Origin of the sequence: Pseudomonas sp. R3-56 (assembly GCF_051132075.1) — a bacterium.
GTDB lineage: Bacteria > Pseudomonadota > Gammaproteobacteria > Pseudomonadales > Pseudomonadaceae > Aquipseudomonas.
Genome location: NZ_CP071657.1, coordinates 451499 through 509169, shown reverse-complemented (window position 1 = coordinate 509169; position 57671 = coordinate 451499). Strand labels below are relative to the sequence as shown.

Below are 57671 nucleotides of genomic sequence, written 5' to 3'. Positions count from 1 at the left end.
AGCACGACAGGATGTAACCCTCGGCCTCGTCGTCCTCGGTGATGCCGCCGTTGTGTTCCATTTCAACTTCGCCGCCGAGCTTCATAACCTTGCAAGTGCCGCAGATGCCCATGCCGCACGCCTTGGGAATCATCAGGCCGAGCTTGGCTGCTGCCGCGTGGACGGTTTCGCCCGGTGCTACGCCGATGCTCTTGCCCGACGCGACGAATTCCACCTGATGCAGGTCCGCCTGGTCGACTTCAGGCGCATCCGCCGCCTGTTCGGCCTGCTCCACCGCATCGGCGCGAGCTTCCGGTGGCGTGGCGCCGAAGGATTCCTCGTGGTAGCGCTTCATGTCGTAGCCGGCCGCTTCCAGCAGACGCTTGACCGCGCTCATGTACGGCGTCGGGCCGCAGCAGAACACTTCGCGCTCAAGGAAATCCGGCACCATCAGTTCCAGCATCTTGTGGTTCAGGTAGCCACGATACCCGGCCCACGGCTCGCCCAAACCATGCTTTTCGCAGATCAGGTGCAAGCTGAAGTTATCGATCCGCGACGCCATGTGCTCCAGCTCGCGGTGGTAGATGATGTCCTTGGGCGAGCGGGCGCTGTGGACGAAGGTCATGTCGACGTTGGCGTTGGTGTCGTAGAACCAGCGGGCCATGGACATGCATGGCGTGATTCCGACACCACCGCTGAGGTACAGGACCTTCGGGCTCGGGAAATCCATGGCATTGAACAACCCCACCGGCCCGTGCACCGCCAGTTCCTGGCCTTCGTGCAGCGTGTCGTGCAGCCAGTTGGAAACCTTGCCCCCCGGCACGCGCTTGATGGTCACCGAGAAGCTGTAGGGCACCGACGGCGAACTGGAGATCGTGTAGGAGCGCATGATCGGCTGGCCTTCGATTTCCAGCTCCAGGGTGACGAACTGCCCGGGCTTGAAAAAGAACATGATCGGCTGGTCGGCCATGAAGCAAAAGGTGCGCACATCCCAGGTTTCCTGGATGACTTTGACGCAACGAACGATATGTCGGCCATTGGCCCAGGTCTGGGTGGTGACCGGGTTCAGGAAATTGTTGGACATGCTGATCTCCACGGCCGACTGTCGGCCTTCATGATGGCGATTGTGCGCAGGCGCCTGCACCGCCATTTACCTATCTGCGACATTCACATACTTATCGCGACCAGCCCCCAACTACCGGGGCTCGCGCGTCGGGAACAGATTGGGCCATGTCGCCCATGGATAAGGTTGCGCCCCTGCGCGGCCCCACACTCGCCCCAACGGATAAACAATATTTCTGCCTTGCGTAGCACCCTTGATTAGCCACTTTCGCCGGCCACAGAGATGGCCATGAGGATAAAACGATGGACGTCACCACTACCCTGAGCCTGGGCGATCCGCTGGAACCCGCACGCAAGGCCACCGCGCAAATGCTGCAAGAGCGCGAGCGGACCTTTTCGCTGCCGCAGCCGTTCTACTCCGATGAGCGCCTGTTTGATATCGACATGCAGGAAATCTTTCAGAAAGAATGGTTGATCGCCGGCATGACCTGCGAAATCCCGGCCAAGGGCAACTACCTGACGCTGCAGGTCGGCAAGAACCCGATCATCGTGATTCGCGGCGCCGAAGGCGTGGTGCATGCGTTCCATAACGTCTGCCGCCACCGTGGCTCGCGGTTGTGCACCAGCGACAAGGGCAAGGTCGCCAAGCTGGTCTGCCATTACCACCAATGGACCTACGAACTGGACGGTCGCCTGCTGTTCGCCGGCACCGAGATGGGCGCCGACTTCGACATGAAGCAGTACGGCCTCAAGCCGGTGAACGTGAAGACCGCCGGCGGCTACATCTTCATCAGCCTGGCCGAGAACCCGCCGGCCATCGATGATTTCCTGTCGACCCTGAACCACTACATGGAACCCTACGACATGGAAAACACCAAGGTGGCGGTGCAAACCACCTTGATGGAAAAGGCCAACTGGAAACTGGTGCTGGAAAACAACCGCGAGTGCTACCACTGCAACGCCTCGCACCCCGAACTGCTCAAGACCCTGCTGGAATGGGACGACGTCACCGATCCGCGAGCCGACCAGGCGTTCAAGGACCACGTGGCCGCTTCCGCTGCCGCCTGGGATGCCGAGAAGATCCCTTACGCCCACGCCAGCTTCGGCCTGCGCAACCGCATCGTGCGCATGCCGCTGCTCAAGGGCACCGTGTCGATGACGATGGACGGCAAGCAGGGCTGCGCCAAACTGATGGGCCGCATCAAGAACCCGGACCTGGGCTCGATGCGCATCCTTCATCTGCCGCACTCATGGAACCACTGCATGGGCGACCACATCATCGTCTTCACGGTGTGGCCGATCAGCGCCCAGGAAACCATGGTCACCACCAAATGGCTGGTGCATAAGGACGCGGTCGAAGGCGTGGACTATGACGTAGAGCGCATGCGCCAGGTCTGGGACGCCACCAACGACCAGGACCGTCGCCTGGCCGAAGAAAACCAGCGCGGCATCAACTCCACCGCCTACCAGCCGGGCCCGTACTCGAAGACTTACGAATTCGGCGTGGTGAATTTCGTCGACTGGTACAGCGAGCGCATGCTCAACAACCTCGGGGCCGAACCGGCGCCGTACCTCAAGGGTGTTCCGGTCCAGGGCTAAAATCCAAATCTTCGCGAGCAGGCTCGCTCCCACAAGGGTTCTTTGGCGCACCGAAGATCAAATGTGGGAGCGAGCCTGCTCGCGAAGGCGGCTCTATATTTACCCGATTATCTTGAAGACCAACGCACCGACCCATCCTCCCCATAAAACGTCTCGACAATCTCCTCCCCCGCCAGCCGCACCTTCACATACCCGTTCAACACCCGCTCCGGATACGCCTCGTCCCCCGCCAATTGTGTTTCCGACCACAACACCCGAGGATGCCCGTTCAACTCGCTGGTGGTGCCGTAGGGAATCGCTCCATGCCCGACGCAACGCGCCTGCAGCCCGCCTTGCGGCGCGTAGCAGATGCCGTTGTGCAAATGGCCCCAATACCAGTAATCCGGCTCACGCCCCAAGGCGTCGCACACCGGTTGGTAGAGCGCGGTCTTGTGGTGTCCGGAAATATCAAAACCCTGGTGATGACTGAGCACCATCAGTTTCTTGCGCTTGGGCAGGCTTTTCATCCACTCGATCTGCTGGGTGTTGAGGGTGCCGTCCATGTACAGGTTCATCGCGTCCGAGGCGTAGGCGCTGTCCAGGCCAACCACCAGCCAGTCATCGTTGTACAGGGCGAAATAGCTGGTGCCCTGCTGCACCGGAAAGCGCTTGGCCAACTCCCGGAAATAACCGTGGGCGCCGCTGTACATCTCGTGATTGGAATTGAGCGTGAACGAGCCGTGCCTGCCCTGGGGCCAGCCGGCCATGTCGACGTCTTCCTGGGAATGGGTGCCGGCGTAGTACACATCGCCCAGGTGGATGGTGAAATCGGCCTGGGCCAGTTGCATCTGGTTGGCGACGGCCACGGCGGGTGCGTGACTGTCGAACGGGCCGGTGCCCCAGTCGCCGGCAATGGCCAGCACGACGTCATTGTCCATTTTCACCAGCGCCGGGGTGGTAGCGAACGGTGCGTGGTGACGCAGGTTCTCGATCCACTTGAGCAGCGCCTCGCTCCACAACAGGTCCAGCAGCTCCCATTTGCGGCAACCGAGCAAGGTGCCGTCCTTGAGCACTCGGGTTGGCAGTTCCTCTTCCTTTTGCGGCAAAGGCGTGGCGTTGCCGATTTTCAGAATCGACAGGCCGTGGGCCAGTTCCCATGGCACGGCCGGCTCATCGTCGGGCAAATCACCATGATCAATGACATGCCGGGCTTGAGCGTGGCCACGCTCGAGCAGCTTGACGATGGCCTGGAACTCCTCGGGCTCCAGGTCGTTGACGAGTTTTTTCCAGGACATTTCCAGCCGCGTGACCAAGCCGTGCAAGCGGACCTTGACCTTGTCGAACTCATGTTCCCAATGGTGCAGTAATGACATGTCAACGCTCCTTCGTTTTGCCCCGGACTACAGGGTCTTCATGAATTCGATCAAAGCCCGTTTGTCGACGTCCGACAGCTGCGTGCCGTACAGGTGGCCGCCGTTGTGGTTGCCTTCGAGCCGCGTGTCGTATTTGAAATCCGCCGACGCCTTCATCTGCGCGCCGCTGGTGATGAAACCAACCTTCTGCGGGTCGTAGATGTCGGAGCCGGTGTAGAACACTTGCGGGCGCTGCTCGGGTGTTTGCAGCAGATCCCACAGGGTCGGCACCGAACCGTTATGCAGGTACGGCGCGCGCAGCCAGATGCCGTCGGTGGGCGTGTTGCTGTAGCTCTGGGTCTTGCGGTAGGCGCCAAAGTCGAACGGCGGTTTCTTGAAACCATGGAACGCCGCCACCAGCCCGGTGGTGAAGGAATTCAGCCGATGGGGATCGGTGCCCAACTGGTCGATGTTGGTGGTGACCTGGCCGGTGTCGCTGCGGCCGAAGTCGTGGCAACCGGCACAGTTCTGCTCCCAGATCGGTTTGCCCTGGGCGACTTTCGCCTGATCCAGGGTGAACGGCCAGGCCGGTGGCTTGTGGCCCAGCAACCAGTTGGTCACCCGGTTGAAGCTCGGCGGCAGCACCGATTCCGGCGTCGCGCCCACGGCCATGGCTGCGGCGTAGTTGCGTTCGTGGATCTTGTTGTTATTGCCGTCCCAGTGCAGGTACATGGACTCGCGGGGTTTCTGGTTCCACACCTGCGGCAAGTCCACGGTGCCGATGGTGGAGTCATCCGGGAAGCCGAAGACCACCATCTTGGTCGGGTTGAACGTGTCGGTCCGCCCCGGTCCCTGGGCCGGACGCAGCTTCTGCCAGGCGTACGCCTGTTTCTGCTTGAGCAGCGCACTCTTGGCCATCGGAATGATCAGGTAGCGGTTATAGAGCTTTTCGAAGAACCCCAGCTGGAACTTGCCGTTGATCGCCGCCATCACCGCGTCCGGGGTGAATTTCGGATCGCTGGCACACTCGTAGGCGAACCACTGGAAGGCTTGCAATTGCAGGGTATTGGCCGGCGCGGCGGCGACCGGCACCGCTACGTCAGTGGCATTGGCCCGGTAGGAACCGGTGTGGCACAGCGCGCAGTTGGGCTCCACCGTGGGGTAACCGAGCTGCCGCTTGGCCATGCCGATGGGCAGGTCGTTGCCGTTCTCATAGAGGAAGCCGAACACCTCATAACCGCCTGGCTTGGGCAGTTTTTCCGGGCACATCTGTGGCAGCACGGCGAACAGGTAGTAGGGAATCCGCGCTTCGATGCCCAGGCCGATGGCGGCGTATTTGTAATGATCTTCGTCGGAGGCGAAGTCCGGCTGCGGCACCTCGCGGATCATCTGATACCAGGTCTGGTAGCCGATAAAGCCAAGCACCAGCAGCACAATCAGCGCGCCTACCTTGAAGCCATGGCTTTGCCAGCGATGTGCCCAGCCTTCACGCCATTCGCGCCAACCGGCCCGGAGCAAGGCCAGCGGACGATTGGCCGCCGGGCTGCCCAGATACAACAGCACGCCCAGAATCAGGAACATGCTCAGGTCGCCCATCAACATTGGCACGAACAGTTGGCCCTGGTTGTTGGTGTTGATCAGGTAGATCCAGAACACCACCGCCACCAGACGCGACAGCACGCATAACCACGAATGCACCACGAAACGCGGCGCGTTGAACCCCGAAGGCATGTAGAACAGGCTGATCCCCACCAGCAACATGCCGGCGTTTTCCAGCCAGGGATCGGACAGCACCGGCGGCAGGCCAAGCATGGAGGTCAGTAACGCCGGCGCGAACAACGCCGGGATCGCGAAGACCATGTTCATGACGATTCCGATCCAGATGATGCGTTGGAACCAGCGGATACAAGTATTCATGGCATCCTTTTCCTTATTCCTGACTCACCACAAAACCCATGTGGCGAGGGAGCTTGCTCCCGCTGGGCCGCGTAGCGGCCCCCAAGACTTCAAAAGCGACGACTGCTTCGCAGCCGAGCGGGAGCAAGCTCCCTCGCCACGGGATAGTCATACTTCAACCGAGCGCCGTCTTCTCCAGGTGCCCGAGGATGATCGGATACACATCCACCACCGCGTCCTTGCCGAACATGCAGTCGATGTGGCCGTAGCCGGGGACCTCATGACGGCTGAACAACTGCGGACCGTGCATCTCGCACAACCGTTCGTAGGTCTTGAGGGTGCTCTGCGGCAAGTAGCACTGGTTGTCGGCGCCGCTAATGAAGCAGATCGGCAACTTCAACCGATCGAAATGCGGCATGTAGACGTCGTTGCCGTTGAAGTCCACCAGGTGCCCCTTGCGCACGATCAGCGCCAGGTGCTCGAAGGTCTGGATGTTCGACTCGCCGAACAATTCATGCAGATTGTCGTGCAGGGTTTCATTGAGGGTGTCGTGGCGGTACAGCGACGCATACATGAACGTGATGCGGTGGCAGACCGGATTGGTGCAGTAGCCCTGGGCCTCGATCCGGGCGTAGCCGTTGAGGGCCTTGTCGTAGAGTTTGTTGAACCAGCTTTCCTTAGTGTCGGCATAGGCCGTCATGGACTTGATGCCGATGGCGTCGAGCATCCCCGGCAAATGCAAACCGGCCTTCAACCCGGTGGCGGTGGCGACCACCGTGTCGGCGGCGATCTGCGAGCAGACCACCGAGCGCACGCCCTGCAAGCCCGCCAGCATCGACATGAAGAACGTCGTCGCGCCGTAGCAATGCACTACGCATTGCACGTCACGAGCCGAGGTCGCCTGCTGGATCTGCCCGATAGCGGCCTTGAAGTCGTATTGGGCCACCTGATCGCCGTTCCATTCGTTTTTGCTGGCCGGCAGCAGGATACTCACCCGCAAATCCAGCAGCCAGACGTCATATTCGTGCTTGCACAGGTACTCCAGCAGATTGGTGTGGATGGTGTCGGTAGAAAAGATATTCGAGCCCACGCCCAGGCCATGGACCAGCATCACCGGGCCCTTGCTGCCTGCCTGGTAGCGCGTCAGGCGCAGCTCGACATGGTCTTCGGTCTGGAAGAAATGCACCACCGGGGCCGGTGCATCCAGCGGCCGTTTCAAGCGCGACGGCGCGTCCGGATTGAAATAGACGTCGCCGGCGAACACCCCGCCGTAGCTCTCCCACAGGATGCCCGCGAAAAACTTGCCGAATCGCGCAAGCGCCTCCACCCGCTCACGCTCGTTGCGGGCGTTGAGCACTTTCATGGTGGTCATCTGCTTGGCAAAATCCGCCGGCAGGATGTGCATCACCCCCGCGCCGAGCACCGCGCCGCTCTTGTCCGGCCCGCGATAGAGCGTGACGTAGAGGGTACTGGTGTCGTGCCAGATGTTCAGCACGCCGTTGTCCTCCGGCACGGTCTTGAACGCACTGAAGAAATAGTCGCTGCCGTCTTCAGCGGTCAGTTTCATGTCGTAGTTCATGTGCCGCACGCCGACCTGATCCTGATACTGCTCGAACAGGTTGAACACGCCGTTGCTGGCGACCAACGGCTTCGCCGACAGCAGGGGGGCATCGAGGGTACCCACCAGGGTCGCAGCGTGCTCCGGCTCCTTGATCAAACGATCAAGGTCGGCAGCAGTGATGGTCAGCGTAAATTCGATGGGCGAGTTGTCCGCCTTGCCGCGCTTGGCAGCTTCCTCGTAAAGCGGCAGGTCGGTGCCCTCGGGTTGGGTGAAGGCGCTGGAAAAATAACCCTTCATGGTTTCGGTGAACTGCACACCGAGGGTCGGCGCCGCCACTGGTTTGCGCGGGGCCGACGGCAGCGTGTAGTCGATCAGCCAACCGCGATCGGCCGCCAGCAGGCCCATGTTGCGTTCACTCACCGCTGAAATGGTCAGCAGCGGATTGACCGCCAGGGACGTCGGGATCACCGAACCGTCCGTCACGTACAAGCCTGGGTAGACGTCGGTACCGCTGGCGCCACTGAACACCTGACCCTTGTGATTGACCACGCCCTGGGCGGCGTCCTCGCCCATCACGCAACCGCCCAGTGGATGGACCGAGACAATGCTGTGCTTGAGCAGCTTGGTCCAGATCGGGTTTTCGACCCAGATCCCGCCCAGGGCCTTGGTGCTCTGGTGCAGACGCTCGTTGCCGAGGGTAACGTTTTCCTGCTCGCCGACACCGGACCAGTCGATACGCAGCTGGTCCTTGTTATCGAGGACCATGCGGCCCTTGCCGTTGTCATGGCTCATGATCAGGTAGGTCTGCATGTTATGCAGCGCGCCGTAGTACGGCCCGCGCAGGAAGCTTTCGGCTTCGCGCCCCTTGTACCTTAGGGCGGCACCGAAGCCGGTGTCGGTGGGCACGCCGATCATCTCGGCGAACGCCGCCATGCTCGGCACCATGGCCCGGCCGAGGGCGCCGGGGATCGAACCTTCTTCAATGACCATGCGGCTGCGCCAGTCGCCTTCGGTGCGCATGTCGATCACCGAGGTGATGCACGGCCCCACCGGCTCCAGCTCCTTGGCCGAATGAGCGCCAAAACCGATGCCGTTAATGACCTGGTCGCAGTTGTGGCCGAAGCCGAGGATGTCACCGTTGCCGCTCATGTTCTCGCCCAACTGGGCAGACATCGACAGGCCCTTGTCCCGCGAGCGCAACATGATCTCGGTGGAGCCCAGGGTGCCGGCGGACACCACCACGATATCGGCGCGCACGAACAGCGTTGGCGCCGAGAACATTTCGCGACCACTGTCCAGGTACTGGAAATGCACGATCCAGCCGTCGCCATCGCGCTCCAGGTGCCGCACCTCAGCCTGGCAGAAAATCTCCGTGCCATGGTTCCAGGCGTCCGGCAGATAATTCATCAGCGTGGTGTTCTTGGCCTTGTTGTTACAGCCCGAGACGCAGTCGCCACAGCCATTGCACGGCAACTGCTCGACGCCGACGTGGTTGAGGTTGTTCGGCAACTTGTCGAAAGTCACGTTGATCGGCGGCTTGTAGAAATGCGCGCCCTGCTTGAGGTAATCAGCGGATTTCTTATGGGCGTCGAGCTTGGGCAGGTTCGGCGAGGACGCCGGATACGGGTTGGGCTTGAGCATTTCCCGAGCCCGCGCGTAGCCGTCCTGGAGCAGCGTGTCGCTGTGCTCGCGCATCGCCAGCGGCCAGCGCGGATCCTCGAACACGCCGGGCTCGGCTTCCAGGGCGACGTTGGCGTTGATCAGTGACGTGCCGCCCAGGCCACACCCGACCACCACGTTCTGCTGGGCGTTGACGTGCAGGTCGAACAGCCCGGTGCGCGAACCGATGTGGCCGTCGGGGTCGTGCACCTGCAACTCCTCGGTGGCAGCGAGCAATGTATTGGGGTATTCGCCCGGCTGGATTTCCCGGCCACGTTCCAGCAGGCAGACCTTGCGCCCGGCCCGGGACAGGCGCGACGCAGCAATGCCGCCGCCGTAGCCGGAACCGATGACGATCACGTCGTAGTGTTCCTTGATTTCACTGATGGGGGTCGATATCCGTGTCATGTTCAAGTCCTCTCAGGCAGAAGGGGCAACTCTGCGGTTGCCTGTAGTTTCAAGGCGCACGAACGCCTGGCCGCTATCCCGTATGGGTTGGAGCGGCAGTCAACGGTGTTGATGGGAGGGAACCTCAGGCGCTATAGGCGTGCACGCTGATTGGCGGCACGCCGACCGTTGCGCCGGGGTAACGAGGTCATAGGGGTGGGCATGCACGTCGGGGTTGAAGCGGGATACGAATTGGGGGGCTTGCTATCCATCATGCGTTCTCCCTGAACCGGCATGGATAAAGTCGCGCTGTCCTTGTGCCATGAGTGAAGACAGGCGACACCGATACGTCAAGGCGGTTCCTTAGAACTGTATGAAATTTGATCTAGCGCGTTCCGCGCTAAGCCCGCCGTGACCTGTAGCGTTCGACGAACAAGTTATCCACATGGCAACCCACAGCTAATGGGGACAAGTGATGAGGTGATCTGGATTTTGTCAGGGCAAATGTGAACAAAATCCGTGACTTATTTGCAAACAGGAGTTTCATACCTGATTGACCAGTTTTTGATCAATACGCCGTAAGCCCCACACAGCGTGGCCTGTAGGACAGAGCGAACATGTTATCCACAGAAGCGCCAACAGCGTTTGGGGGTAATTTGACGATTTTATGGAAAACAGGCTGAGCAGCCACCAACCCAGTGTTATGGCGGTGGTTTTTCTACTTGAAGTCGATGATTGATCATTAATCGATCAACTCAATGGAAGCCCCGTACTGCATGGGTTGCAGCGTTGAGCGAACATCTTATCCACAGAAGCGCCAACAGAGATTGGGGGCAAGTCTGGCTTGGAATGCTGCATTGCTCGCAGACAAAAGCTAATAAAAACCGCCAGTTAGACTGGTTGTTTTTTGAGCGAAGGTCTACAGAGAGCGATTTACATGGGTTGCAGCGAGGGGCAAACAGGTTATCCACAGCCGGACACACAGGCATTGTGGGTAACCGTGAAATTTCGGCAGGCACAATACTCAGGTGCATCGCCGGCCCTTGTGGGAGCGAGCTTGCTCGCGATGGCGGACCATCAGCACCATCATCGCTAACTGACAGACCGCTATCGCGAGCAAGCTCGCTCCCACAGGGAGCCTGGGCGTTCCTGGGATTAGCGAACCACCCCCTCCTCCACCAACAGCTTCAAAATCGCCTCGGCCCCCGCTTCCGGGGTGACACCCTTGAGCACCTGACCACCTCCGCCGCTGGCCTTGGCCGTGGCGGCTTTCATGCGGTCGGCGCCGCTCTTGGCCTTGATGACCTTCAGGCGCTTGGGCCGTGGCTTGGCCGGTTGCAGGGTTGCCACCGCCAGCAGGCTGTCGTCGACCACTTCGACTTCTTCCGCCTGCAACGCTCCACGCCGCGCCGGGCCATAGGCGCTCTGCCGTGGTTTCGGCGCGGCGTTATCCACAGTGGCCAGAAACGGCAGGCGCACCTTGAGCCGACGGCGCTGACCGCGGGGCAAGGCTTGCAGCACCAGGGCCACGCCGTTGTCGATGGATTCGACCTGGGCCAACCCCACCACCAACGGCCAACCGAGGTTTTCCGCCAACAGAAACGGCAGCATGCCCGAGCCTTCACCGGTTTCCGCCTGGCTGCCGGTGAGCACCACTTGGGCCCCAGCGTCTCTCAGATATTCGGTCAGCGCCGGCAGCGCATCGGCGCCCTCTGGATTATCCAACACGTGAAGCTCATCCAGGCCCATGCCCAGGTAGGCGCGCAAGGCCGGTTCGGCCACGTCGCCGGCATGCAGCACTTGCAGTTCATTGCCGGCCAGTTGCAGGCCCAGCTCCACGGCGCGGGCGTCCTGTTCGGCGCGCCGGGGCCGACCAGAGGTCGGGTGGGCGCCGATGGAGACGAGGCTGATCACTTGGGTACTCATGAACGTTTCCTTAGCTTAAGCCGCATCGCGCCTGGCTTCGTTGCGGTAAGCCTCTACCGCCGCGATCAGGGCCTGGAGAATCGCCGCGCTGTCGCCGATCACCGACAAGTCCGCGCGCTTGATCATGTCGCAGCCAGGATCAAGGTTGATCGCCACCACCTTGTCGCAGGCACCGATGCCCTGCAGGTGCTGGATCGCCCCGGAAATCCCCACGGCCACGTAGACCCGTGCGGTGACCCAGGTGCCGCTGGCGCCCACCTGGCGATCGCGAGCCATGTAACCGTCGTCCACCGCCACCCGCGACGCACCTTCGGTGGCGCCCAAGGCCGCCGCTGTCCTGTGGAAAAGCTCCCAATCCTTGACGCCGTTGCCGCCGGAGAAAATGAATTCGGCCTCGGCCATCGGGATCGCGCCCGGATCCACCGCCACCGCACCAAGATCCTCGATCCGCGACAAGCTGCGCGCCACGCTTGTGGATAACTCCACCGGCAAGGCCTCGTGGCGGGTCTCGCTAACCGGCTCGGCGCATTCGGCCGCTGCCAGGATCAGTCGCGCCAACGGCCGAGCCAGGTCTTGCAGGCCAGCACCGGCACGGCCAATGCACTCTTCGCCCTTGACCTGCCAGACACGAGTGGCCGGGCGTTCGCCCAAAGCCGCGGCGAAGCGCCGACCCAGTTCACCGCCTCCGCTGCGGCTGTCAGGCAACAGCCAATGGCGTGGGCTGAACTGGTTATCCACAGCCCGCAGGCCTTGGACCCGTTGTTCCGGTGCATAACCGCTGAATTCCTCGCCCTCAAGCACCAGCAAGCGGTCCACGCCCGCCGTGGCGAAGGCATTCTCTTTATGCTCGCCGAACACCACCGCCAGGACCGCGCCGTCCGCGCCCGCCAATTGATGGGCGAGGCCCAACAGGTCGCGGTCGTGACTGCTGAGACGGCCACCGACCATGTCCGGGACCACACTGATGTAGAACGCCGGTTGGGGCACCTGATGCAGCGGCAGTTGCACTTCAGTCGTCGCAGTGCGCTTGGTCGCGCCGCCCTGCTGGGCGCCGCTGCGGTCGATGCGCTTGATGCCGTTGGGGCCGATGAAGCCGACCCCATGGACGTTCTTGCGAATGACGCCGTTAGGGCCCATCCAGCTGTGCTGCACCGGTTGCATGGCCGCGTGCAGCGGGTGCAGCCGGTTACGGGCGATCCACTCGGCGCGAGGGTCGCGGCGGATGATGTCGCTCATCAATGCACCTCCGCAGGTTCACGTTTGGCCGGAGCCACCGGCTTGCTCGGGGTCGTATCCTCGAGCAACGCATCGGCCACCAGTTCGGCAATGTCCTTGATCATCGGTCGTGGTTCGACCACGCCCTCCAGCATCGCGGTGCACTGTGGACAACCCACGGCCACCAGTTCGGCGCCGGTTTCGCGGATGTCTTCCATGCGCATGTCAGGAATACGCTGCTTGCCCGGAATGTCGGTGATCGGCGCACCGCCACCGCCGCCGCAGCAACGGGAACGGAAACCGGAGCGCTGCATCTCCTTGACCTCGATGCCCAGCGCACGCAGCACCTGGCGCGGAGCCTCGTATTCGCCGTTGTAGCGGCCCAGGTAGCAAGGGTCGTGATAAGTCACGCTGTCGCCCTTGTGCTGGCCGAGGCTCAGCGCGCCGGCGTCGATGATTTCCGCCAGGTAGGTGCTGTGGTGCTGCACCAGGTAGTTTCCATCGAAGGCGCCGTATTCGTTTTTCAACACGTGGAAGCTGTGGGGGTCGCAGGTGACGATGCGGTTGAAGCGGTATTTGGCCAGGGTCTGGATGTTGCGCTTGGCCAACAGCTGGAACGTCGCTTCATCACCGAGGCGCCGGGCCACGTCGCCGCTGTCGCGTTCTTCGAGGCCGAGCACGGCGAAGTCGATCTTCGCCGCCTTGAGGACTTTGACGAAGGCGCGCAAGGTGCGCTGGTTGCGCATGTCGAAGGCACCGTCGCCGACCCAGAACAGCACGTCGGTGGATTTTTTCTCGCTGAGCAGATTCAGGTTCAGGTCCGCCGCCCAGTTCATCCGCCCGCCCGGGGCGAAGCCGCCAGGGTTGTCGGTGGCGATGAGGTTTTCCAGCACCTCGGCGCCCTTGTTCGGCGTGGCGCCTTTTTCCAGGGTCAGGTGCCGGCGCATGTCAACGATGGCGTCGACGTGCTCGATCATCATCGGGCACTCCTCGACACACGCCCGGCAAGTGGTGCAGGACCACAGGGTCTCGGCGTCCACCAGACCGTTGACGATCGGCTGGTGTGGATTACCGCCGTGCTCGCCAACGGGTTTGCCTGGGTAAGGACTGCCGGCGAACTTCGCATCGGTGCCGCCGGCCAGGCCGACGACCATATCCTGGATGAGCTTTTTCGGGTTCAGCGGCTGGCCGGCGGCGAACGCCGGGCAGGCCGCTTCGCACTTGCCGCACTGTACGCAGGCGTCGAAGCCGAGCAACTGGTTCCAGGTGAAATCCTTGGGTTTCTCCACACCCAGCGGTGCGGCTGGGTCGTTCAGGTCCAGCGGCTTGAGGCCGGTGGAACGGCCGCCACCAAAACGTTCTGCACGGCGGTGCCAGGCCAGGTGCAGGGCACCGGCGAAGGCGTGCTTCATTGGCCCGCCCCAGGTCATGCCGAAGAACATCTCCGAGACGCCCCAGAGCACGCCCAGCCCCAACAGCGCCACCAGCAACCAGCCACCGAAGTCCGCCGGCAGAATCCCGGCCACCGGCAAGGTCACCAGGAAGAAGCTGATGGAAAACGCGAACAGGCTTTTCGGCAGGCGCATCCAAGGGCCCTTGGATAGCCGCGAGGGCGGGTTGCGACGGCGCAGGGCGATGAAGATCGCGCCGCTGAACATCAGCAACGTGGCGAACAGCAAGGCATAGCCGAGGATACGGTTCTGCAGGCCGAAACCGTGTACCAGGATCGCCAGCACCGCCGCCAGGACAAACCCGCCCGCCGTGGCGACGTGGGTATTGGCGATGTATTTGTCCCGCGCCACCACGTGGTGCAAATCCACCATGTAGCGCTTGGGCATGGCGAAGAGGCCACCGATCAGGTCGACTTTCGACGGTCGACCCCGGCGCCACATGTTCACCCGCCGCAAGGCACCCAGGGCCGCGAGGCCGAGGGCTGCGAACAGCAGGATTGGAAGAAGGGTGTTCAACATAGGTGTTGCTCCCAAAGACCTCAGGGTCATGTGCGCGCCAGTGAGAGCGACGCACCTACTTGTGGCGAGGGAGCTTGCTCCCGCTGGAGCGCGAAGCGCTCCCAAAAAAGCCCCAGGTGTAAACCTGATGCTCCTCGACTGATGATTTGGGGCCGCTTCGCAGCCCAGCGGGAGCAAGCTCCCTCGCCACAGGTGATGGTGTTAAGCCGTTAGAAATCCTTGCACAGCCGCAGGGCGTCGTAGATGGCCGCGTGGGTATTACGCTGGGCCACGCAGTCGCCGATGCGGAACAGCAGGTAGCCATCGCCACTCTGCTCAAGGCACGGCTGCGGCTTGATCGCGAACAGTGCTTCGACGTCGATCTGGCCCTTGTTGCGCGAACCCTCCTTCAGCGCGTAGTAGATTTCTTCGTCCGGCCGCACGCCGTTCTCTACCACCACCTGGTCCACCACGCGTTCTTCCTTGGCGCCGGTGTATTCGTTCTCCAGCACCGCCACCAGCTTGTCGCCTTCGCGGTAGACCTTCTCCAGCATCATGTCCCCGGTCATGATCACTTCCTTGGGGTACATGCTGCGGTAGTAGGTCGGGAACGACGTCCCGCCAATGGCCACGCCTGGCTTGATATCGTCGGTGACGATCTCGACCTGGCTGCCCTTGTCGGCGAGGAAGTCCGCCACCGACATGCCGGTGAACTCGCAGATGGTGTCGTAGACCAGCACGTTTTTGCCCGGTGCAACCTTGCCGTCGAGCACGTCCCAACTGCTGACCACCAGCCCTTCGGCGGCGCCCCAGTGTTCGTTCTGCTCGATGTTCGGGTGGCCGCCGACGGCCAGCACCACCACATCCGGACGCAAGTCCATGATGGTTGGCGCATCCGCCGCCACGCCCAGGCGCAGGTCGACTTTCAGCCGCGCCAGCTCCAGCTGGAACCAGCGAGTGATACCGGCGATCTGGTCCCGTTGCGGGGCTTTCGAGGCAGTGGTGATTTGTCCGCCGATGAATTCCTTCTTCTCGAACAGCGTCACGTCGTGCCCACGCTCGGCGGCCACGCGCGCCGCTTCCATCCCGGCCGGGCCGGCACCGACCACCACGACTTTGCGTTTCGGCCCGGTGGATTTCTCGATGATGTGCGGCACGCCCATGTATTCACGGGAGGTCGCGGCGTTCTGGATACACAGCACGTCCAGGCCCTGGTACTGGCGGTCGATGCAGTAGTTGGCGCCGACGCACTGCTTGATCTGGTCGATCTGGCCCATCTTGATCTTGGCGATCAGGTGCGGATCGGCGATGTGGGCGCGGGTCATGCCGACCATGTCGACGTAGCCGCCCTCGAGGATCCGCGTGGCCTGGTTCGGGTCCTTGATGTTCTGCGCATGCAGCACCGGAACCTTGACCACTTCCTTGATACCGGCGGCCAGGTGCAGGAACGGCTCCGGTGGATAACTCATGTTCGGAATGACGTTGGCCAGGGTGTTATGGGTGTCGCAACCCGAGCCCACCACGCCGATGAAATCGAGCATGCCGGTGTCGTCGTAGTACTTGGCGATCTGCTTCATGTCCTCGTGGGACAAGCCGTCCGGGTGGAATTCGTCGCCGCACAGGCGCATGCCCACGCAGAAATCGTCACCCACTTCGGCGCGCACGGCCTTCAACACTTCCAGGCCGAACTTCATGCGGCCTTCGAAACTGCCGCCCCACTCGTCGGTGCGCTTGTTGACCCGCGGGCTCCAGAACTGGTCGATCATGTGCTGGTGCACGGCGGACAGCTCGACGCCGTCCAGGCCACCGGCCTTGGCCCGGCGCGCGGCCTGGGCGTAGTTGCCGATCACCCGCCAGATTTCTTCCGGCTCAATGGTCTTGCAGGTCGCACGGTGCACCGGCTCACGCACGCCGGACGGCGACATCAGGGTCGGCCAGTTGAAACCGTCCCAGCGCGAGCGACGACCCATGTGGGTAATCTGGATCATGATCTTGGCGCCATGCTTGTGCATGGCGTCGGCCAGGTTCTGGAAGTGCGGAATGATGCGGTCGGTGGACAGGTTCACCGAACTCCACCATTCCTGCGGGCTGTCGATGGCAACCACGGACGAGCCGCCGCAAATTGCCAGGCCGATGCCGCCCTTGGCCTTCTCTTCGTAATATTTCACATAGCGGTCGGTGGTCATGCCGCCGTCGGTGGCGTAGACCTCGGCGTGCGCGGTGCTGAGCACGCGGTTGCGGATGGTCAGCTTGCCGATCTGGATCGGCTGGAACATTGCTTCAAAAGCCATGGCGCGATCCTCGACTTACAACGGCTTGACGATGAACAGGCCGTCGTCGTGGCCTTCTTCGGAACCGCCGTAGACCTGCTCGGCCACGGTGCGGATCTGGCTGCCGCGAGCGGCGAGAATCTGATCCATGGCGCCGGCGAACCAGCCGGTGAACATGTAGTCGACCTTGCGCCCGACCTTGCCGTACACGTAGACGAACGCCGAATGCTCGAGCTTGACGCTGGCGGTGCCTTTGTCCAGGTCGATGTCCTGGATCTTGAACAGGCCCCAGCCACGCTGGGACAAGCGCTTCATGTAATGCTCGAACACCGCGACGCCTTCCAGGCCGTGACATTCAGCTTCTTTTTCGCACCAGTGCCAGGCGGATTTGTAGCCGGCCTTGTAGAGGATTTCGGCGTAGGCATCGGCGCCCAGCACTTCCTCGATGCCCATGTGGTTGTTGACGAAGAAGTGCCGCGGCACGTACAGCATCGGCAGGGCGTCGGAGGTCCAGACACCGGTTTCGCTGTCGACTTCGATTGGCAGTTGCGGGGCGATCTTGGCCATGAAAACTTGACTCCGGAAATTCGTGATGTGCCTGCGGCGCGAGTGGCCACAGGTAAAGGATTCAGTGATGCAGCGGGGTTTATTCGCCCCAGACGTCCTTGAGAACGTTGACCCAGTTCTCGCCCATGATCTTGCGCACCACCCGCTCCGGGTGACCGCGCTTGAGCAGCGTCTCGGTGAGGTTGGGGAACTCGCCCACGGTGCGGATGCCCAGGGGGTTGATGATCTTGCCGAAGCTGGTCAGACGACGGGCATAGCCCTTGTCGTGTGTCAGCATCTCGAAGAAATCCTGGCCATGGCCCTGGGTGAAGTCAGTGCCGATGCCGATGGCGTCTTCACCGACGATGTTCATGGTGTATTCGATGGCTTCGGCGTAGTCGTCGATGGTCGAATCGATGCCCTTGGCCAGGAACGGCGCGAACATGGTCACGCCGACGAAACCGCCGTGGTCGGCGATGAACTTCAGTTCTTCATCGGACTTGTTGCGTGGGTGCTCTTTCAGACCGGACGGCAGGCAGTGGGAGTAGCAGACCGGCTTCTTCGATTCGAGAATGACTTCTTCTGAAGTCTTGGAACCAACGTGGGACAAGTCGCACATGATGCCGACGCGGTTCATCTCGGCGACGATTTCACGACCGAAGCCCGACAGGCCGCCGTCGCGCTCGTAGCAGCCGGTGCCCACCAGGTTCTGGGTGTTGTAGCACATCTGCACCACGCCGACGCCCAGCTGCTTGAAGATCTCGACATAGCCGAGCTGGTCCTCGAAGGCATGGGCGTTCTGGAAGCCGAAGATGATGCCGGTCTTGCCCTGCTCCTTGGCGCGACGGATGTCGGCGGTGGTCTTCACCGGGATCACCAGGTCGCTGTTTTCGCGGATCAGTTTCTGGCTGGCGACGATGTTGTTGATGGTGGCCTGGAAACCTTCCCACACCGACACGGTGCAGTTGGCTGCGGTCAGGCCGCCCTTGCGCATGTCTTCGAACAGGTCACGGTTCCACTTGGCAATGATCAGCCCGTCGATAACGATGCTGTCGGCGTGCAATTCGGCTGGGCTCATCAGGCAGTCCCCTTGTTGGCGATTCATGCGCCGAATCGTGTGCCGGCGCTTTGGGGCCAGCATATGCCTGAGGGCCGTCGCGACCGGGTGCAAAAACGACAGGGGAATTGCCGAAAGCGTCAATCCGCGACAATGGGCTGCGACAGGCCCACCCTGCCCATCTGTTCTTTACCCGGCGCTTGCGCCAGAATCCGCTGCACCACTGGATTCAACCGGACTCGAGCGACAACCGATGAAATCGATTTTCTTCGCCCTGGCACTGATCAGCACCGTCGCCCACGCGACCGAAGACACCGAACCCAACCCCTGCGACGAAGTTGAAAACGACGTCCAGACCCTGGCCTGTTCGGCCTACGGCAAAGCCGCCGCCGAACAACTGCTCAACGAAAACCTGCAAAGCCTCAACGAACGCCTGCAAACCCGCTACGCCAGCGACAAGGCCCAGCTCAACGACATCACCGCCAAGATCAAGGCCGCCCAGCAACTGTGGCAAAAGCAGCGCGAAGCCGACTGCGCGATCGCCGCCTTCCCGGCCAAACCCGGCAGCGACGCCTACAAAATCGCCGAAAACGACTGCATGGCCCAGGTGAGCGATGACCGGTCGGAGTTTTTGGAGTCGATTGGACAGGAATAAATTGGGCGCAACATCCCGACACCATCCGGCCGTTGGTCCTGGAAGAGATATAAGTCAGGATTCGCAAATCTTATAAAAGACTTATATCCTTTCATGAGCACAATCCACTGGACCAGAAAGGCCGTTAAACAACTTCTGAAATTGCACTCGGTCCATCAGGTGCAGGTTCGGGACGCCGTGTCGGCACTCGCCCAGATGCCTGATGTGGTAAACGTCAAGGCGCTTGCCGGCCATGACTATGCGTACCGTCTACGGGTTGGCAGTTATCGAGTCATGTTCGATTGGGACGGGGCGATCAAGGTCGTCAGCATTCAAGAGGTCAAGAAACGCGATGAACGTACCTACTGACATTCAGATCATCAACGACGCAGACGGAAATCCGGCCTTCGTGGTCATTCCGTATGCGCAATACGTTGCGCAGAAATTGGAACCCGATCTGATTCCTCATGAAGTCGTTAGCCGTATCGTCGACGGCGCCACGCCCATACGCGCCTGGCGCGAGCATTTGAACCTGACCCAAGACGAAGTTGCCAAGCGTCTCGGTATTTCCCAACCGGCGTTTGCCCAGCAAGAATCTGTGGCCAAACCTCGCCGAGCTACACGAGAAAAAATTGCCTCTGCCTTTGGCATCCATGCTGATCAACTGGAGCTATAGATTCGCAAGGCGTTGAGCCTCAAGGTGGGTAAACTGGCGCTCCAGACCACCCGAACCCAAGGCCCGAGCATGATCATCTGCGGCATCGAAATCAAAGGCAGCGAAGCGATCATCGCCGTTGCCTCGCTGGACCAGCAGGCGTTGAGCCACGTCGCGCTCAGTACCAAGAAAATCGCCCTTGACGACGATGACGAAGCCGCCAACGTCAAGGCCTTTGCCGCGCAGGTTCGGGCGTTCGTGACGGACAACGGCATCGAACGCATCGCCATCAAGAAGCGCAGCAAGAAAGGTGAATTCGCCGGCGGGCCGACCACCTTCAAGATCGAGGGTATCTTTCAGCTGCTGGAAGGTTGCGAGGTGACGCTGCTGTCGCCGCAGACCATCAACGCGCAGAGCAAGAAACACGACTTCGTCCTGCCGGCGACGCTGAACAAGTATCAGCATGAGGCGTACAAGGCAGCCTGCTCGGCACTGATGAAGAAATAGACCTTCCCAGCCGAACACAGCCCCCCGTGGCGAGGGAGCTTGCTCCCGCTGGGCTGCGCAGCGGCCCCGAAACCCGGCACCCTGGTGTGTCAGTTTGATTGAGTCGATGACATTGGGACTGCTTCAGCCCAGCGGGAGCAAGCTCCCTCGCCACGGTGTATTTCCAGACTATGAAAACCTGTCAAACCACCTCCCGCTCATCCCCCTGCCGTCGCCGATCCTCCCGTGGACACCGGGCAAACCGTGCCCGATAGCTGCGGGTGAAGTACGACGGCGACTCGAACCCGCAGGCGATGCTCACCTCCAGCACGCTCATGTCGGTCTGACGCAGCAGTTGCCGGGCCTTTTCCAGGCGCAGGCGCAGGTAGAAGTTGCTCGGGGTGTCGTTCAAGTGCAGGCGGAACAAGCGCTCCAGCTGACGCCGCGTCACGTTGATCGACTCGGCCAGGGCCAGGGTGCTCAAGGGCGGTTCGCTATGGGTCTCCATCTCGCCAATGACCTGCACCAGCTTCTTGTTGCGGATGCCATAGCGCGTGGCGATTTCCATGCGCTGGTGATCCTTGCGCGGACGAATGCGACCGAGCACGAATTGCTCGCTCACCTGGATCGCCAGCTCCGGGCCGTGGGCCTGGCCGATCAGGTCGAGCATCAGGTCGATGGAGGCGGTGCCGCCGGCGCAAGTGATGCGACGGCGGTCAATCTCGAACAGTTCCTGGGTCACGCCGAGCTGTGGATAAGATTCCTTGAACGCCTCGATCGCCTCCCAGTGCAGCGTCACCCGGTGTCCATCCAGTAACCCAGCCTCGGCCAGGACCACGCTGCCGGTGTCGATACCGCCAAGGATCACACCTTCATTGTCGAGTCGATGCAACCAGCGCTCCAACGCCGGGCTGGCAAATTTCAACGGTTCGAAACCCGCCACGACCCACAGCGTCGCACCCTTCTTCAGCGGCTCCAGCGCGGCGTCGGCGTTGACCGACATGCCGTTGCTCGCCAGCACCGCACCGCCATCGGCGCTCAGTACATGCCAGCGGTACAGCTCGCCGCGAAAACGGTTGGCGACCCGCAAGGGCTCGATGGCCGAAATGAAACCGATGGCCGAGAAACCCGGCATCAACAAGAAATAAAAATCCTGGGACATGGAGCGCACTCGGTTGACGGGCAGCGTGCGGACCTTGATACGCCACTTGCAAGCGTCCTTCAAGCGCACAGGTCGCTGCAGTGCAAGAGCAGGTCGCCGCTGTGCGTTTTGCGCGGGGCCCGGCTGCGTAATTTGGCATCACCGGCGCGCAGATGCCGGAACCCATAACAACAAGCTGCCGAGGAACCTGACAATGAAACACCTGATCAGCTACTGCGTTCTTGCAATCAGCGCCACGTCTCTCCTGAACCAGACAGCCCTCGCAGCCGAACCCGCTGCCTGCCAAAACGTGCGCCTGGGCGTGGTCAACTGGACCGACGTCATTGCCACCAGCGCCTTGACCCAAGTGATGCTCGATGGCCTCGGCTACAAGACCAAGCAGACCAGCGCCTCCCAGCAGATCATTTTCGCCGGCATCCGCGACCAGCGCCTGGACCTGTTCCTGGGCTACTGGAACCCGCTGATGACCCAGACCATCACCCCGTTCGTCGAGGCGAAGCAGGTCAAGGTGCTGGAGCAGCCGAGCCTGAAGGACGCCCGCGCCACCCTGGCCGTACCCACTTACCTGGCCGACAAGGGCCTGAAGACCTTCGCTGATATCGCCAAGTTCGAAAAAGAGCTGGGCGGCAAGATCTACGGCATCGAGCCCGGTTCCGGTGCCAACACCCAGATCAAAGCGATGATCGCCAAGAACCAGTTTGGCCTGGGCAAGTTCCAGCTGGTGGAGTCCAGCGAGGCCGGCATGCTCGCGGCGGTGGACCGCGCCGTGCGGCGCAAGGAAGCCGTGGTGTTCTTCGGCTGGGCGCCGCACCCGATGAACGTCAATGTGCAGATGACCTATCTCACCGGCAGCGAAGACGCCCTCGGCCCGAACGAAGGCATGGCCAGCGTCTGGACCGTCACCGCGCCGAACTACGCCGAGCAATGCCCGAACGTCAGCCGCCTGCTGAGCAACCTGACCTTCAGCGCCGAAGACGAGAGCCGGATGATGCAGCCGCTGCTCGACCACAAGGACCCACTGGAATCCGCCCGGCAATGGCTGAAGGACCACCCGCAAGACAAGCAGCGCTGGCTCGAAGGGGTGACCACTTTCGACGGCAAGCCGGCCATAGACAACCTGAAACTGACCAGCAATTGATCAACCGTTATCCCTCTGCGCAGCTCCAAAGGGCTGCGCGGTGACTCACCACGCCTGAAGGAATCCGCACCATGAACCACGACGTCATCATCACCTGCGCACTCACCGGTGCTGGCGACACGACCGCCAAGAGCCCGCACGTGCCGGTCACCCCGAAACAGATCGCCGCGGCGGCCGTCGAGGCGGCCAAGGCCGGCGCCACCGTGGTCCACTGCCATGTGCGCGACCCACAGACCGGCAAGTTCAGCCGCGACGTGGCGCTGTACCGCGAAGTGATGGAGCGCATCCGCGAGGCCGATGTCGACATCATCGTCAATCTCACCGCCGGCATGGGCGGCGACCTGGAAATCGGTGCGGGGGAAAACCCGATGGAGTTCGGCCCCAACACCGACCTGGTGGGCCCACTGACCCGCCTGGCCCACGTCGAGGAGCTGCTGCCGGAAATCTGCACACTGGATTGCGGCACCCTGAACTTCGGCGACGGCGACACCATTTACGTCTCCACCCCGGCGCAACTGCGGGCCGGCGCCAAGCGCATCACCGAATTGGGGGTCAAGGCCGAGCTGGAGATCTTCGACACCGGGCACCTGTGGTTCGCCAAGCAGATGATCAAGGAAGGCCTGTTGGACAACCCCTTGTTCCAGCTCTGCCTGGGTATCCCGTGGGGCGCGCCGGCGGATACCACCACCATGAAGGCCATGGTCGACAACCTGCCCGCCGATGCGGTGTGGGCCGGCTTCGGTATCGGCCGCATGCAGATGCCGATGGCGGCACAGGCCGTTTTGCTGGGCGGCAACGTGCGGGTCGGGCTGGAAGACAACCTCTGGCTGGACAAAGGCGTACTCGCCACCAATGGACAGCTGGTGGAGCGTGCCGGCGAAATCCTCAGCCGCCTCGGGGCGCGTGTGCTTACGCCGGCTGAGGGCCGCAAGAAAATGGGCCTGACCCAACGCGGCTAACCAAATCTCCACCGTCTTCCCTGTGGGAGCGAGCTTGCTCGCGATAGCGATAGTCCGACCGTCAAAGATGCGTCAGATGCACCGCCGCCATCGCGAGCAAGCTCGCTCCCACAGGAGATCCCCACCCTTTTCAGGAAACCACCATGAGCTTCATCACCAACATCAAAACCTTCGCCGCCCTGGGCAGCGGCGTCATCGGCAGCGGTTGGATCAGCCGCGCCCTGGCCCACGGCCTCGACGTGGTCGCCTGGGACCCGGCGCCGGGCGCCGAAGCAGCCCTGCGCAAACGCGTCGCCAACGCCTGGGGCGCCTTGGAAAAACACGGCCTGGCCCCAGGCGCATCGCAGGATCGCTTGCGCTTTGTTACGACCGTCGAGGAATGCGTGTGCGATGCCGATTTCATTCAGGAAAGCGCACCCGAGCGGCTGGAGCTCAAGCTTGAGCTGCACGCCCAGATCAGCGCCGCCGCCAAGCCGAATGCACTGATCGGGTCAAGCACCTCGGGGCTTTTGCCGAGCGAGTTTTATGCAAACTCCACTCATCCGGAGCGCTGCGTGGTCGGCCATCCGTTCAACCCGGTCTACCTGCTGCCCCTGGTGGAGGTGGTCGGTGGCAAGCACACCGCGCCTGAAGCCGTGCAAGCGGCAATGCAGGTCTACGAATCCCTTGGCATGCGCCCGCTGCACGTGCGCAAGGAAGTCCCCGGTTTCATCGCCGATCGCCTGCTCGAAGCGCTGTGGCGCGAGGCCCTGCACCTGGTCAACGACGGCGTGGCGACCACCGGCGAAATCGACGATGCCATTCGTTTTGGCGCCGGCCTGCGCTGGTCGTTCATGGGCACTTTCCTGACCTACACCCTGGCCGGCGGCGATGCCGGGATGCGCCATTTCATGGCCCAGTTCGGCCCGGCGCTGCAATTGCCGTGGACCTACCTGCCGGCGCCGGAGCTGACCGAAAAGCTGATCGACGATGTGGTGGAAGGGACGAGCGAGCAACTGGGGCGCCACAGCATTTCGGCGCTGGAGCGCTATCGTGATGATTGCCTGATGGCGGTGCTGGAGGCGGTGAAGGCCACCAAGGAAAAGCATGGAATGGCCTTCGCCGAGTAAATCTTGGTTTTTTGGGCCAGCAGGTCTGGCCCCATCGCGAGCAAGCTCGCTCCCACATTGGCTCTGTGTCGTTCTACAAAACCTGTGTGGGAGCGAGCCTGCTCGCGAAAGCGCCAGCCCAATCACCCTACCCGTCGGAACCAGAATCATGCCCACCCTCACCACCTACCAGACCCGCATCCTCCCTGAATGGGTCGACTACAACGGCCACCTGCGCGATGCCTTTTATCTGCTGATCTTCAGCTACGCGACCGACGCGCTGATGGACCAGCTCGGCCTGGACAGCCAGAACCGCGAAGCCAGCGGCCATTCGCTGTTCACCCTCGAACTGCACCTGAACTACCTCCACGAAGTGAAGCTCGGGGCCGAGGTAGAGGTGCACACACAAATCATCGGCCACGACGCCAAACGCCTGCACCTCTACCACAGCCTGCACCTGGTGGGCGGGGATAAAGAGCTGGCCGGCAATGAACAGATGCTGCTGCACGTCGACCTGGCGGGCCCGCGCTCAGCGCCTTTCACCGAGCAGACCCTGGGCCGACTCAAAGCCCTGATCGACAACCAATCCGACCTGCCGGCCCCGAACTACATAGGCCGCGTCATCGCCCTGCCGCCCGCCCGATAAGTCTCGAACAGGAGACCGCCATGAACATCGCCGCCGCTATTGCCGACTTCCGACGCTACCCTCTTGTCCAGGCATTGAGCGCTGTAACACCCTTGGCCGACCGGGTTCACGTCACGTGGGCCGACGGTCGGATCAGCCCGTTTCACCATGATTGGCTGCGGGACAACTGCCCCTGCGCGCAGTGTGTCTACAGCGTCACCCGCGAGCAGGTCCTGGAGATCGTCGACGTCCCGGAAGACCTGACGCCCGGCGAAATCGACATCGACGGCGCGGGCTGCCTACACGTGGTTTGGCAGGACGGCCATCAGAGCCTTTTCGACCCGGGTTGGTTGCGCGCCCATGCCTATGACGATCAATCCAGGGCCGAGCGACTGGCGGGCAAACCACAACGCCAACTATGGCAGCACGATCTGTCACTGCCAGTGTTCGAATACCAGGCCCTGATGGAGGACGCCGACACCTTGCTGAAATGGCTACTGGCAGTACGCGACATCGGCCTGACCCAGGTACGGGGCGTCCCCACCGAACCCGGCTCGCTGAAACTGATTGCCCAGCGCATTTCCTTTATCCGCGAAAGCAATTTCGGCGTGCTGTTCAACGTGCAGTCCAAGGCCGATGCCGACAGCAACGCCTATACCGCCTTCAATCTGCCGCTGCACAGCGACCTGCCAACACGGGAACTGCAGCCGGGTTTGCAGTTCCTCCATTGCCTGGTGAACGACGCCGACGGTGGCGAGAGCATCTTCGTCGACGGTTTCGCCATCGCCGAGGCGCTGCGCCGGGAAGAGGCCGAAGCCTTCGACGCGCTGTGCCAGATCCCGGTGGAATTTCGCAACAAGGATCGCCACAGCGACTACCGCTGCCTGGCGCCGATCATCGCCCTGGATACGCTGGGGCAGGTCTCGGAGATCCGCATGGCGAATTTCTTGCGCGGACCGTTCGATACGTCGGTGGAGCAGATGCCCAGGCTCTATCAAGCCTATCGCCGCTTCATTGCTCTGACCCGCGAGCCTCGGTTTCGCCTGGTACAAAGGCTTGAACCCGGTCAGCTCTGGTGCTTCGACAACCGTCGCACCCTCCACGCGCGCAATGCGTTCGACGCAGCCTCCGGGGCGCGACATTTCCAGGGGTGTTATGTCGATCGGGATGAGTTGCTGTCGCGGATTCTGGTGTTGCAGCGTTAGACCGCGTCATCGTTCTTCGCGAGCAGGCTCGCTCCCACCTTGAATTGCCTGGACGACATAGAACCCACTGTGGGAGCGAGCCTGCTCGCGAAAGCACCCGATCAGACAACTCATTTCCCGCTGATTCACACAGACAAAAAAATCCCCGATCAAGCCGTGACAGGATCGGGGCAGGAGCGTTACTGGAGGAGCCGTTGCGCGAGGGTGACCAAACCATCGTGATTCAGCTTGGGGCCAGTGTGCCCACTCCCGAGACGGGCGAGTTAGCCGAAAACGACCCGCTCATAGTCATTCAGGCCAGATCGACGATTTGCCCTTGCCGCCGCTTCGGACGGCTACCAGAATCCAGTCACGACCCCAATCCCTGCACAAGGAAAAGCGTCATGATGTACGCCGATTTGATCGACCAGGAAGACCTGCTAGGCCAGCTCAAGGCCCTGGGGCTGCAGATACCCAGCGGTGCGACCGCCGAGCAGGCCTGTGAATGCGCGGTGCGCGGCCTGGACCGGGCGCGCGCCAATGAACTGCGGCGCATGGTCAAGGACATGTACACCAGCAGCGCGACCATCCTGCCGGCGGTGCGCCAGGCGATTGACCAGCAACTGTTGCCAGCGTTGGCGCAATACCAGCAGAACCATAGCTGACCCTGTGGCGAGGGAGCTTGCTCCCGCTCGACCGCGAAGCGGTCGCAAAACCGGCGCACGGGATATCCTGGCATATCGCGAAATCAGGTTTTGGGGGGCTTCGCCCCCAGCGGGAGCAAGCTCCCTCGCCACAAAAGCCCTCGGTCTTAAAGCCTCACACTGGCAAACGTCGACTCATTGCGCGCCTGGCTCAAGGCCGACAGCGGGCCGGACAATGGCGACAGCACCAGGGCCTGCGGCAACGGCATCATTGCTACCTGCTGCGTAGTGTTGGAACCGACGCGTTCGTCACGCGGCGGAATGCCGAAGTATTCGCGGTAGCACTTGGAGAAGTGCGGGGTGGAGACGAAGCCGCACACCGAGGCCACTTCGATGATCGACATCGGCGTCTGCTTAAGCAGCTGCCGCGCGCGGATCAGCCGCAGCTTGAGGTAGTAGCGCGACGGCGAGCAGTGCAGATATTTCTGGAACAGGCGCTCGAGCTGACGTCGGGACACGGCGACATACACCGCCAGTTCGTCCAGGTCGATCGGCTCTTCGAGGTTGGCCTCCATCAGTGCGACGATTTCCTGCAACTTCGGCTGGTTGGTGCCGAGCATGTGCTTGAGCGGCACGCGCTGGTGATCCTGCTCGTTGCGGATGCGCTCATAGACAAACATTTCCGAGATCGCTGCCGACAGTTCGCGACCGTGATCGCGGCTGATCAAGTGCAGCATCATGTCCAGCGGCGCGGTGCCGCCAGAACTGGTGAAGCGATTGCGGTCGAGGGTGAACAGGCGCGTGCTCATCGACACCCGCGGGAAGGCTTCCTGCATGGCCGCCAGGCATTCCCAGTGCACGCTGCAATCGAAACCGTCCAGCAGGCCGGCACAGGCCAGGGCCCAACTGCCGGTGCAGACCGCGCCGAGGCGACGGGACTGCCGGGCCTGGCTTTGCAGCCAGGAGACATGCTCACGGGTAACGGTGCGCTGGATGCCGATGCCGCCGCAGACGATGACGGTGTCGAGGGCCGGCGCTTTGTGCATGGAGGCGTCAGGCGTGATCTGCAGACCGTCACTGGCCCAGACCTGCCCGCCATCGACAGTCAGGGTGGTCCAGCGATACAACTCGCGACCGGACAGCTGGTTGGCCATGCGTAGCGGTTCCACCGCGGACGCCAGGGAAATCAGCGTGAAATTGTCCAGCAGCAAAAAGCCGATGGATTGAGGCGCACGGTTCTGGGGTTGAGCCCCAGAGTTGGACGTCGTCATCGCGGTATCTCCTCACACAAAGCGGGTGATGGCCTCAGGCGGAGGCTCTTGTTATTGCCCATCATTCTCTTGCGTGAGACGGGGCTTTATTAGGACAGAGCAATTGCCATGCCTAAATTTGAATGCGCGTTCAATAAATCCTGAAAACGACATGCCGACCTGTCTAATCAAGGGGCCTGTCAGGGCTGGTTTGAAAGTGCCATCAACGGCCCCAGGCACCTGCCACAGCGGGCTGTGAGCAGATCGGTAGCACTTGTGGTAACTGGGCTGCGCCGCTTGCACGGCGGATGTCACCGCAAGCGCGGGGACGGACGGTAGCGCGGCGGACAATGGCGTGACCGATAAGTCACGTCTTGTCTGTTTGCGACGCGCCAAAACGTGGCGTGTTTTTGCAGCGGTGTTCATTTTACGAGCGGTTTTTCTCGATACCTGTGGCGAGGGAGCTTGCTCCCGCTGGGCTGCGGAGCGGCCCTGAGTCGGGCACCTCGGCGTGTCAGAAAACCGCAAAGGGGACGCTTCGCGCCCCAGCGGGAGCAAGCTCCCTCGCCACGGAATTATCTTGTGAATCCTGAATCAACACTCCACCGCACTCACCGCCAACCCGCCCCGCGATGTCTCTTTATACTTGTCATGCATGTCGGCACCGGTGTCGCGCATGGTGCGGATCACCCGGTCGAGGGATATGAAGTGCTGGCCGTCGCCGCGCAGGGCCATTTGTGCGGCATTGATGGCTTTCACCGCGGCAATCGCGTTGCGCTCGATGCAGGGCACCTGGACCAGGCCGCCGACCGGGTCACACGTCAGGCCAAGGTTGTGCTCCAGGCCGATTTCCGCGGCGTTGCACAATTGCTCCGGCGTGGCGCCGAGGATTTCCGCCAGGCCCGCCGCCGCCATGGCGCAGGCCGAGCCGACTTCGCCCTGGCAGCCGACTTCGGCGCCGGAGATCGAAGCGTTCTTCTTGCACAAAATCCCCACCGCCGCTGCGCTGAGGAAATAGTCCACCACGTTGGCGTCGGTCACCGCTTCGCTGAATTTCATGAAGTAATGCAGCACCGCCGGAATGATCCCCGCCGCGCCATTGGTCGGCGCCGTGACCATGCGCCCGCCGGCGGCATTTTCCTCGTTGACCGCCAGGGCGAACAGGTTGACCCATTCCATGGCGCTCAAGGTCGAGCCGATCACGTTCGGTTTGTTCAGTTCCTGCAGGCTGCGATGCAACTTGGCCGCACGCCGCCGCACGTTCAGGCCGCCGGGCAGGATGCCTTCATGCTTGAGGCCTTGTTCGACGCAATCCTGCATGGCCCGCCAGAGTTTCATCAGGCCGCTGCGGATCTCTTCCTCGGAGCGCCAGACCTTTTCATTCGCCATCATCAACTCGGCCACCCGCAGGTTGTGGGTGCGGCACAAGGCCAGGAGTTCTCCGGCGCTGGAAAAATCGTACGGCAGTTCGGTACTGTCCAGGTCCACCACGCCGCTGGAAGCCTGGGCCTGGTCAACGACAAATCCTCCGCCGATGGAATAGTAGGTGTCGCGGTGCAATTCGCCGCTGGCGCCTTCAGCAATCAAGGTCATCGCGTTAGGGTGGAACGGCAGGTTCTCGTCGATCAGGCGCATGTCGCGCGACCAGACAAAAGGCACCGGCAGCCGCCCATCCAGCAATAAGGTCCCGGTTTCGCGCAGCAGTTCGATGCGCGTGCCGATCTGCGACGGGTCGATCGCGTCAGGCCATTCGCCCATCAGGCCCATGATCGTAGCGTTGTCGCTGCCATGGCCGATGCCGGTCGCCGACAGCGAACCGTACAACTGCACCTCGACCCGGCGCACATCGTGCAGCAACGCCTTCGCCCGCAGCGCTTCAACGAACAGCGCCGCGGCGCGCATGGGGCCCACGGTATGGGAACTGGACGGGCCGATACCGATCTTGAACAGGTCGAACACGCTGATTGCCATGCCTTGGATCTCCAGAACGGTCACATCCGGGCGCAGGAGCGCCCGGTGGCGGAGCTGCTACGCTCAACGCCGGGATGGCCGCATCATCCGGCTTTTGAATCGGTTTTCGACGTCTGACACCGACGCAATCATGCCCAGCAGCGCCGCGCCCTTGTCGCCCAGGTTTTACGACGTTTTTTCGCGTGGCAGAAGCCAGCCGGGGGCGGAAAAAATCTGTAAACGACGTCACCAACACTGGATGCGACCCTCCCTGTACTGGATACGACGCACCCTGTAGGCGTCGGATTTGCACTGGTACATGATCGGTTACGGCTCGTTTGCAAGGCCGCGTGTCACCCAGGGTGCCCACGCGCCACCAACCGCAACATTAAAAAAGCAAAAAAGCGCGGTTGTCCCCGACCGGACACTGCCGATAAAACACCAGGAGTCCACCCATGAAAGGTTCCAAGCCGTTGTTGTTGGCCGCCATGCTGAGTCTTCCGATGCTGGCCAACGCTGCAGAGCCCGCTCAGTGCAGCACCGTCAACTTCTCCGATGTCGGCTGGACCGACATCACCGTTACCACCGCTACCACCAGCGTCGTGCTCGACGCCCTCGGCTACAAGACCAAGACCACCATGATCTCCGTACCAGTGACCTACAAATCCCTGGCCGACGGCAAGAACATGGACGTTTTCCTCGGCAACTGGATGCCGACCATGGAAAACGACATCAAGGCCTACCGCGAAGCCGGCACCGTGGAAACCCTGCGCGCCAACCTGGAGAACGCCAAGTACACCCTGGCCGTCCCCGAAGAGCTGTATGAAAAGGGTCTGAAGGATTTCGCCGACATCGCCAAGTTCAAGAAGGAACTGGACGGCAAGATCTACGGCATCGAACCGGGCAACGACGGCAACCGCTTGATCCAGAGCATGATCGACAAGAACGCCTTCGGTCTCAAGGACGCTGGCTTCAAGGTCGTCGAATCCAGCGAAGCCGGCATGCTGTCGCAGGTCGATCGCGCCCAGCGCCGTAACACCGCCGTGGTGTTCCTGGGTTGGGAACCGCACCCGATGAACACCCGTTTCAAAATGAAATACCTCACCGGTGGCGATGAATTCTTCGGTCCGAACTTCGGCCAGGCGACCATCTACACCAACACGCGCAAGGGCTACGCCCAGGAATGCGGCAACATCGGCCAATTGCTGAAAAACCTGGTCTTCACCCTCGATATGGAAAGCACGCTGATGGGCAACGTGCTGGACGACAAGATGAAGCCTGAAGCCGCCGCCAAGGCCTGGCTGAAGAAAAATCCACAGGTGCTCGACACCTGGCTCGCCGGCGTCACCACCATCGACGGTAAACCTGGCCTGGAGGCCGTGAAAGCCAAGCTCGCGCAGTAAAAGCTTATGCCGGGCGAGTTCACTCGCCCGGGCTGTTTATTCCTTGCATGCGGAAGTTCACTACCATGCTTATTGATCAGAAAATACCCTTGGGCCAGTACATCGCGGGCTTTGTCGAATGGTTGACGCAAAACGGCGCCAACACTTTCGATGCCATCGCGATGTTTCTGGAAACGATGATTCACGGCGTGACGTTTGCGCTGACCTGGTTCAATCCCCTGGCCCTGATCGGCCTCATTGCCCTGCTGGCGCATTTCATCCAGCGCAAATGGGGCCTGACCGTTTTTGTCATCGCCTCGTTCTTGCTGATCCTCAATCTGGGTTACTGGCAGGAAACCATGGAAACCCTCGCCCAGGTGCTGTTCGCGACCCTGGTCTGCGTGCTGATCGGCGTGCCGCTGGGCATTGTTGCCGCGCACAAGCCGATGTTCTACACCATGATGCGTCCGGTGCTCGATCTGATGCAGACCGTACCGACCTTCGTCTACCTCATTCCTACCCTGACCCTCTTCGGTCTGGGTGTGGTTCCGGGCCTGATCTCCACGGTGGTGTTCGCGATTGCCGCGCCCATCCGCCTCACCTACCTGGGCATCCGCGACGTTCCGGACGAACTGATGGACGCCGGCAAAGCCTTCGGCTGCTCCCGTCGCCAACTCCTCTCACGCATTGAATTGCCCCATGCCATGCCGAGCATCGCCGCCGGTATCACCCAATGCATCATGCTGTCGCTGTCGATGGTGGTCATCGCGGCGCTGGTCGGTGCCGACGGCCTGGGCAAACCCGTGGTCAACGCACTGAACACCGCCGATATCGCCCTGGGCTTCGAAGCCGGCCTGGCGATCGTATTGCTGGCGATCATGCTCGACCGAATCTGCAAACAACCCGACGCCAAAGTAGGGGGTGACGCATGAGCATAATCCGCTTCGAAGAGGTCGACGTGATCTTCTCCAAAGATCCACGCGAAGCCCTCAAGCTGCTCGACAAGGGCATGACCCGCAACGAAATCCTGAAGCAGACCGGGCAGATCGTCGGCGTGGAAAAGGCCAGCCTGGATGTCGAAAAAGGCGAGATCTGCGTATTGATGGGCCTCTCCGGCTCCGGCAAGTCGAGCCTGCTGCGCTGCATCAACGGCTTGAACACAGTGAGTCGCGGCAAATTGTTCGTTGAACACGAAGGCCGCCAGATCGACATCGCCTCCTGCACCCCCGCCGAGTTGAAGATGATGCGCACCAAGCGCATCGCCATGGTCTTCCAGAAGTTCGCCCTGATGCCCTGGCTGACAGTGCGCGAGAACATCAGCTTCGGCCTGGAAATGCAGGGCCGCCCGGAGAAGGAACGCAAAAAGCTGGTGGATGAAAAGCTGGAGCTGGTGGGCCTGACCCAGTGGCGCAACAAGAAGCCCGACGAGCTGTCCGGCGGCATGCAACAACGGGTCGGCCTGGCCCGTGCCCTGGCGATGGACGCCGATATCCTGCTCATGGACGAACCCTTCTCGGCCCTCGACCCGCTGATCCGCCAAGGCCTGCAGGACGAACTGCTGGAGCTGCAGCGCAAGCTGAGCAAGACCATCGTATTCGTCAGCCATGACCTCGACGAGGCCCTGAAACTGGGCAGCCGCATCGCGATCATGAAAGACGGCCGCATCATCCAGTACAGCAAGCCGGAACAGATCGTGTTGAACCCGGCGGATGACTACGTGCGCACCTTCGTCGCCCACACCAACCCGCTCAACGTGCTCTGCGGCCGCAGCCTGATGCGCACCCTGGACAACTGCAAACGCATCAACGGCTCGGTCTGCCTGGACCCGGGCGGCGATTCCTGGCTCGACCTGGCCGAAGGCAACACCATCAAGGGCGCCCGCCAGAACGGCGCCGCGCTGGACTTGCAAAACTGGGCACCGGGCCAGGCCGTCGAGGGCCTCGGCCGCCGTCCGACCCTGGTGGACTCCAGCATCGGCATGCGCGACGCCTTGCAGATCCGCTACCAGACCGGCAACAAGCTGGTGCTCCACGATAACCAGAAGGTCGTCGGGATCCTCGGCGACAGCGAGCTGTACCACGCGCTGCTCGGCAAGAACCTGGGCTGAGCCCGGGCACACAAAAACGCCGCGAGATGATCGCGGCGTTTTTTGTTTGTGCAGGAGCAAGAATTGAAACGCTCTTGTGGTGAGGGGATTTATCCCCGCTGGAGTGCGAAGCACTCCCATAGCCGGGCAACTCGGAGTGTCAAATCAGATTGAGTCGCTGCAATTGGGGCCGCTTCGCAGCCCAGCGGGGATAAATCCCCTCGCCACAACAGTGTTAACAACTATCGAACGGGGTCAGTTATAGACCCGCCCCAACCCCGCCAACTCCGCCCGCTCCTGCTCAACCCGCACATCCTCGCGCATGGCCTTGTGCAGGCCGAACATGAAGAACACCAGCACCACCGAGAACGGCAGCCCGGCCAGCACGACCATGGTTTGCATGGCTTCGAAGTTACCGGCAAACAACAGGCCGATGGTCACCAGCGTGATCACTACCGACCAGAAGATCCGCAACCAGTGGGGGGCATCTTCATCGACATTGCCGCCCGTGCACGAGAGATTGGCCATCATCACCGCGCCGGAGTCCGCCGGAGTCAGGAACAGCACAAAACCGACAAAGATCGACACGCCGATCACCACTTTCGACGCCGGGTAATATTCCAACAGCTGATAGATCGACATCGACGGCTGCGTCAGTGCGGTCTTGCCCAGCTCCACCGCACCGTGGTTCATCACCAGATCCAGTGCCGAGTTACCGAAAATCGACAGCCAGGCCAAGGTAAAGCCCAGGGGAATCAGCAGCACACCGGCGACCAGCTCGCGCACGGTGCGGCCACGGGAAATCCGCGCGATGAACATGCCGACAAATGGCGCCCAGGAAATCCACCAGGCCCAGTAGAACAGCGTCCACAGGCCCATCCAGCGGCCCGACTTGGCGTTGTCGTCCGCATACACGTACAGGTCGAACGTCTTGAGCACAACGCCGTTGAGGTAGTCGCCAATGTTCTGCACGAAGCCATTGAGCAAGTGCAGCGTGGGGCCGCACAGCAAGACGAAGATCAGCAAACCGCTGAACAGCACGATGTTCAGGTTGGACAGCCGGCGGATGCCGTTCTCCACGCCGGACACGGCGGCGATGGTCGCCACGCTGCTCATCACGATGATCACGATCAGCAGATTGGTGTTGCTGTGCTCCATGCCAAACAGGTTTTCCAACCCGGAGGCGACTTGCAGCGATCCGATCCCCAGGTTGGTCACCAGCCCCAGCAACGTAACGAACATGCCGAAGCCGTCCACCGCGTGACCGGCCGCGCCCTTGACCCAGCGTTCGCCCATCAGCGGATACAAGGCCGAACGCAGCGCCAGCGGCTGGTTATGCCGATAGGCGAAATAGGCCACGGCCAGGCCCACAAGGGCGTAGATCGCCCAGCCGTGCAGGCCCCAATGCAAAAACGTCAGCTGCACCGCCTGGCGCGCAGCCTGGTTGCTACCGGCGACGCCTTCGGGCGGGTTGAAGAAATGGTCCAGTGGCTCGGATGCGCCAAAGTACAACAGCGAAATGCCGATGCCCGAGGAAAACAGCATCCCGGCCCAGGCGCCATAACTGAAATCCGGCGTGTCGTCCTTGCTGCCAAGCTTGAGCTTGCCGTAGGAGGAAAACGCCAGGCCGACCACAAACAGCAGGTAAGCGGCGATGACCACCATGTAGTACCAGCCGAAGCTGCGCGATAGCCACGCCTGGGCAATGCCGAGCAACCGGCCGGCCTCCTGCGGGGCGATGATCAGAATGGCCGTCAACAACAGAATCAGCGCGGTGGAGGTGTAGAACACCCAACCGTTGACCGTCACCTTCTGCGGCGGGGTCTTTATTAGCAAGGCAGAACTCATTGCACGGATGCTCCAGGCAGTGCGAGAGAAGGACTAGGCAACGCAATACCCGCACGATCGATGAGTTGGCAGCCGACCGGCGGGTGTTATAAAGACACCCTGGAAGCCCATGCCCCCGCGATGCGTGGGTGTGAGGCCCGTGATGTCCGTTTATTTGCGCCATTTACGCGTAGGAAATTTCGTAAATCGCGACGATTTGTCGCAGAGCTTATTCTTTGTTGATTGAACGTTCAATCAAAACAAAATAGACTGGCCCTCATGAAGGCAGGCGAAGACTCGTCCGCCCGATGGCCTAAGGAGATGTGCAGATGCCCAAGGTCGGTATGCAACCCATCCGCCGCCAGCAGTTGATCGAAGCCACTTTGCAGGCTGTCGACCAGGTCGGAATGGGGGACGCCAGCATTGCGCTGATCGCCCGTTTGGCCGGTGTTTCGAACGGCATCATCAGTCATTACTTTCAGGACAAGAATGGCCTGATCGCGGCCACGGCCCAGTACCTGATGAGTGTCTTGAGCGAGAACGTCACCGCGCGGCGTCAAGCGCTGACGGATCCAAGCCCGCGAGCTCACCTGAAGGTGATCATCGAAGGCAATTTCGACGCCAGCCAGGTCAACGGGCCGGCAATGAAAACCTGGCTGGCCTTCTGGGCCACCAGCATGCATCACCCGTCATTGCATAGGTTGCAGCGGATCAACGATCACCGTCTGTATTCCAACCTGTGTTGCCAGTTCCGCCGCGTCTTGCCCGTTGACCAGGCACGCAGCGCGGCACGGGGCCTGGCCGCCCTGATTGACGGTTTGTGGCTGCGCGGGGCGCTGTCGGGAGACGCGTTCGATACCGCCCAGGCGCACCAGATCGCTTACGAATACATGGATTTCCAACTGGCCAAGGCAGGAGCGCCAGAGCACACAGAACCGCTCGACTCCTGAACCGTCACCGCAGCGCGTAGTCAGCTATAAACGACACGCTCGGTGGCCAGCCAACCACTCATGCACTTGCGAGGACTTTATGGCCCGTTTCGAACTGCAAAAACTCTACATCGATGGCGCGTACAGCGATGCCAGCGGCGACGCCACTTTCGAAGCCATCAACCCGGCCAACGGTGAAGTTCTCGCCCTGGTGCAGCGCGCGACGTTCGAGGACGTCGAGCGCGCCGTGGTCAGCGCCGAAAAGGGCCAGAAAATCTGGGCCGCGATGACCGCCATGCAGCGCTCGCGCATCCTGCGCCGCGCCGTCGACATCCTGCGCGAACGCAACGATGAACTGGCCGCCCTGGAAACCCTGGACACCGGCAAATCCTTCTCCGAAACCAAATACGTCGACATCGTCACTGGTGCCGACGTGCTGGAATATTACGCCGGCCTGGTGCCTGCCATCGAAGGCGAGCAGGTTCCGCTGCGCAGCACTTCGTTCATCTATACCCGTCGCGAGCCCCTGGGCGTGGTGGCCGGTATCGGCGCGTGGAACTACCCGATCCAGATTGCCTTGTGGAAGTCCGCCCCGGCCCTGGCAGCCGGCAACGCGATGATCTTCAAGCCCAGCGAAGTGACCTCGCTGACCACCCTGAAACTGGCCGAGATATACACCGAGGCCGGTGTTCCAGCGGGTGTGTTCAACGTGCTGACCGGCAGCGGCCGTGAAGTCGGCACCTGGCTGACCGAGCACCCGCGCATCGAGAAAATCTCCTTCACCGGCGGCACCGACACCGGCAAGAAAGTCATGGCCAGCGCTTCGAGTTCTTCGCTCAAGGACGTGACCATGGAGCTGGGCGGCAAGTCGCCGCTGATCATCTTCGACGACGCCGACCTGGATCGCGCCGCCGACACCGCGATGATGGCCAACTTCTACAGCTCCGGCCAGGTCTGCACCAACGGCACCCGCGTGTTCGTGCCGAGCCATCTGAAGGCAGCGTTCGAAGCCAAGATCGCCGAACGCGTGGCGCGCATCCGCATCGGCAATCCGGAAGACGAAAACACCAATTTCGGTCCGCTGGTGAGCTTCGCCCACATGGAAAGCGTGCTGGGCTACATCGAGAAGGGCAAGGCCGAAGGCGCGCGCCTGTTGTGTGGCGGCGGTCGCCTGACCGAGGGCGATCTGGCCAAGGGCGCATTCGTCGCACCGACCGTGTTCACCGATTGCACCGATGACATGACCATCGTGCGTGAGGAAATCTTCGGCCCGGTGATGAGCATCCTCACCTACGACACCGAAGAAGAAGTGATCCGCCGCGCCAACGATACTGACTTCGGCCTGGCCGCCGGCGTCGTGACCCGCGACCTGAACCGCGCCCACCGCGTGATCCATCAGCTCGAAGCAGGCATCTGCTGGATCAACGCCTGGGGCGAGTCCGCGGCGGAAATGCCGGTCGGTGGCTACAAGCAATCGGGCGTGGGTCGGGAGAATGGCATCAGTTCGCTGACCAACTACACGCGCATCAAATCGGTACAGGTCGAAATGGGCGATTACACGTCGGTGTTCTGATCTGACACGAACCTGAGGTGGGGCTTTTGTGGCGAGGGAGCTCGCTCCCGCTGGGCCGCGAAGCGGCCCCACTTCAGCCCCCAAGGTCATCCAGACAGAACACGGTCGCCCTGTTTGCGACTGCTTCGCAGCCGAGCGGGAGCAAGCTCCCTCGCCACGCAAGATAGGCATCTCGGCAACCGCGACCTGAACCCAATTCAAAAGAGGGTGCATTTCATGTCCCAAGAATTCGATTACATCATCATCGGTGCCGGCTCGGCCGGTAACACCCTGGCCACCCGCCTGACCGAAGACGAAGGCGTCACCGTCCTGCTGCTCGAAGCCGGCGGCCCGGACTATCGCCTGGATTTCCGCACGCAAATGCCCGCCGCCCTGGCGTTCCCGCTGCAAGGCCGACGCTACAACTGGGCCTACGAGACCGACCCGGAGCCGCACATGAACGGCCGCCGCATGGAGTGCGGTCGCGGTAAGGGCCTGGGCGGTTCTTCGCTGATCAACGGCATGTGCTACATCCGCGGCAACGCCCTGGACTATGACAACTGGGCCAAGCTGCCAGGCCTGGAAGACTGGACCTACCTGGACTGCCTGCCGTATTTCCGCAAAGCCGAAACCCGCGACATCGGCCCGAACGACTACCACGGCGGCGACGGTCCGGTCAGCGTGACCACGCCCAAGCCCGGCAACAACCCGCTGTTCCACGCCATGGTCGAAGCCGGCGTGCAGGCCGGTTACCCGCGTACCGAAGACCTCAACGGCTACCAGCAGGAAGGCTTCGGCCCGATGGACCGTACCGTGACGCCCAATGGCCGTCGCGCCAGTACCGCGCGCGGCTATCTGGACATCGCCAAGAAGCGCTCCACCCTGACCATCGTCACCCATGCCCTGACCGACAAGATCCTGTTCGAAGGCAAGCGTGCGGTCGGCGTGCGTTACCTGGTGGGCGCCGCCGAAGAGCGCGTCGAGGCCCGGGCCCGCAAGGAAGTGCTGCTGTGCTCCGGCGCCATCGCTTCGCCGCAGATCCTGCAACGCTCCGGCGTCGGTCCGGCAAAACTGCTCGAAAGCCTCGACATCCCGGTGGTCCACGACCTGCCGGGCGTTGGTGAAAACCTCCAGGACCACTTGGAGCTGTACCTGCAATACGCTTGCACCCAGCCGGTTTCGCTGTACCCGTCGCTGCTCTGGTACAACCAGCCGGCCATCGGTGCCGAGTGGCTGTTCAACGGCACCGGCATCGGCGCCAGCAACCAGTTCGAAGCCGGCGGTTTCATCCGCACCCGCCCGGACTTCGAGTGGCCGAACATCCAGTACCACTTCTTGCCGGTGGCGATCAATTACAACGGCAGTAATGGCGTGAAGGAGCACGGCTTCCAGGCGCACATGGGCTCCATGCGTTCGCCGAGCCGTGGCCGGATCCAGGCCAAGTCCAAGGACCCGCGCCAGCACCCGAGCATCCTCTTCAATTACATGGCCACCGAACAGGACTGGCAGGAATTTCGCGATGGCATCCGCCTGACGCGCGAGATCATGCAACAGCCGGCGCTCGACCCGTTCCGCGGCCGCGAGATCAGCCCGGGCATCAAGGTGCAGACCGACGAGCAACTGGACCAGTTCATCCGCGAGCACGCCGAAACCGCGTTCCACCCGTCCTGCTCGTGCAAGATGGGCACCGACGACATGGCGGTGGTCGATGGCGAAGGCCGTGTACATGGCATGCAAGGCCTGCGGGTAGTCGATGCCTCGATCATGCCGATCATCACCACCGGCAACCTGAACGCGCCGACCATCATGATGGCCGAGAAAATCGCCGACAGGATCCGCGGTCGCAAGCCATTGCCGAGCAGCACCGCGCCGTACTACGTGGCCGGCGATGCGCCGGTGCGCGGCAAGCCTCTGCGTGAAGTGGCGACTGCCGCGCAGTAAGGTTCAAGACCCAGGCGCGGCCTTCGTCGGATCGCCGCCCGGAGCAGGCTCGCTCCCACAAAGGTTTGGCGGTGGACACAGGCTTTGTGACCACTGAAAACCTACTGTGGGAGCGAGCCTGCTCCGGGCGGCGATCCGACGAAGGGGCCAGCCCATTCAGAATATTTCTCTGACTGCCACACCGCAAAATCCCCATCTGCCTTGATCCCTCCCCCACCCCAGGCCTACTCTAGAGCCGCCCGCGTCAACGCGCCGCACCTCGCTGCATCGTCACTCCAGACAAGGAGGTTTCATGTTCGATTTCCATCCCCAGCTCAAGCAGCGGTTTGCTGCATTGCGCACGGGCGCTGAATTCTTTTCCCTGCGTTACGTCCGAGAGTCCGGTCAGCACCTGTCGGTGCGCAAGAATGTCGCCGAGCCGCCCAGCCTGAGCCGCGACGAAGGTGCGATGCTCACCGTGCGGGTCAATGGCGTCGAAGCCTATGCGGCCACCAACGATTTGTCCCAGGCCGGCCTGCAAGCAGCGCTCGAACGCGCCGAGCAACAGGCCCACCGGCTCAAGCCCCACGCTTTGCTCGACTTGCGCGAGCAGTCGGTCTCCAGCGACCGCGCCGATTATTTCTCACCGCACTTCGACCAGGCGTTCCCTCCACTGAGCGATTGCTACCAACTGCTTGGCGACGAATCGGCAGCGGTGCCGACAGACGAGCGCCTGGTGAACTGGCAGGCCAGCATCGGCCTGACCCAGGTCGAGCAGATCTACCTCAACAGCGCCGGCGCCGAACTGCGCCAGGCCCAGCGCTTCATCTACCCGGCCCTGGACGTCACCGCCTTCGACGGGCACGACAGCCAGACGCGCACCCTGGGCCGCGAGAACTTTGGTCAGCAGGGCGGCTTCGATGTGATCAACCGCTGCGGCCTGATCGGTGCCGGGCCGAAGATTGCCGACCAGGCCCTGCAATTGCTGATGGCGCCAAACACCCCGCAAGGCCCACGCGACCTGTTGCTGATGCCCGACCAGATGATGCTGCAGATCCACGAATCCATCGGTCACCCGCTGGAACTGGACCGTATCCTCGGCGACGAGCGCAATTACGCCGGCACCAGTTTCGTCAAGACCAGCGATTTCGGACACCTGCAATACGGCTCCAACCTGCTGAACGTGACGTTCGACCCGGACATCCCGGAAGAACTGGCCAGCTACAGCCATGACGATGACGGCAGTGCTGCCAGCAAACAGTTCCTGATCCGCGAAGGCTTGCTGTTGCGCCCCCTGGGCGGTGCGCTGTCGCAGTTCCGCGCCGGCCTCGACGGGGTCGCCAACAGCCGCGCCTGCAGTTGGAATCGTCCGCCCATCGACCGCATGGCAAACCTGAACATCGAGCCCGGCGACCAATCCCTGGAGCAACTGATCCAAGGCATCGAGCACGGCGTGCTGATGCGCACCAACCGCTCCTGGTCCATCGATGACGCCCGTAACAAGTTCCAGTTTGGCTGCGAATGGGGCCAGTTGATCGAAGACGGCGAGCTCAAGGGCGTGGTGAAAAATCCCAACTACCGGGGCATTTCCGCGCAGTTCTGGAAAAGCTTGAGGGCCGTGGGCGACGCCAGCACTTCCCAGGTCCTCGGCACGCCGAACTGTGGCAAGGGTGAGCCGAACCAGGTCATCCGCGTCGGCCATGCTTCGCCGGCCTGCGTGTTCAGCAACGTTGACGTATTTGGGGGAGACGCCTGATGAGCACCGTCACAAATGAGGCCGGGGCGTTCAAGGCGTTGGTCGATTGGCTGCGCAACGCCTTGCGTGAGCCCGAACAGTTCACCCTCGGCTATGCCGCCGAGTCTTCGGCTTTCGTGCGCTTCAACCACGGCAAGGTTCGCCAGGCCGGGCAGGTCCAACAGGCCAATATCAACCTCAAACTGATCAACGACGGCCGCCATGCCGACTTGCAGATCACCTTGTCCGGCGACACCCAGACCGATCTGCAACGCCTGAGCGAAGGGTTGCAACAGTTGCGCGAGACGTTGCCGTTGCTGCCCGCCGATCCCTACCTGCTGCTCAACCACAACCACTGGCAGAGCAACAGTGTGCAGGATCACCCATTGCCCGAGACGGAGCAGGCGGTCGGCGAAATCACCCGCGCCGCAGAAGGCCTGGACCTGGTGGGGTTCTATGCGGCCGGGCCGATCAGCCGGGGCTTCGCCAGTTCCTCGGGTGCCTTCGGCTGGCATCAGGCCAACAGTTTCAATTTCGACTTCAGCTTGTTCCATGAGAACGGCCAGGCCGTGAAGGCCAGCTATGCAGGCCACGCCTGGAGCAGCGAAGGGTTCGCCGAACGTTTCGGACAGGCACGCGAACAGCTGCAATTCCTCGGCCGACCACTGCGCACGCTGCCGCCCGGTGAATACCGCGCCTACCTGGCGCCCGCCGCGCTGGAAGAAATCATGGGCATGCTCAGTTGGGGCGGGTTCTCGGCCCGTGCAATCGCCAGCAAGCAAAGCCCGCTGCAGAAGTTCTACGCCGGCGAAGCCCACTTCAGCCCCAACGTCTGGTTGACGGAGCAGGTCAGCGGCTCCCTGAGCCCGGCATTTTCCGACGAAGGTTATCCTCGCGATGACCTCGGGCTCATCGCCAAGGGCACGGCCAACGCACGGCTGGTCAATTCCCGCAGCGCCGCCGAATACGGTCTTACCGCCAACGGCGCCAGCAGCTATGAATACCCTACCGCGCTGGAGATGAAAGAGGGTCATCTGGCGCTAAGGCACGTTCTCGAAGAACTCGGCACCGGCTTGTACATCAGCAACCTCTGGTACCTGAACTACTCGGACCAACCGGCGGCGCGCCTGACCGGCATGACCCGTTTCGCCACGTTCTGGGTCGAGGATGGCCAGATCCAGGCGCCGGTGAGCACCATGCGTTTCGACGACAGCGTCTACAGCCTGCTCGGCTCGCAACTCGAAGGCCTGACCCGGGAGCGGGAACTTCTGCTTTCGGCCAGTACCTACAGCCAGCGGGCCACGGCTTCGATGCTGCTGCCGGGGGCGTTGGTGAAGAGGCTCACGCTGACGCTATAACTCGCAGTTCCCGTGGCGAGGGAGCTTGCTCCCGCTCGGCTGCGAAGCAGTCGCAACCCAGGCGGCGCGATATTTCAGGCACACCGTGTTCACCGGCTTGGGGATGCTCCGCACCCCAGCGGGAGCAAGCTCCCTCGCCACAAAAGCGTTTTCGCCACAGGAAATTGTTCACTTTTTCACACAAGAGGTCCCATGCCCAACCGCGCCCCGCTCGACGCCGTCACCGCCCGCTGGCTTCCGTGGGTCGTGGCAATCGCTTTTTTCATGCAGTCCCTGGACGGGACCATCCTCAACACCGCCCTGCCTGCCATGGCCGGCGACCTGGCGGAGAACCCGCTGCGCATGCAAGGCGTGATCATCGCCTACATGCTCACGGTGGCCCTGCTGATCCCGGCCTCGGGCTGGATCGCCGACCGCTTTGGCACCAAGAAGATTTTCTTCGGCGCGATCCTGCTGTTCAGCTTCGGCTCGTTGCTGTGCGCCTTGTCCAATTCGTTGAGCATGCTGATCGGCGCCCGGGTCGTCCAAGGCCTGGGTGGCGCGCTGATGCTGCCGGTGGGCAGGCTGGTAGTTCTACGGGCGTACCCGCGTTCGGAGCTGGTGCGGATCATGGGTTTCATCACCATCCCCGGCCTGCTCGGCCCGCTGATCGGCCCGACCATGGGTGGCTGGATGGTCGAGTACCTGACGTGGCACTGGATTTTCATCATCAACCTGCCGGTGGGGGTAATCGGCTGCTATGCCGTTTGGAAATTCATTCCGGACCTGCGCGGCAGCGAGCGCACGCGGTTCGATGGGCTGGGGTTCCTGCTGTTTGGCGCCGCTATGGTATTGATCACCATCGCCATGGAAGGCCTGGGTGAACTGCATCTTCCGCACCTGCGCGTGATGTTGCTGCTGTTCGGCGGCATGGCCTGCCTCGCGGCCTATTGGCTACGGGCCGGGCACGTCGAGAATGCGCTGTTCCCGCCGTCGCTGTTCAAGACCCGGACCTTTGCCGTGGGCATCCTCGGCAACCTGTTCGCGCGCCTGGGCAGCGGCGCGTTGCCGTTCCTGGTGCCGTTGCTGCTGCAAGTGGCGCTGGGCTATTCGCCGTCCCAGGCGGGCATGAGCATGCTGCCCCTGGCGGCGGCGGCGATGGTCGCCAAATCGGTCGCCCGGCCTTTGATCGAACGCTTCGGCTATCGCATCGTCCTTACCGCCAATACCCTGGCCCTGGGCGTGATGCTGGCGAGCATGGGCCTGGTCACCGAACAGACGCCGTACTGGCTGCTGCTGGCGCATCTGGCGGTGCTGGGGGCGATCAATTCGCTGCAATTCACCGCGATGAACACCGTGACCCTGATCGACCTGGACGACGCCAGCGCCAGCAGCGGCAACAGCTTGCTGTCGGTGGTGGCGCAACTGTCCCTGAGCCTCGGCGTGGCCTGCGCCGGCGCGCTCCTCGGCGGCTTTACCGCCCAGGTCGGCAATGATGGCGTGGACACGGTGCTGGGCGCGTTCCAGTTGACCTTCGTGACGGTGGGCATCATGGCGATGCTGGCGGCGACGATTTTCTCCCAGCTGTCCAAGCAGGACGGACGGCGGGTGAAGCGGCCGGATGAGCATATCGAGCACTAATGTGGCGATAGGGCTGTTGTGGCGAGGGAGCTTGCTCCCGCTCGGCTGCGCAGCAGACGCAATCCAGACGACGCGATACTTCAGGCGCACCGTGTTGGCCGGTTTTGGGGGCGCTTCGCACCCCAGCGGGAGCAAGCTCCCTCGCCACAGGGGAATCTTCCCGCTTCGGAGCTGCGCCACAGCTCGTCCAGAACTTTCGAAGAAAGTGGCACGAGGCTGCTACACTGCGCGACATTTTGTTTTGCAGGCCAGTCCCGTGACCACCATTGCCACCGCTTTTAATACTTTGCCGCTGTCCGCCGCCATGCTGGCTAACCTCGAATCACTCGGTTATGCCCAGATGACGCCGATCCAGGCGCAAAGCTTGCCGGTGATCCTCAAGGGCATGGACCTGATCGCCCAGGCCAAGACCGGCAGCGGCAAGACCGCGGCCTTCGGCATCGGCCTGCTGAACCCGATCAACCCGCGCTTCTTTGGCTGTCAGGCCCTGGTGATGTGCCCGACCCGTGAGCTGGCCGACCAGGTCGCCAAGGAAATCCGCCGCCTGGCCCGCGCCGAAGACAACATCAAGGTCCTGACCCTTTGCGGCGGCGTGTCCTTCGGCCCGCAGATCGCCTCCCTCGAACACGGCGCCCACATCATCGTCGGCACGCCGGGGCGCATCCAGCAGCACCTGCGCAAGGGTTCGCTGGTGCTCGACGGCCTCAATACGCTGATCCTCGACGAAGCCGACCGCATGCTCGACATGGGCTTCTACGAGGCCATCGAAGACATCATCCAGCAGACCCCGGAACGCCGCCAGACGCTGCTGTTCTCGGCCACCTACCCGGTGGGCATCAAGCAACTGTCGTCGAAGTTCATGCGTAACCCGCAGCAGGTCAAGGCCGAGGCGCTGCACTCCGACTCACAGATCGAGCAGCGCTTCTACGAGATCTCCCCCGAGGAGCGCATGGACGCGGTGGTCAAGGTGCTGGCGCATTTCCGCCCGGCCTCCTGCGTGGCGTTCTGCTTCACCAAGCAGCAGGTCCAGGAAACCGTCGACCACCTGACGTCCAAGGGCATCTCCGCGGTCGGTTTGCACGGTGACCTGGAACAGCGCGACCGCGACCAGGTACTGGCGATGTTCGCCAACCGCAGCACCTCGGTCCTGGTCGCCACCGACGTGGCGGCCCGTGGCCTGGATATCGATGCGCTGGACATGGTGATCAACGTCGAGCTGGCCCGGGACTCGGAGATTCACATCCACCGCGTCGGCCGCACCGGTCGCGCCGGGGAGAAAGGCATCGCCATCAGCCTGGTGGCGCCGTCCGAAGCCCATCGCGCCCAGGCCATCGAGCAACTGCAGAAATCGCCGTTGAGCTGGGACCAGCTGGACAACCTCAAGTCTCAGGGTGGTGGTCCGCTGCTGCCAGCCATGAGCACCCTGTGCATCGGTGCCGGACGCAAGGACAAGGTGCGCCCCGGCGACATCCTCGGCGCCCTGACCGGCGAGGCCGGCATCCCTGGCGCGCAGGTGGGCAAGATCGCGATTTTCGATTTCCAGGCCTATGTGGCAGTGGAGCGCGGGATCGCCAAACAGGCCTTGCAGCGCCTGAACGATGGCAAGATCAAGGGACGCTCGTTGCGGGTGCGGATCCTCTGATTGCCGTTCATTCACCCTGTGGCGAGGGAGCTTGCTCCCGCTCGGCTGCGCAGCAGTCGTAATCCAGGCGATGCGATCTTCCAGATGCACCGTATCGTCTGTTCAGGGCTGCTCGCAGCCCAGCGGGAGCAAGCTCCCTCGCCACAAAAGCTCCATACTCATCTGAATGTGAGGACACCGTTTTGCGCTCTACCGAAGTCGTGATCATTGGCGCTGGCGCCGCGGGGTTGATGTGCGCGCTGACTGCCGCCCGGCGCGGGCGGCAGGTGATGTTGCTGGACCACGCCAACAAGGCCGGCAAGAAAATCCTCATGTCGGGCGGTGGACGCTGCAACTTCACCAACATGTACACCGAACCGGGCAACTTCCTCTCGCAGAACCCGCACTTCTGCAAGTCGGCCCTGGCCCGCTATACCCAATGGGATTTCATCGCGTTGGTGGCCAAGCACGGCGTGCCCTATCACGAGAAAAAACTCGGCCAGTTGTTCTGCGATAACAAATCCAGCGACATCCTCGGCCTGCTGCTGGACGAGTGTGACCAGGCCGGCGTCGACCTGCACCTGGACACCTCGATCGAGCAGATCGAGAAGACCGCCGACGGCTACCTGCTGCAAACCACCCTCGGGCCCATCGCTTGCCAATCCCTGGTGATCGCCACGGGCGGGCTGTCGATCCCGACCCTGGGCGCGACTGGCTTCGGCTATCAGGTGGCCAGGCAATTCGGCCACCAGCTGCTGCCGACCCGGGCTGGACTGGTGCCGTTCACCATCACCGATCAGTTGAAGAGCCTGTGCACCGAACTGTCGGGCACGTCGGTGGATTGTCTGGTGAGCTGCAACGAGCAGAGTTTTCGCGAGAACATCCTGTTCACCCATCGCGGCTTGAGCGGCCCGGCGATCTTGCAGATCTCGTCTTTCTGGGAGCCGGGCGACACGGTGCAGATCAACCTGCTGCCCGACCACGACGTGCCGCAGTGGCTGCAACAGCAACAGGCCGAACGCCCGAACAGCGAACTCAAGACCCTGCTGGGCGAGTTGTTCACCAAGAAAATGGCCAACCTGCTGGCCGACACCTGGTTCGTCTCCAAGCCGATGAAGCAATATACTCACGCGGAACTTGCGGACATCGCCGAGAAGCTGGCGAGCTGGAACGTCGTCCCCGCCGGCACCGAAGGCTACCGCACCGCCGAAGTGACCCTGGGCGGCGTCGACACCCGGGAAGTTTCTTCCAAGACCATGGAGTCGCTGAAAAGCCCAGGACTGTATTTCATTGGCGAAGTGCTCGACGTCACCGGTCACCTGGGCGGTTTCAACTTCCAATGGGCCTGGGCTTCGGGGTATGCGGCGGCGCAGTACGTCTGACGAAAGTGCTACACCTATGTGGGCGATGCCCCTGTGGGAGCGAGCCTGCTCGCGAATGGCGGTGAATCAGGCAACATCAATGCCGACTGATCCAACGCCTTCGCGAGCAGGCTCGCTCCCACAGGGTCTGGTGGCGGCTTCCGGAACACTTTTTGCTGCCGGATGTGATCGTCGCCATTGCATCGGCGTCATTACTGCCTCAATTTAGCGTCATTGCCCGTCAGGCCCGTGCACTTCATGTCATCGACCTCGTTCAGCCAGTCTCTGCGTCGCCTTTGGGCGTTGGATAAATTCAGCTATAGCGTGCGGGTGTTCATCGCCCTGACCGGCAGCATGGTGCTGTGTTGGTACCTGGATAAGATGGCGCTGCTGATTCCGCTGTTCCTCGGCATCATCGCCAGCGCATTGGCCGAGACCGACGACAGCTGGCAAGGCCGTCTCAACGCGCTGGCCGTTACGCTGGTGTGCTTCAGCATCGCCGCGCTGTCGGTGGAGTTGCTGTTTCCCTATCCCGTCCTGTTCATCGTCGCCCTGGCCCTGGCGGCCTTCGGTCTGACCATGCTCGGTGCCCTGGGCGAGCGCTATGGCGCGATTGCCTCGGCTACCCTGATTCTTTCGGTCTACACCATGATCGGCGTGGACCAGCGCGGCGGTGCGATCACGGACTTCTGGCATGAGCCGGTGTTGCTGGTGGCCGGCGCCGCCTGGTATGGCCTGCTCTCGGTGTTGTGGCACGCGCTGTTTTCCAACCAGCCGGTGCAGCAGAGCCTGGCGCGCCTGTTCCGCGAACTGGGGCGCTACCTGAAACTCAAGTCATCGCTGCTGGAGCCGATCCGTCAGCTGGATATCGAGGCCCGGCGCCTGGAGCTGGCCCAGCAGAATGGCCGGGTGGTGGCCGCGCTCAACAGCGCGAAGGAAATCATCCTGCACCGCGTCGGCAATGGCCGGCCGGGCTCGAAAGTCAGCCGCTACCTGAAGCTGTACTTCCTTGCCCAGGACATCCATGAACGCGCCAGCTCCTCGCACTATCCCTATAACGCCCTGGCCGAGGCGTTCTTCCACAGCGACGTACTGTTCCGCTGCCAGCGCCTGCTGCGCCAGCAAGGCAAGGCTTGCCTGGCACTGGCCGAGTCCATCCAGTTGCGCCAGCCGTTCGTCTACGACGACAGCTTCGCCGAAGCCCTGAACGATTTGCATGCTTCCCTGGAGCACCTGCGCATCCAGAGCAACCCGGCCTGGCGCGGCCTGTTGCGCTCGCTGCGGGCGTTGTCGGTCAACCTCGGCACGATGGACCGCCTGCTCAGCGACGCGAGCAACCCCGACGCCCTCGCCGACGCCACTGACAGCAGCCTGCTGGACCGCTCGCCACGCAACCTCAAGGACGTCTGGGTCCGCCTGCGCACGCAGCTCACGCCGACGTCGCTGCTGTTCCGTCACGCCCTGCGCCTGCCCTTGGCGCTGAGCGTGGGCTACGCGATGGTGCACCTGATCCACCCCTCCCAGGGCTACTGGATCATCCTCACCACACTGTTCGTCTGCCAGCCCAACTACGGCGCCACGCGGCGCAAGCTCGGCCAGCGGATCATCGGCACCGCCATCGGCCTGACGGTCGCCTGGGCGTTGTTCGACCTGTTTCCCAATCCGCTGGTGCAGTCATGCTTCGCCATTGCCGCCGGGGTGGTGTTCTTTACCAACCGCACCACCCGCTACACCTTGGCGACTGCCGCGATCACCGTCATGGTGCTGTTCTGCTTCAATCAGGTCGGCGACGGCTACGGGCTGCTGCTGCCACGGCTGTTCGATACCTTGCTCGGCAGCCTGATCGCCGGGCTGGCGGTGTTCCTGTTCCTGCCGGACTGGCAGGGCCGGCGACTGAACAAGGTGCTGGCCAACACGCTGACCTGCAACAGCATCTACCTGCGCCAGATCATGCAGCAATACGCCGCGGGCAAAAGTGATGACCTGGCCTATCGCCTGGCCCGGCGCAACGCCCATAACGCCGACGCGGCGCTGTCCACGACGCTGGCGAACATGCTGATGGAGCCGGGCCATTTCCGTAAGGAGGCCGACGTAGGGTTCCGCTTCCTGGTGCTGTCCCACACCCTGCTCAGTTACTTGTCGGGGCTCGGGGCCCACCGGGGCACCGAACTGCCGACTGAGGTGCGCGAGCAGCTGATCGACGGCGCCGGAGCAAGGCTGGCGACTAGCATCGATGAAATTGCCCAGGGCCTGGCGAGCAAACAGCCGATCGCGATCCAGAGCGACGACGAAGAAGCCCTCGCCAGCGAGCTTGAGCTGATGCCCGATGAAATCGACGAAGGCCAGCGGCTGGTGCAGACGCAACTGGCGTTGATCTGCCGGCAATTGGGGCCGTTGCGGACGCTGGCGGCGCACCTGATCAAGGACACCAGTGAGGCTTGAGTGCTGTGGTGTTCATGCGGGCCTCATCGCGAGCAAGCTCGCTCCCACATTGAAATGCGTACCCTGTGGGAGCGAGCTTGCTCGCGAAGGGGCCAGCCCAGGCACCCTACATCCCATGCGCCTTCAATAACTTCTGATAACTCCCATCCGCCTTCATCGCCGCAATCTCCCGATCAAACCCGGCGACGATCTGCTCATGCTCGGGATTCTTCAGGCTGACCAGGATATGCAGGCTGTTTTCACTCAACGGCTTGGGTAGAAATTCCACGGCATTGCGCACCTTGGCGGATTCGCGGGCCAGGTAATAACGGGCGACGTATTCGTCTTCCAGCGTCAGCTTCACCCGGTCGGCGGCGAGCATGCGCACGGCCATCGCAAAATTATGCACAGGGATTTTCTGCATCTTCTCGTCCTCATCGAACGCCTTGGAATAGGCGTAGCCACGAACCACGGCGATGGGATAGGCATACAACTGCTGCAGGTTGTCGAAGTCGATGGGCGAGTCCTTGCGCTTGATAAACCGCACGCGGTTGAGCAGGTACTCGGCCGAGAACTGGCCCACATGGGTGCGTTCCTCGGCGTACCAGGCATTGATCAGCACGTCATACCGCCCTTCGCTGATCCCCAGCATCGCCCGGGCCCAGGGCACCTGCTCGAAGTCACTGGCATAACCGGCGCGGGCCAGGGCGGTGGTGACGATATCGGTCGCAAGGCCGCCATTGACCAGCGTCGAGTCGGTAAAGGGTGGCCAGGCATCGGCGACCAGACGCAGTTTCTGCGCACAGGCGTTGTGGCTCAGCAACAGCAACCCGACCAAAGCAAGAGCTCGATGCAATCGCGGCATGCCTGACTTCCTTGACGGGTTCAAAGCCCGGTTTGTTTTTAGCCGAAACCCAAGGGACTCCCCAAGGCATCCGGGTCCTGACGTTAGCTCATCGAAACCGCTGCGCAGCGCTGGATTGAAGATTACATAAAGAAGGCAGTACCGCGACAAATCGATGATGGCATTTTGGTCTTTATCACAGATTTTTCGACCGATTGAAAAGAGACTTCCGACGCAAGGACGCCTAATATCGGCAGCAGGTTCTCTGGGAAATTCAAAAAATGGATATCGACTGGGTCTGCAAACATCACACTGACCTGAGCAAGGAACAGCTATACGCCATCCTGAAACTGCGCGCCGAAGTCTTCGTCGTCGAACAGAACTGTGCCTACCCGGACGTCGACGGACTGGACCTTGAAGGCGACACCTGCCATCTGATGGCTTGGCAGGACAACCACCTGGTCGCTTACCTTCGTTTGCTCGATCCGCATTCGCGAAACAGCGATGTGGTGATCGGCCGCGTGGTCATCGCCACCGAGGCGCGAGGGCAAGGGCTGGGGCATACACTGATGGAACAAGCCTTGAAGCAGGCCGAAAAGCACTGGCCCGGCGTGTCGATCTCATTGTCGGCCCAGGCGCATCTGCAGGGGTATTACGGGCGATACGGGTTTGAAGTGGTGGGCGTGGGATATCTTGAGGATGGGATTCCGCACATCGGGATGCATCGGCCCTGAGGTCCTCTTCGCGAGCAGGCTCGCTCCCACAGAGGCCTGTTGTGGACATAAGATTTGTGTACCACCCAGGTCCCTTGTGGGAGCGAGCCTGCTCGCGAAGGCGTCAGTCCAGTCGCGGACGCTTCAGGGATAACCGAGCACCGCCTTGATCCGCTGCAGATTCTGCTCGATCCACTTGCAATCAATCGCCCCCCAATCGCGAATCCGATACCGCCCGGCATGGTTGCGCGCGCCCTCCTGCTGCTCGAATTCACAGAGGATGTCCAGGTCCGCCAGCGCCACGACGGTATCCTGGGCGGTGCGCCGAGGCATGCCGGTAGCTTCGGTAAGCGCGGGAATGTTGCTGGCCAGGCCGCTGTCGATCAGGTAAGCCACGTACAGTCGACGATAGAAGCTGCTCTTGGTCTTGCTGACGTCCATTCGCTCATCCCTTGTCTTGTTGCAGGTCCCGCCAGGTCAGGTACACCCGCAGGTCGAATTCCAGCTGGTGATAGCCCGGCAGCATGTGCTCGCACAGCTGGTAGAAAGCCTTGTTGTGGTCCGATTCCTTGAAGTGGGCCAACTCGTGCACCACGATCATTTCCAGAAACTGGGGCGCTGCGTCCTTGAACAAAGAAGCAATGCGGATTTCTTTCTTGGCCTTGAGCTTGCCGCCCTGTACCCGTGACACCGCCGTATGCAGCCCAAGCGCGCGATGGGTCAGGTCGAGGCGGTTGTCGAACAGCCCTTTGTCGATGGCCGGCGCGTTACGCAGGTAGCGCTGCTTGAGATCCAGCGCATAGCCGTACAACGCCTTGTCGCTCTGGATCGGATGGCGGCCGGGATAACGTTGTTGCAGGTAATCGCCCAGTCGATCCTCGGCAATCAGTTGCTGCACCTGGGCTTGCAGCGCGGCGGGGTACGCCTGGAGGTATTTGAGCACGGTCATCGGACGGCAACACAGTCACTGGAGGCCGCCAGTGTAGCGAATTCAGGCCGGCACCGCGCTCCAGTCGAATGGTCGCGCGAAGGCATCTGTGTCCTCGGCCATCAAGGGCCGCGCCACGAGGAAGCCTTGCACATATTCACAGCCATGGGCCTTGAGCCAGTGATACTGCTGCGGCGTCTCGACCCCCTCGGCGATCACTCGCAAGCCCAATTGCTTGCACAGGTCGATCACCGAGGCGGCCAGCGCAGCGTCCCTGGGCGAGTCCGGCAAGCGGGCGATCAAGTGCCGATCAAGCTTGAGCGTATCGAGTTCGAGATCGCGCAGATGCGCCAGCGAGCAAGGCCCCGAACCGAAGTCGTCCAGCGCCACTCGCACCCCCAGGTGGCGCAGCAGGCGCAATTGCTTATGGGTTTCGTCGGGGTTGCGCATCAGCGCGTCTTCGGTGATCTCGACCTCCAGCTGCCGCGGCTTCAACGCATGGCGATCCAGGACCTGGCGCAACTCGGTCACCAGGTTGGGCATGCCGAACTGGGTACTGCTCAGGCTCACGCCCAACACCAGGTCGTCGGGAAACATCCGCTCCCAGACTTTGCGCTGGGACGCACTGCGATGGTAAATCCAGCTGCCCAGCCGACTGATCAACCGAGCCTCCTCCAGCAACGGCAGGAACAAGCCCGGCGGTACGTCCCCGACGCTGGGATGCTGCCAGCGCAGCAGCGCCTCGAACCCTCGGGTCCGTCCGTCGAGGATGCTGACCTGTGGTTGATAGACCATATTGAAGTCGCGGTTTTCGATGGCCGAACGTACGCTTTCCTCAAGCATCAGCCGTGAACGGGCTCGGCCGTTCATTTCGTGATCGTAGAAACGATACTGCTGGCGGCCGGCGCGCTTGGCCTCGTACATGGCGATGTCGGACGCGCGAAGCAACCCGTCGAGGTTGGAGCCGCAGTCCGGGTACGTGGCGATGCCGATACTGGCGCCCAGCGCCACGTCCATGCCTTCGATCTGCTGGCAGACCGAGACGCGCTCGATGAGTTTCTCGGCAATCTTCGCCGCCTGCTCGGGCACCTCAAGATCCAGCAGCGCCGTGAACTCATCGCCGCCGAGCCGCGCGAGGATATCGAACGGGCGCAGGCAGGCCTTCAACTGTTCCGACACCCAGCGCAACACCCGGTCGCCAGCATCGTGGCCCAGCGAGTCATTGACCCGTTTGAAACCATCGAGGTCCAGGTACAACAGCACCCAGTTGCTTTCCAGCCGTTCGCTGCGCATCAGCAGGTTTTCGGCGGTCTGATAGAACCCCCTGCGGTTGAGCAAACCGGTCAGGGGATCAGTGACGGCCTGGAACTCCAGCTGCTGGTGCAGATGACGAACCACCGACATGTCCTGAAGCGTCACCACCATGGCCTTTTGTTCAGAAGGCAGGGGGGCACAGGACAAGGCCACCGACACTTGCTGGCCGGGCGCGGTGCGCAGCACGGCGTCGTGCAAACGCCAGGTTTCGCCACGTCGATAGGCGGCATGGATATCCGAATCGATCCACTCGGGAATATGGGGTTTCTGCAGGAAATCCAGGAAGGGCATCCCTTGCAATCGGTCCGCAGTGGCGTTGAGCAAGCGGCACGTCGAAGGGTTGGCAAAACGGATGAAACCGCCTTCATCCACCACCAGGATGCCTTCGGCGGCGTTATCCAGCACCGAGGCATTAAAGGCCCTGGCTGCCTCCAGGTCCTGGCTCAAACGCTGCAAGGCCCGGCGATTGCGCTGGTGCTCGAGTAACGCGTGGACCTTGGGCTTGAGAATCTGCGGGTCGAATGGCTTGAACAGGTAATCCACCGCGCCGCTGGCGTAACCCTTGATCACCGCGTCCTGGGACTGCTCGTTGGCGGTCAGGAAGATGATCGGCGTGAGCCGCGTGCGCTGGCTGCCACGCATCAGACGCGCCACTTCGAAGCCGTCCATGTCCGGCATCTGCACATCCAGCAGCACCAGGTCGATGTCATGTTCGAGTAGCAGGTTGAGGGCCTCGACACCCGAGGACGCGGTCATGACCTGCCAATCCTGACGCTGCAACAACGCTCGCATGCTGAGCAGGTTTTCAGGGTAGTCATCAACAATCAAAAGGACGGAGCTGTCTTCGCCAAACGGGGGTTGCGCGCATTCCATGCTGCTTCTCTTATCGGGACGCCATGTCCGTCCTACGTGGGAAAACGGACAACATACAGTGATCTCACTCTAGACCGGGATTTTGAAAAGCAGTAGGTGTCATGACGCCATCATCCAGACAAAGCCCGAAATAGCCGACTAACGGTCACCCTGCTCAGGCACAGAAACTGCAATGACCCCCACGACGAACAATTGACGTCAAACATTCGCCGAGCGGTCAACAACAAAAGCCCCACCCAGCGTTTCGAGACGCTCAAAAGGGCGGTTCAAAGCCTCCCGACACGGCGTACACCCTTTTACATCCCGATACGCAGGACACACGACATGATCGATCTCGCAACCTGGAACCTGAGCATTCCTGAAGGCGCACCACCGGCGACCATCCAGACTTCGCAACTGGTACAAGGCTTCAAGAACCAGTATTTCAACTCGGAAACCGGCACCGTGTTTTTCTGGGTCCCCGTCACGGGCGCCACGACGGCCAACGCCATTTACCCTCGCAGCGAGCTGCGCGAAACCAACAGCGACGGCACGTTGCGCAATTGGTTGTACCCGGCTGCGGATAACAAGCTGGCCGCCACGTTGACCGTCGGCCAGGTGCCCAGCACCGGCAAGCTGGTGATTGGCCAGATCCATACCAAGGACAGCACCAGCCCCATGGTGAAGCTGGAATACCAGTACAAGACCTACAGCTCCACCGGCAACATCGTCGCCAAGGTGCGCATGCGTCCCGACGACGCCACGGGCCAGGTCATCACCATCGCCACCGGCATCAAGCTCAACCAGCCGTTCTCGTACCTGATCCACCTCAACCGTGCAGGCCTCTTGACCATCAACGGCGCCGGCTATCAGTGGAGTGCCACCGTCAGCAACACCTGGAGCACCAAACCGTTGTACTTCAAGGCTGGCGTCTACGTGCAGGACAACGCTGGCTACGCCACCGAAGGTGCAAAAGCCACGTTCAGCCTGCTGGATATCGATCACAACCTCTAAGGTTTCCCCCCGAGCAGCAGCATGGATCGCTGCTTGCCCGCAACCGACTCGCTCCCCTTCGTTCAACGTCGCAATGGCACCGCCAAAAAGCCATCGTTCAATAAAATTTTGACGCTACCGACCAACGGTCAATTATCTGCGGCACAAAATCGCCAATCCCTACTCTGACGGACTGCTGACGCCAAGCCTCCGCCGTACGAACGTGCGAGATGTTTGTCCGCATTCCTGCCGGCGTCCGCAGAAAGCGCGTCTTAGAGCCTCCGGCTGTGGCGTAAATCATTTCTTCTTCTCAGAAAGGATCCGAACATGGTCGATCTAGCAACCTGGAACCTGAGCATCCCCGAAGGCAGCCCGCCGAAAACCATCGAAACCCCTCGACTGGTGGATGGATTCAGGGACAAGTACTTCAACTCCGAAGGCAGCACGGTGTATTTCTGGTCGCCGGTGACCGGCACCAAGACCGAAAACGCGATCTACCCACGCAGCGAACTACGTGAGACCTACCGAGACGGCACCCTGCGCAACTGGCTTTACCCAGAGGCCGATAATCAATTGCGCGCAACGCTGGTGGTCAATCAGGTTCCCAGCAGCGGCAAAATCGTGATTGGTCAGATCCATGCCAAGGACAGCAACAAACCGATGGTGAAGCTGGAATACCAATTCAAGGACGCCACCAACACCGGCAACATCGTCGCCAAGGTGCGCATGCGCCCCGATGACAGCAAAAGCCGGGTCATCACGGTAGCTACCGGCGTGAAGCTTGACCGGGCCTTTTCTTATCGGATCCACCTGGATCGCACCGGCGACCTGGGCATCACCGCCGCCGGTAATAGCTGGTACACCACGGTCGGCGCTGCCTGGCGGGTCAAGCCGTTGTACTTCAAGGCCGGGGTGTATGTGCAGGACAACAGTGGCTATACCAGCGAAGGTGGCAAGGTAACGTTCAGCAAGTTGGACATCGATCACAACACCTGAAATTTCACGTCCTAAAAACTCATAGGAAACATCCCCTTGTGGTGAGGGGATTTGTTCCCGCTGGGCTGTGAAGTAGCCCCCTCTTTTGTCAGACGCACCGTATGCAGCGGTTTTGCGGCGGCTGCGCCCCCAAGCGGGAGCAAGCTCCCTCACCACGGGGGCCGGTGCGTCCTACAGGTCGATTTTGGCCTGGAAAATCTACTCTATAGTTTGGTTGGTCTGCTGGCTTTGGTCAGCAGGCGAGGGTTTCGCAGCCCACTGATCAATACAGAGACTTTGCACCGTCAAATGTAAATTCAGGCACACTCGCCTGCGTTCGTTTTATGGCGGTTGCGCGTGGGAGACCTTCGGGTCTGCCGGGTTTGGTCTCTTCCTTGGTCTGCGAACCCGCGCGCAACTGCCACCCATTTGTTTCGCAGCAAAAAGGTGGCAATTAATTTTCCCAACTTAATAGAGCCAAACCTTATGACCACGCATCAAACACCTACCCGCTTTACCCCGCTCACCCCGATCGCCACCACTCAACCCATCCTGTTCATCGACAGCACCGCGCCACTGACCGAGCTTCACGCCTGCGCCAGCGAACGTCTGCACGCCACTCTTGATTACCTGACGCTTATGGCCTGCACCACTTTGCGCGATTCGGCTGCCGGGGATCTCAACACTCTCACTAATGTTGCCCGGATTCTGGTGTGGCCGATGTGTTTGGTGTCATTGAACAGCGCGGCCTCGAAGAGCACTAAGCCTGCCTGCAGGAGATCCCCTGTGGGAGCGAGCTTGCTCGCGATGGCGTTGGTCAGGAGTAAAAATTTTGGCTGACTCAGCGCTGTCAGGATCGGTGTGTATATCCGTTTTTTTTGTAACGGCTGGTTATGGTTCCGCTTTTACAGCGGGTCACTTTTGGAAAGAGCGCCAAAAGTAACCAAAAACGCTCTGCCCCACCACTCGGTGCCTCGCTAAGGCTCGGCATGCCCTCACTCCGGCATTGCTCCGTGGGCCCGCCGCGA

At 61.8% G+C, this 57671-nt stretch carries 44 protein-coding genes and 1 pseudogene (1 of these 45 cut by a window edge); 27 read left to right on the top strand and 18 right to left on the bottom strand.

All coding sequences use genetic code 11. The features are described 5' to 3' along the window. On the bottom strand, positions 1-1063 hold the 5' portion of the coding sequence (gene gbcB, locus J3P96_RS02400) for a glycine-betaine demethylase subunit GbcB (RefSeq protein WP_305498306.1). The gene continues 38 nt to the left of window position 1, outside the view; only the first 1063 of its 1101 coding nucleotides appear in the window; the start codon lies at positions 1061-1063; the stop codon falls past the left edge of the window. A 281-nt stretch (positions 1064-1344) separates the two neighbouring features. Between gbcB and gbcA the strand changes: the two genes are divergently transcribed. Beyond that, on the top strand, positions 1345-2640 hold the full coding sequence (gene gbcA, locus J3P96_RS02395; protein ID WP_305498304.1) for a glycine-betaine demethylase subunit GbcA: 1296 nt from the start codon (positions 1345-1347) through the stop codon (positions 2638-2640). Positions 2641-2747: 107 nt separating this feature from the next. On the opposite strand, the gene J3P96_RS02390 is transcribed toward gbcA, so the two are convergent. From J3P96_RS02390 to J3P96_RS02350, 9 genes are all read right to left on the bottom strand, one after another. Then, entirely contained in the window at positions 2748-3992 is a 1245-nt protein-coding gene (locus J3P96_RS02390) for a metallophosphoesterase (RefSeq protein WP_434655107.1), read from the bottom strand. Between the two features lie 27 nt (positions 3993-4019). Then, the gene (locus J3P96_RS02385; RefSeq protein ID WP_434655105.1) at positions 4020-5888 is read right to left on the bottom strand and encodes a hypothetical protein; all 1869 of its coding nucleotides are present in this window, start codon (positions 5886-5888) and stop codon (positions 4020-4022) included. Between the two features lie 154 nt (positions 5889-6042). After that, positions 6043-9495, bottom strand: a complete 3453-nt coding sequence (locus tag J3P96_RS02380; RefSeq protein ID WP_434655102.1) for a GMC oxidoreductase — start codon at positions 9493-9495, stop codon at positions 6043-6045. A gap of 1134 nt (positions 9496-10629) precedes the next feature. Then, positions 10630-11400 (bottom strand): electron transfer flavoprotein subunit beta, encoded by a 771-nt coding sequence (locus tag J3P96_RS02375; protein WP_434627552.1) that lies wholly within the window; start codon positions 11398-11400, stop codon positions 10630-10632. A gap of 15 nt (positions 11401-11415) precedes the next feature. Continuing rightward, entirely contained in the window at positions 11416-12636 is a 1221-nt protein-coding gene (locus J3P96_RS02370) for an electron transfer flavoprotein subunit alpha/FixB family protein (protein ID WP_434655099.1), read from the bottom strand. After that, a complete protein-coding gene (gene dgcB, locus J3P96_RS02365) occupies positions 12636-14585 on the bottom strand; it encodes a dimethylglycine demethylation protein DgcB (protein ID WP_434655096.1) in 1950 nt (649 codons plus the stop codon). Before dgcB ends, J3P96_RS02370 begins: the two co-directional genes overlap by 1 nt. 209 nt (positions 14586-14794) lie before the next feature. Continuing rightward, positions 14795-16855, bottom strand: a complete 2061-nt coding sequence (gene dgcA / locus J3P96_RS02360) for a dimethylglycine demethylation protein DgcA (protein ID WP_434655093.1) — start codon at positions 16853-16855, stop codon at positions 14795-14797. Positions 16856-16870: 15 nt separating this feature from the next. After that, entirely contained in the window at positions 16871-17401 is a 531-nt protein-coding gene (locus tag J3P96_RS02355) for a DUF5943 domain-containing protein (protein WP_018612374.1), read from the bottom strand. A 79-nt stretch (positions 17402-17480) separates the two neighbouring features. Beyond that, the gene (locus tag J3P96_RS02350) at positions 17481-18458 is read right to left on the bottom strand and encodes a dipeptidase (protein ID WP_030139307.1); all 978 of its coding nucleotides are present in this window, start codon (positions 18456-18458) and stop codon (positions 17481-17483) included. A gap of 232 nt (positions 18459-18690) precedes the next feature. Between J3P96_RS02350 and J3P96_RS02345 the strand changes: the two genes are divergently transcribed. From J3P96_RS02345 to J3P96_RS02330, 4 genes are all read left to right on the top strand, one after another. After that, a complete protein-coding gene (locus J3P96_RS02345) occupies positions 18691-19092 on the top strand; it encodes a lysozyme inhibitor LprI family protein (protein ID WP_434655090.1) in 402 nt (133 codons plus the stop codon). Positions 19093-19185: 93 nt separating this feature from the next. After that, complete coding sequence (locus J3P96_RS02340) at positions 19186-19440, top strand: type II toxin-antitoxin system RelE family toxin (RefSeq protein WP_434571290.1); 255 nt, start codon at positions 19186-19188, stop codon at positions 19438-19440. Then, positions 19424-19747, top strand: a complete 324-nt coding sequence (locus J3P96_RS02335; RefSeq protein WP_305498291.1) for a helix-turn-helix domain-containing protein — start codon at positions 19424-19426, stop codon at positions 19745-19747. Before J3P96_RS02340 ends, J3P96_RS02335 begins: the two co-directional genes overlap by 17 nt. A gap of 69 nt (positions 19748-19816) precedes the next feature. Next, a complete protein-coding gene (locus tag J3P96_RS02330) occupies positions 19817-20233 on the top strand; it encodes a DUF3010 family protein (RefSeq protein WP_434658070.1) in 417 nt (138 codons plus the stop codon). A 181-nt stretch (positions 20234-20414) separates the two neighbouring features. On the opposite strand, the gene J3P96_RS02325 is transcribed toward J3P96_RS02330, so the two are convergent. Continuing rightward, the gene (locus J3P96_RS02325; RefSeq protein WP_434627534.1) at positions 20415-21374 is read right to left on the bottom strand and encodes a GlxA family transcriptional regulator; all 960 of its coding nucleotides are present in this window, start codon (positions 21372-21374) and stop codon (positions 20415-20417) included. A 193-nt stretch (positions 21375-21567) separates the two neighbouring features. On the opposite strand from J3P96_RS02325, the gene J3P96_RS02320 reads away from it, so the two are divergent. From J3P96_RS02320 to J3P96_RS02295, 6 genes are all read left to right on the top strand, one after another. Next, a complete protein-coding gene (locus tag J3P96_RS02320) occupies positions 21568-22512 on the top strand; it encodes a choline ABC transporter substrate-binding protein (RefSeq protein WP_434655086.1) in 945 nt (314 codons plus the stop codon). Positions 22513-22583: 71 nt separating this feature from the next. Continuing rightward, the gene (locus tag J3P96_RS02315; protein WP_305498288.1) at positions 22584-23471 is read left to right on the top strand and encodes a 3-keto-5-aminohexanoate cleavage protein; all 888 of its coding nucleotides are present in this window, start codon (positions 22584-22586) and stop codon (positions 23469-23471) included. A gap of 143 nt (positions 23472-23614) precedes the next feature. After that, positions 23615-24580, top strand: a complete 966-nt coding sequence (locus tag J3P96_RS02310) for an L-carnitine dehydrogenase (RefSeq protein WP_434655083.1) — start codon at positions 23615-23617, stop codon at positions 24578-24580. Between the two features lie 148 nt (positions 24581-24728). Further along, on the top strand, positions 24729-25205 hold the full coding sequence (locus tag J3P96_RS02305; protein ID WP_434655081.1) for a thioesterase family protein: 477 nt from the start codon (positions 24729-24731) through the stop codon (positions 25203-25205). A gap of 20 nt (positions 25206-25225) precedes the next feature. Further along, positions 25226-26389: a gamma-butyrobetaine dioxygenase gene (locus tag J3P96_RS02300; RefSeq protein ID WP_434655079.1), complete on the top strand. Its 1164-nt coding sequence runs from the start codon at positions 25226-25228 to the stop codon at positions 26387-26389. Between the two features lie 383 nt (positions 26390-26772). After that, the gene (locus J3P96_RS02295) at positions 26773-27033 is read left to right on the top strand and encodes a hypothetical protein (protein WP_434655076.1); all 261 of its coding nucleotides are present in this window, start codon (positions 26773-26775) and stop codon (positions 27031-27033) included. A gap of 146 nt (positions 27034-27179) precedes the next feature. Here J3P96_RS02295 and J3P96_RS02290 read toward each other — a convergent pair whose 3' ends face one another. Continuing rightward, a complete protein-coding gene (locus tag J3P96_RS02290; RefSeq protein ID WP_003177576.1) occupies positions 27180-28283 on the bottom strand; it encodes a GlxA family transcriptional regulator in 1104 nt (367 codons plus the stop codon). Positions 28284-28856: 573 nt separating this feature from the next. Beyond that, positions 28857-30233: an L-serine ammonia-lyase gene (locus tag J3P96_RS02285; RefSeq protein ID WP_434655073.1), complete on the bottom strand. Its 1377-nt coding sequence runs from the start codon at positions 30231-30233 to the stop codon at positions 28857-28859. Between the two features lie 434 nt (positions 30234-30667). On the opposite strand from J3P96_RS02285, the gene J3P96_RS02280 reads away from it, so the two are divergent. The 3 genes from J3P96_RS02280 (at position 30668) to choV (ending at position 33701) form a co-directional block, all read left to right on the top strand. Continuing rightward, the gene (locus J3P96_RS02280; RefSeq protein WP_434655070.1) at positions 30668-31615 is read left to right on the top strand and encodes a choline ABC transporter substrate-binding protein; all 948 of its coding nucleotides are present in this window, start codon (positions 30668-30670) and stop codon (positions 31613-31615) included. Between the two features lie 65 nt (positions 31616-31680). After that, entirely contained in the window at positions 31681-32526 is an 846-nt protein-coding gene (gene choW / locus J3P96_RS02275; RefSeq protein WP_305498280.1) for a choline ABC transporter permease subunit, read from the top strand. After that, positions 32523-33701 (top strand): choline ABC transporter ATP-binding protein, encoded by a 1179-nt coding sequence (gene choV, locus J3P96_RS02270; protein ID WP_434602082.1) that lies wholly within the window; start codon positions 32523-32525, stop codon positions 33699-33701. The genes choW and choV overlap by 4 nt, the downstream gene beginning before the upstream one ends. A 234-nt stretch (positions 33702-33935) precedes the next feature. Here the strand turns inward: choV and J3P96_RS02265 are convergent, their stop codons facing one another. Continuing rightward, positions 33936-35471: a BCCT family transporter gene (locus J3P96_RS02265; protein ID WP_434658068.1), complete on the bottom strand. Its 1536-nt coding sequence runs from the start codon at positions 35469-35471 to the stop codon at positions 33936-33938. 365 nt (positions 35472-35836) lie between these two features. Between J3P96_RS02265 and betI the strand changes: the two genes are divergently transcribed. The 9 genes from betI (at position 35837) to yccS (ending at position 50045) form a co-directional block, all read left to right on the top strand. After that, positions 35837-36457, top strand: a complete 621-nt coding sequence (gene betI, locus J3P96_RS02260; protein WP_305498277.1) for a transcriptional regulator BetI — start codon at positions 35837-35839, stop codon at positions 36455-36457. Positions 36458-36536: 79 nt separating this feature from the next. Then, positions 36537-38009: a betaine-aldehyde dehydrogenase gene (gene betB, locus J3P96_RS02255; protein ID WP_434627506.1), complete on the top strand. Its 1473-nt coding sequence runs from the start codon at positions 36537-36539 to the stop codon at positions 38007-38009. Positions 38010-38225: 216 nt separating this feature from the next. After that, positions 38226-39929 carry a choline dehydrogenase gene (betA, locus tag J3P96_RS02250; protein WP_434655067.1) on the top strand — a complete coding sequence of 568 codons (1704 nt, stop codon included), beginning with the start codon at positions 38226-38228 and terminating at the stop codon, positions 39927-39929. A gap of 292 nt (positions 39930-40221) precedes the next feature. Beyond that, the gene (locus J3P96_RS02245) at positions 40222-41664 is read left to right on the top strand and encodes a TldD/PmbA family protein (RefSeq protein ID WP_434655065.1); all 1443 of its coding nucleotides are present in this window, start codon (positions 40222-40224) and stop codon (positions 41662-41664) included. After that, a complete protein-coding gene (locus J3P96_RS02240) occupies positions 41664-43001 on the top strand; it encodes a TldD/PmbA family protein (RefSeq protein WP_434655062.1) in 1338 nt (445 codons plus the stop codon). The genes J3P96_RS02245 and J3P96_RS02240 overlap by 1 nt, the downstream gene beginning before the upstream one ends. A gap of 192 nt (positions 43002-43193) precedes the next feature. Further along, the gene (mdtD, locus tag J3P96_RS02235; protein ID WP_434655060.1) at positions 43194-44621 is read left to right on the top strand and encodes a multidrug transporter subunit MdtD; all 1428 of its coding nucleotides are present in this window, start codon (positions 43194-43196) and stop codon (positions 44619-44621) included. 304 nt (positions 44622-44925) lie between these two features. Then, positions 44926-46263 carry an ATP-dependent RNA helicase DbpA gene (dbpA, locus tag J3P96_RS02230; protein ID WP_434658066.1) on the top strand — a complete coding sequence of 446 codons (1338 nt, stop codon included), beginning with the start codon at positions 44926-44928 and terminating at the stop codon, positions 46261-46263. A gap of 182 nt (positions 46264-46445) precedes the next feature. Further along, positions 46446-47624, top strand: coding sequence for an NAD(P)/FAD-dependent oxidoreductase (locus J3P96_RS02225; RefSeq protein ID WP_434655058.1), 1179 nt, complete (start codon positions 46446-46448; stop codon positions 47622-47624). Between the two features lie 237 nt (positions 47625-47861). Then, on the top strand, positions 47862-50045 hold the full coding sequence (gene yccS / locus J3P96_RS02220) for a YccS family putative transporter (protein ID WP_434627488.1): 2184 nt from the start codon (positions 47862-47864) through the stop codon (positions 50043-50045). A 106-nt stretch (positions 50046-50151) separates the two neighbouring features. On the opposite strand, the gene J3P96_RS02215 is transcribed toward yccS, so the two are convergent. Then, positions 50152-50889 (bottom strand): substrate-binding periplasmic protein, encoded by a 738-nt coding sequence (locus J3P96_RS02215; protein ID WP_434571263.1) that lies wholly within the window; start codon positions 50887-50889, stop codon positions 50152-50154. A gap of 260 nt (positions 50890-51149) precedes the next feature. On the opposite strand from J3P96_RS02215, the gene J3P96_RS02210 reads away from it, so the two are divergent. Continuing rightward, the gene (locus J3P96_RS02210) at positions 51150-51602 is read left to right on the top strand and encodes a GNAT family N-acetyltransferase (RefSeq protein ID WP_434655055.1); all 453 of its coding nucleotides are present in this window, start codon (positions 51150-51152) and stop codon (positions 51600-51602) included. A gap of 123 nt (positions 51603-51725) precedes the next feature. Here the strand turns inward: J3P96_RS02210 and J3P96_RS02205 are convergent, their stop codons facing one another. Genes J3P96_RS02205 through J3P96_RS02195 form a run of 3 tightly spaced genes read right to left on the bottom strand, consistent with a single transcriptional unit; the run spans position 51726 to position 54696 of the window. Next, positions 51726-52022, bottom strand: coding sequence for a winged helix-turn-helix domain-containing protein (locus J3P96_RS02205; protein ID WP_434655052.1), 297 nt, complete (start codon positions 52020-52022; stop codon positions 51726-51728). A gap of 4 nt (positions 52023-52026) precedes the next feature. Continuing rightward, entirely contained in the window at positions 52027-52530 is a 504-nt protein-coding gene (locus J3P96_RS02200; protein WP_434655049.1) for a M48 metallopeptidase family protein, read from the bottom strand. A gap of 42 nt (positions 52531-52572) precedes the next feature. Further along, positions 52573-54696, bottom strand: a complete 2124-nt coding sequence (locus tag J3P96_RS02195; protein WP_434571255.1) for a putative bifunctional diguanylate cyclase/phosphodiesterase — start codon at positions 54694-54696, stop codon at positions 52573-52575. 324 nt (positions 54697-55020) lie between these two features. Here J3P96_RS02195 and J3P96_RS02190 point away from each other — a divergent pair, with 324 nt between their 5' ends. The 3 genes and pseudogenes from J3P96_RS02190 to J3P96_RS02180 all read left to right on the top strand — a co-directional run bounded on the left by J3P96_RS02190 (position 55021) and on the right by J3P96_RS02180 (position 57407). Continuing rightward, the gene (locus tag J3P96_RS02190) at positions 55021-55689 is read left to right on the top strand and encodes a polysaccharide lyase family 7 protein (protein ID WP_305498252.1); all 669 of its coding nucleotides are present in this window, start codon (positions 55021-55023) and stop codon (positions 55687-55689) included. A 306-nt stretch (positions 55690-55995) separates the two neighbouring features. Further along, positions 55996-56664 (top strand): polysaccharide lyase family 7 protein, encoded by a 669-nt coding sequence (locus J3P96_RS02185; protein WP_305498250.1) that lies wholly within the window; start codon positions 55996-55998, stop codon positions 56662-56664. 465 nt (positions 56665-57129) lie between these two features. Then, positions 57130-57407, top strand: a pseudogene (locus tag J3P96_RS02180) (fructose-bisphosphate aldolase). Positions 57408-57671: the final 264 nt, after the last annotated feature.

Coding starts and splice junctions, on each gene's coding strand:
- J3P96_RS02380 (WP_434655102.1), bottom strand. CDS start 9,495: ATGACACGGATATCGACCCCCATCAGTGAAATCAAGGAACACTACGAC.
- J3P96_RS02305 (WP_434655081.1), top strand. CDS start 24,729: ATGCCCACCCTCACCACCTACCAGACCCGCATCCTCCCTGAATGGGTC.
- dbpA (WP_434658066.1), top strand. CDS start 44,926: ATGCTGGCTAACCTCGAATCACTCGGTTATGCCCAGATGACGCCGATC.
- betA (WP_434655067.1), top strand. CDS start 38,226: ATGTCCCAAGAATTCGATTACATCATCATCGGTGCCGGCTCGGCCGGT.
- J3P96_RS02215 (WP_434571263.1), bottom strand. CDS start 50,889: ATGCCGCGATTGCATCGAGCTCTTGCTTTGGTCGGGTTGCTGTTGCTG.
- J3P96_RS02190 (WP_305498252.1), top strand. CDS start 55,021: ATGATCGATCTCGCAACCTGGAACCTGAGCATTCCTGAAGGCGCACCA.
- J3P96_RS02355 (WP_018612374.1), bottom strand. CDS start 17,401: ATGGCCAAGATCGCCCCGCAACTGCCAATCGAAGTCGACAGCGAAACC.
- J3P96_RS02285 (WP_434655073.1), bottom strand. CDS start 30,233: ATGGCAATCAGCGTGTTCGACCTGTTCAAGATCGGTATCGGCCCGTCC.
- J3P96_RS02330 (WP_434658070.1), top strand. CDS start 19,817: ATGATCATCTGCGGCATCGAAATCAAAGGCAGCGAAGCGATCATCGCC.
- J3P96_RS02300 (WP_434655079.1), top strand. CDS start 25,226: ATGAACATCGCCGCCGCTATTGCCGACTTCCGACGCTACCCTCTTGTC.
- J3P96_RS02345 (WP_434655090.1), top strand. CDS start 18,691: ATGAAATCGATTTTCTTCGCCCTGGCACTGATCAGCACCGTCGCCCAC.
- J3P96_RS02315 (WP_305498288.1), top strand. CDS start 22,584: ATGAACCACGACGTCATCATCACCTGCGCACTCACCGGTGCTGGCGAC.
- choV (WP_434602082.1), top strand. CDS start 32,523: ATGAGCATAATCCGCTTCGAAGAGGTCGACGTGATCTTCTCCAAAGAT.
- J3P96_RS02200 (WP_434655049.1), bottom strand. CDS start 52,530: ATGACCGTGCTCAAATACCTCCAGGCGTACCCCGCCGCGCTGCAAGCC.
- J3P96_RS02385 (WP_434655105.1), bottom strand. CDS start 5,888: ATGAATACTTGTATCCGCTGGTTCCAACGCATCATCTGGATCGGAATC.
- J3P96_RS02205 (WP_434655052.1), bottom strand. CDS start 52,022: ATGGACGTCAGCAAGACCAAGAGCAGCTTCTATCGTCGACTGTACGTG.
- J3P96_RS02245 (WP_434655065.1), top strand. CDS start 40,222: ATGTTCGATTTCCATCCCCAGCTCAAGCAGCGGTTTGCTGCATTGCGC.
- J3P96_RS02390 (WP_434655107.1), bottom strand. CDS start 3,992: ATGTCATTACTGCACCATTGGGAACATGAGTTCGACAAGGTCAAGGTC.
- J3P96_RS02185 (WP_305498250.1), top strand. CDS start 55,996: ATGGTCGATCTAGCAACCTGGAACCTGAGCATCCCCGAAGGCAGCCCG.
- gbcA (WP_305498304.1), top strand. CDS start 1,345: ATGGACGTCACCACTACCCTGAGCCTGGGCGATCCGCTGGAACCCGCA.
- J3P96_RS02210 (WP_434655055.1), top strand. CDS start 51,150: ATGGATATCGACTGGGTCTGCAAACATCACACTGACCTGAGCAAGGAA.
- J3P96_RS02240 (WP_434655062.1), top strand. CDS start 41,664: ATGAGCACCGTCACAAATGAGGCCGGGGCGTTCAAGGCGTTGGTCGAT.
- J3P96_RS02290 (WP_003177576.1), bottom strand. CDS start 28,283: ATGACGACGTCCAACTCTGGGGCTCAACCCCAGAACCGTGCGCCTCAA.
- J3P96_RS02295 (WP_434655076.1), top strand. CDS start 26,773: ATGATGTACGCCGATTTGATCGACCAGGAAGACCTGCTAGGCCAGCTC.
- J3P96_RS02310 (WP_434655083.1), top strand. CDS start 23,615: ATGAGCTTCATCACCAACATCAAAACCTTCGCCGCCCTGGGCAGCGGC.
- betB (WP_434627506.1), top strand. CDS start 36,537: ATGGCCCGTTTCGAACTGCAAAAACTCTACATCGATGGCGCGTACAGC.
- J3P96_RS02195 (WP_434571255.1), bottom strand. CDS start 54,696: ATGGAATGCGCGCAACCCCCGTTTGGCGAAGACAGCTCCGTCCTTTTG.
- J3P96_RS02340 (WP_434571290.1), top strand. CDS start 19,186: ATGAGCACAATCCACTGGACCAGAAAGGCCGTTAAACAACTTCTGAAA.
- betI (WP_305498277.1), top strand. CDS start 35,837: ATGCCCAAGGTCGGTATGCAACCCATCCGCCGCCAGCAGTTGATCGAA.
- dgcB (WP_434655096.1), bottom strand. CDS start 14,585: ATGTTGAACACCCTTCTTCCAATCCTGCTGTTCGCAGCCCTCGGCCTC.
- J3P96_RS02280 (WP_434655070.1), top strand. CDS start 30,668: ATGAAAGGTTCCAAGCCGTTGTTGTTGGCCGCCATGCTGAGTCTTCCG.
- dgcA (WP_434655093.1), bottom strand. CDS start 16,855: ATGGCTTTTGAAGCAATGTTCCAGCCGATCCAGATCGGCAAGCTGACC.
- yccS (WP_434627488.1), top strand. CDS start 47,862: ATGTCATCGACCTCGTTCAGCCAGTCTCTGCGTCGCCTTTGGGCGTTG.
- J3P96_RS02350 (WP_030139307.1), bottom strand. CDS start 18,458: ATGAGCCCAGCCGAATTGCACGCCGACAGCATCGTTATCGACGGGCTG.
- J3P96_RS02335 (WP_305498291.1), top strand. CDS start 19,424: ATGAACGTACCTACTGACATTCAGATCATCAACGACGCAGACGGAAAT.
- J3P96_RS02370 (WP_434655099.1), bottom strand. CDS start 12,636: ATGAGCGACATCATCCGCCGCGACCCTCGCGCCGAGTGGATCGCCCGT.
- J3P96_RS02325 (WP_434627534.1), bottom strand. CDS start 21,374: ATGTCCCAGGATTTTTATTTCTTGTTGATGCCGGGTTTCTCGGCCATC.
- choW (WP_305498280.1), top strand. CDS start 31,681: ATGCTTATTGATCAGAAAATACCCTTGGGCCAGTACATCGCGGGCTTT.
- mdtD (WP_434655060.1), top strand. CDS start 43,194: ATGCCCAACCGCGCCCCGCTCGACGCCGTCACCGCCCGCTGGCTTCCG.
- J3P96_RS02375 (WP_434627552.1), bottom strand. CDS start 11,400: ATGAGTACCCAAGTGATCAGCCTCGTCTCCATCGGCGCCCACCCGACC.
- J3P96_RS02320 (WP_434655086.1), top strand. CDS start 21,568: ATGAAACACCTGATCAGCTACTGCGTTCTTGCAATCAGCGCCACGTCT.